We start from the raw sequence: 57671 nt of genomic DNA, 5'->3' as shown, positions 1-57671 counted from the left end.
AAAACGCCATGGCTGCCTCTTCGGGCGATAGACCGAAGGGCATCCACGACTTCGGACGTCGTCATCGTCTCCCGCAACTGGAAGCGCGGACGAACAACCGCCGGGTGCATCAATGCGAGTTCCGCCTCGAGCGCATTTTTTATCTCGTCGCTGAACCGCGCTGGCGCTTCCACTACCACGTCGACCATGAGCTTGCGCCCCGTGGTCGCCAGGTTTAGCTCCTGTTTCTCAAGTTCTTTTATCGCCTGCTCAACCCGATTGCGAGTGTGCTCCCGGACGTTTGCGCGTCCGTTCAGCACCCTATCAACAGTTGCCACTCCAAGCCCTGCTTGAAGGGCAATTTCCTTGATCAAGAAGCGGTGAGCCAATCCGACCCTCCATTGTTGATAGTTTTTTGATGTGTTTCTGATAATTCGATCTGTGCTTTGCGAGCTATCCTACATCGAATATAGGAGGCACGTATGGACGACCGACGCGGAGACTATCTCACTGAGCGAACCAACTGGTATCGCGAAAGCGACTGCAGCTTGGGTGATTTCGTGACGGCGCTCAACGCGGCGGGGGAGCGCGGGCTACGCTACGCGGCAAAGTCGGTTCAAGCGATTCCTGTATACGAATGCCGCGAGTTGGAAGAAGTGCGCTCGTCTGAAACGGAAAGGCTTCAGCTACTGTCGGAGTGGGCCGAAGTCCTGCGAGATGGAGCGGGCGTCTTTGTGCTCAAGCGCGCTTTTGCCGACACCGGGTGCGTGGATGAGGCGACGGCCATCTTCGAATCGATTATTGAAGCCGAGAAGAAATCGGGCTCGAAGGCTGACCATTTCGCGAAAGCAGGCGCAAACGATCGTATCTGGAACGCGCAGGAAAAACTCTGCCTTGCGGCACCTGAGGTCTTCGCCAGATACTTTTCGAACCCTTGGCTGCCGGCGGCCGCCGAGGCATGGCTTGGCCCGTGCTTTCAGGTTACGTCCCAGGTCAATGTTGTCAGACCCGGCGGAGAGGCGCAGCAAGCCCATCGTGACTACCATCTGGGCTTCCAGACGGCCGAGGTGGCTGCGTCCTTTCCAGCGCACGTGCATTGGATGTCGCCTTTTCTCACGCTGCAAGGGGCCGTTGCGCACAGCGACATGCCTGTTGAGAGCGGTCCGACCAAACTCCTGCCTTACTCGCAGCGATACGCTCAAGGCTATGTGGCTTGGCGTAGACCCGATTTCCGCGAGTATTTCGAGAACAATTTCGCTCAGGTGCCGCTTGCCAAGGGCGATGCCATCTTCTTCAATCCGGCGCTATTTCACGCAGCCGGGTCGAATCGAACGAGCCACGTTCAGCGCATGGCAAACCTGCTTCAAATCTCGTCGGCTTATGGTCGGGCGATGGAAGCCGTGGATCGAACGCGCATGTCCGAGACTCTCTACCCAGTCCTTCGGGACAGATTTAAGACCGGCAAGATAACCGGGCTCGAGGCGCTGTCGGTGATTGCCTCGTGCGCCGAAGGCTATGCGTTCCCGACAAACCTTGACAGGGATCCGCCCGCCGGGGGACTCGCGCCGGAGAGCCAAGGCCAGATGATGCTCAGAGCGCTTCGGGAGGACTGGGAGCCGTCCGAGTTTGCGCGAGCCCTCGCGAAGCATGCCTGGCGTCAAGGGAACGGCGAATCCACTGAACTGATAGATTATTGATGTGTTTTTGTGACTAAAAGATAGCGCCACGGCACTATCATGATGCCGACGCGACACACGAAATGACTCAGCAAAGTCGCGCGTGCTCCCGCATCCGGCTTGGACGTGGGCGAACGAGGCGCAATGGTGCAAGGGCATGGATCAGTTCAAGGAACTACAACTATTCGTCGAGGTGGCCGAGACGGGCAGCATCAGCCGGGCTGCGGAAGCTGTCGAGCTTTCCATCTCGGCCGCAAGTCGGTATTTGATTTCGTTGGAGGCGAGACTTGGCGTCCAACTGGTGCGCAGGACGACTCGCAACCTTTACCTGACTGAGGCTGGCGCCGAGTTTCACCGACGCTGCAAATCCATCCTCGCCGATCTTGGCGAAGCAGAAGCTGTCACCAAGGAAGCGGTTGTGCGTCCAAGCGGTATCCTTCGCGTCACCGCTTCGCTATCGTTCTGCATGCTTCACATCGCGCCGATGCTTCCTGATTTCACGGCGCGCTACCCCGACATTACAGTGGACGTGGTAGCGGCTAACCGTTACTGCGACATCATCGAGAACGGCATCGACGTCGCGATTCGTACGAAAGTCCTCGAGCCAGATAGCAACATAACCATTAGAAGATTGGCTTCGACACGCCGCATATTGGCCGCATCGCCCGGCTACATCGAGGCGAACGGGCGCCCGCGCTTCCCGGCGGAACTCGCGAAGCACAGGCTGCTGAACTATCAACTCGCCGACAATCCACGCGAGCTTTCATTCACACGTGGTGGTGAGAACGTCGTTGTCAGAGTGAAGCCGTTAGTGGAATCGAATGACGGCCAGATATTGCGTATCGCCGCGTTAGACGGCATGGGCATTCTGGTGCAGCCCAAATACATCATCTACGACGACCTCAAGGCAGGCCGCCTTGTCCCGGTGCTCGACGACTGGGACCTTCCTCGCCTAACCATGAACATCGCGTTTCAGACTCGCTCACACCTACCTGTAAAGGTACGCCTGTTCATTGATGCGCTCGTCGAGCGGTTTCACCAGAACGAATACGAACGGCATTGGACAGCGTGAGCCTGCGCTCATCGCTTTTGGGGTTTCTTCCCACCCAGCGCGAAAGACTTTCCCTTTCTAGCTCTGTTTTGCCAGTCACGACGAATATAGACTCGTCTCAAAGCTACAGAAGAGATTGATGGAGACACGCAATGCAAAGCGCAACCTCTGCAGTTCCGTCCGCATCGCCTTATTTCGATGAGGCTCGCTCGGCCGAAGTCGTCAATGCCCGTATGAGCGAAGATGCCGACGCTCGCCTGAGTCAGGTGATGTCGGTTCTGGTCAAGCATCTTCATGCTGCGGTCAAGGAAATTGAGCCGACGCATGAAGAGTGGTTCACCGCCATTCGCTTCCTGACCGAGACGGGTCAAATGTGCACGGACTGGCGGCAAGAGTACATCCTGCTCTCGGACGTTCTGGGCGTCTCGATGCTCGTTGATGCAATCAATCATCGTCGTCCGAGTGGTGCTACGCCGAACACGATTCTGGGTCCCTTCTACATCGCCAACGCACCTGAATATCCGAACGGCGCGAACATCTGCCTGGACGGAAAGGGCGAGCCCATGGTTGTTGAAGGCCGGGTTGCCGATATCAAGGGAAACCCGATTCCTGACGCGAAGCTCGAGGTCTGGCAGACCAACGACGACGGCTTCTATGACGTGCAGCAGAAAGGCATTCAGCCTGACTCAAATCTTCGCGGCGTTTTTACGTCGGATGCTGAGGGCCGCTACTGGTTCAAGTCTGTCAAGCCGCGTCACTATCCGATTCCTTCGGACGGTCCGGTCGGCAAGCTCCTCGCCGCAATAGGCCGACATCCGAACCGAGCTGCTCATCTGCACTTCATCGTAACCGCGCCTGGCTTTGACCCGGTCATCACTCACATTTTTACGCCCGACTGTCCGTATCTTCCCGAAGACGCGGTATTCGGCGTCAAGCGTGAACTCATAGCTGAATTTAACAAGATTGACGACCCGAAAGCTGGTGAGCGCGTCGGGATCTTGTCACCGTTTTGGTCTGTGTCGTGGGACTTCACCCTCGCGACGTCCACGAAGCCCACGCGGGCAATCCCGTAATCGTTTGGTGCGCGGGAGCGTGCCGCCGAAAAAACTGATGACATTGAGAGATACAGGAGTACTACATATGAGCGCGAAGAAAGAATTGCTGGCTGCGTACTGGACACTCGCTGGCGACGTCTATCCGTGTGCACCGAACGAAATCAGCCCGTTCCCGCTGCGCGACCGCTGCGAAGCAGCTTCGCGTGCCGGCTGGAGCGGTATCGGTCTCATTCTCGATGATCTCGAGCACAGCATCGGGAAGTACGGAGTGTCCGGCGTCAAGAAGATTCTGGACGACACGGGCATGAAGTACTTCGAGCTCGAGATCCTCATGGACTGGTACTTCGACGGCGAGGCGCGCGCCAAGTCGGACGATTGCCGTCGCCGTTTCATCGAACTGGGCGGCGAACTGGGCATGCGCAATCTGAAAATCGGTGCGAGCCCCTTCGACAAGAATCCGGCCGACTTTCCCCGCATGACCGACGAATTCGGGAAGCTTTGCCAGGACGTGGCGGCGGTTGGCGCCACGGTTGCAATCGAGTTCATGCCTTTCTCTCCCATTCGAAACATCGCAGAAGCGCTGCAGGTTGCTCAAGGCGCCAACCAACCCAATGGCGGCCTGATGGTTGACCACTGGCACGTCGCACGCGGTGGCAGCCCCTATAGCGAAGTCGCCCAGATCCCCGCGCGCTTCATCAAGGGCGTAGAGATGGATGACGTCGGCGCACAGGTTAAGGGGTCGTTGTTCGACGACTCGACCTTTAATCGCCAGCTTTGTGGCGAAGGTGCAGGTGACTGCCCCGCCTTCGTCGATGCCCTTGAACAAGCAGGTTGCACGCTGCCGTACTACGGCGTGGAGCTCATCTCTGAGGTGCACCGGAAATTTCCGCTCGACGAGATGGCAAAGCGCGCTTACGACACCACCATCGCGCAGTTTTCGGCAAAAACCGCGACTTCTGCTTGAAGCTCTTGACCTTAACCGACAACGTATTTCTGGAGACTCACATGATTCGAATCGCCGTACTCGGTGCCGGCCGCATTGGTCGCATTCACGCTGGCAACGTCGCCGCGAGCCCGAACGCAAAACTGGTCGTGGTGGCAGACCCTGTTGAAAGTGCGGCTAAGTCGCTGGCTAGCCGTCTGGGCTGCGAGGCCTCGACGGACGCTGCGGCAGTCCTTGAGCGCAACGACATCGACGCAGTGGTCATCGGCACGCCGACTGATACGCACATCACGTTCATGCTCGAAGCCGTCAAGCGCGGCAAGGCTGTTCTGTGCGAGAAGCCCATCGATCTCGACATGGAGAAGTCGCTGGCCGCGGCAAACGAAGTCGAGCGACTGGGCGGTCGCGTCATGCTCGCGTTCAATCGACGTTTCGACCCGACATCGCAAGCCTTCCGCAAAGCGATCGACGCAGGCGACGTCGGCGAAGTGCGCCAGGTCATCATTTCGAGCCGTGACCCGGGCATGCCTCCGCGTGACTATGTCGAGCACTCGGGCGGCATCTTCCGCGACATGGTGATCCACGATCTGGACATGGCTCGCTGGTTGCTCGGCGAGGAGCCGGTCGAGGTAATGGCGATGGCCAGCCGTCTCGTCGACGAGTCGCTTGAGAAGCTGACGGACTTCGATACGGTGATGGTGCAGTTGCGGACAGCTTCGGGCAAGCAATGCCACATCAACTGCTGTCGCGAAGCCGTGTACGGCTATGACCAGCGCATGGAAGTGTCGGGTTCGAAGGGAATGCTTCTGCAAGAAAACCTGCGTCCTTCGACGATTCGACGCTGGTCCAAGGAAGCGACCGACGTCCGCGAGCCGCTGCTCAACTTCTTCCTCGAGCGCTACGAGGCTGCATACAAGGCCGAACTCGAAGCCTTCGTCGAAGCACTGAACGCCAACTCGCCTTTGCCGACCTCCGTTCAGGACGGGCTGAAGGCGCTGCGTCTGGCGGACTGCGCGCTCGAGTCGGCGTTGTCGGGCAAAGCCGTCAAGGTGTAACGGGAAATCTGGAGGAGATAGGTCATGACGCGAAAGATCGGTCCCAACGAAACGCTCGGCGTAGCATGTCTTGGCATCACTCACCCCCATACGTCCGGGCGGGTCAAGGCAATCCAGCGTCGCACCGACGCAAAGATGCTCGGTGCGTGGGACAAAAGCCCGCTGCTCACACCGTTCGTCGACGCGCTCGGTCTCGAGGCGCGCTCGAAGGAAGATATCCTGGCGGACGAGAATGTTCATGTCGTGCTCGTCCACTCCAAGAGCGAGAAGATGGCCGATCTGACCATTGAAGCGCTCGAGGCCGGCAAGGCAGTGTTGTGCGAGAAACCTGCTGGCCGCAGTTCCGTCGACGCCAAGCGCATCGTCGAGGCTGTGGAGCGTACGGGCGGACTCGTGCAAGTCGGCTATTGCTGGCGCTTTGCACCATCGGTCGATGCCATGCAGGCGGCACTCAAGAGCGGACGTCTCGGCAAAGTTGTTCAGGTGCGCGCCCACGGCGGCTGCTCGCACGATGAGGCCGGAACGCCGCACATGACCCAGCCAGGTGATATTGGCGGCGCGGTATTCGTTATTGGATGCCATCTGGTGGACCGCATCCTTCTGCACTTCGGCTTGCCCCGCTCTGTCAACGCGCGTATCACGAAGTTTCCGAACTTCCACGGTGACGAGTCCCGTGAAGATGCTGCCGGTGCGGTGCTGAACTACGAAGACAAGATTGTCACGGTCGACTTCATGTCGTGGGACGTCCTGCCGTGGACCGAGAGCTGGGATATCACCGCCTACGGAACGGAAGGCATCATGTCTTCGCGCTCGCTGCCCGCGAGCTTCAAGATTTATGACGCGGGCAAAGGCGACCATCCGGAGGGCTGGACCGAGTGGCAGGAGACCAGCTTCCCGGAAATATGGGCAACAAAAAAGACGGAGTATTCGCCCGATATCGCCGAAATCGGCAACCCGGTGTACTTCGATCGGGAATCGAACGCGTTCTTCGACGCTTTGCGCAACGGCACGCAGTCGGTTGTGCCGGCTACGCAGGCGTACAACATTAGCCGTGTCATCGAGGCCATGTTCGCTTCTTCCAAAGAAGCGGGTGCAGAGGTCTTGATCGGTTAAGCATTTGAATGGCTGACGCCTTCGGGCGTCGGACGAGGATTCTGTACTTCATAAACCGGCAACACAAATACGCATTCCTAAATAGGAGACGAAGTCATGAAAATTCTGAAAAATGTCGCGCTCATCCTGGCTGCTTCGGCAGCTTTCTCGGCAATGTCTGGCGCTGCTTTCGCCCAGGATAAGGGTGTTATTGGCATTTCACTGCCCGACAAGACTGAATCCCGCTGGATTACCGACGGCAAAAGCATGGTTGATGCACTGAAGGCGAAAGGCTACTCGGCCGACCTCCAGTACGCAAACTACGACGTTCCGACGCAGGTGAACCAGGTCGAGAACATGCTTGCGAAGGGTGTCAAAGCACTGGTCATCGCACCGATCGACGGAAAGACTTTTTCCGACGCTTTGGCGCTCGCCCAGAAGAAAGGCATCAAGGTCATCTCATACGACCGTCTGATTAGCCAGACCAAGGATGTCGACTACTACGCAACCTTCGACAACTATGGCGTCGGGGTTCTTCAAGGACAGAGCATCGTCAGCGCATGGCAGAAGGCCGGCAGCAAAACCCCGTTCAATATCGAAGTGTTCGGTGGTTCATCGGACGATAACAACGCCCATATGGTCTACGCGGGCGGCATGTCGGTCCTCAAACCGTACATCGACAGCGGCAAGTTCGTGGTTCGGAGCAAACAGGTTGCCTTCGATAAAGTCGCGACGCGCAACTGGGATGGCGCGACGGCTCAAGCTCGAATGGACAACCTGCTGAGCGCTTTCTACGGCAAGGACCACCTCGACGCGGTCTGGACGCCCAATGACGCAATTGCAGTTGGCGTTATCTCATCGCTTAAGGGCATCGGATACGGTTCGGCCCAGCAAACCATGCCCGTTGTCACGGGCCAGGACGCAGACATCCAGAACGTCAAGAACATTGTTCGGGGCGACCAGACCTCGACCGTGTTCAAGGACACTCGCAAGCTTGCTGGCGTGACCGCCGAGATGGTCGACAACGCGCTGAGCGGCAAGCAGGTGCCTGTCAACGACACGAAGAGCTACAACAACGGAACGAAGATCGTTCCGACTTATCTCGTGAAGCCAATCCTTGTCGACAAGGCCAATTACCAGTCGGAGTTGGTGACCAGCGGTTACTACACGCAGGCCCAAATCAAGTAAGGCATCTGAACGTCCGCGTGGCGGGGTGCCCACCAGCGCCTCGCTTCACGCAGACACGCTCGCGAGCGTGACCAATCAGAGGAATTTGACCATGGATACCATTCTGGAGATGCGCGGAATTCAGAAAAGCTTTGGCGCTGTCAAAGCCCTGAATAACGTCAATCTGAGGGTCCGTCAGGGCGAGATTCACGCCATTTGCGGAGAAAACGGCGCGGGAAAATCGACCCTGATGAAGATCCTCAGTGGGGTCTATCCGCACGGCTCTTATTCTGGCGACGTCCTTTACGACGGTCAGGAGCGGGCATTCGCCGATATTTCCGATAGCGAGGCAGTCGGAATCATCATCATTCACCAGGAGTTGGCCCTCGTACCGATGCTCTCGATTACCGAGAACATCTATCTGGGTAACGAGCAGTCGAAGCGCGGCGTCATCGATTGGCAGGTGTCGCGTGCGAAGGCAAAGGCGTTGCTGGCGAAGGTCGGCCTCTCAGACTCGCCAGATTCACCGGTCGGCACGCTTGGGATTGGCAAGCAGCAACTCATCGAGATTGCAAAGGCATTGTCTAAAGAGGTTCGCCTGTTGATTCTCGACGAGCCCACCGCAAGCCTGAATGAAAAAGACAGCGACACACTGCTTAGTCTTCTGCTCGAACTCAAGTCGCGCGGTGTGACGTCAATCATCATTTCGCACAAGCTGAATGAGATTTCGCGCGTTGCGGATGGAATCACCGTTATCCGTGACGGCTCGACGGTCGACGCCCTCGACTGCAAAGCCGAGAGCGTGAGCGAAGACCGAATCATCAAGGCGATGGTCGGCCGCGAGATGTCTGACCGGTACCCGCCACGTACGCCAAACATCGGCGAAGTCATTTTTGAAGTGAAGGATTGGCGTGTCCAGCATCCCACGCAGAGGGACCGTGCCGTCATCAAAGGCGTCAATCTGGAAGCGCGCAAGGGCGAAATCGTTGGCATCGCAGGGCTGATGGGTTCTGGGCGTACGGAGCTCGCCATGAGCGTCTTCGGTGGCACCTATGGTCAGGACATCACGGGCCAGGTGCTGATGCACGGAAAGCAGGTCGACGTTTCATCGGTACAGAAGGCCATCAAGGCGGGCATCGCCTACGTGACAGAAGACCGGAAAGGCAACGGTCTGCTCCTTGACGACAACATCAAGCGAAACATCACGCTGGCGAACCTGATTGGGGTGTCCAGATTTGGCGTCGTCGACGAGCACGAGGAGATAAAGGTTGCGACCGATTTTCTAAAGAAGCTCCGGATCCGCGCTCAAGGCGTTACCCACGTTGTTGGCAACCTGTCGGGTGGAAACCAGCAGAAGGTGGTGCTGAGCAAGTGGCTGTTCTCTGAACCCGAGGTACTGATTCTCGACGAGCCTACGCGAGGCATCGATGTGGGAGCGAAGTACGAGATTTACAACATCATCAATCAGGTGGTCGCGGCAGGTAAGTGTGTGGTCATGATTTCCTCGGAAATGCCCGAACTGCTTGGTATGTGTGACCGCGTGTACGTCATGAACGAAGGCCGGTTTGTCGGCGAATTCACCGCAGAAGAAGTCTCGCAGGAAAAGATTATGCGGGCGATTATGCGAAATGGAGGCATCGAAAATGCGTAAGGCACTCTCTCCAGTGGTCGCCGAAGGCGCCGAGGTTAAGAAAAGCGAAGTTTTGGGTGTGGTGAAGCGTATTGGCAGCGAGTATGGACTGCTCATTTCGCTCGTCATCATCATGGTCTTCTTTCAGGTCTCGACGAGCGGCGTATTGATGCAACCGCTCAATCTGACCAATCTGGTGCTTCAGAACAGCTACATCGTCATCATGGCCCTTGGCATGCTGATGGTGATTGTTTCAGGCCACATCGACCTGTCCGTCGGTTCAACGGCCGGTTTGGTGGGCGCGTTGGCGGCAGTATTGATGGTGCAGTTCGAGGTCAACTATATCTGGGCAACCATCATCTGTATTGCGGCCGGCGCGCTGATCGGCGCTGTGCAAGGCTACTGGATTGCGTTCTGGCGGATGCCTTCGTTCATCGTGACGCTGGCCGGCATGCTGGTTTTCCGCGGCATGACAAACCTCGTTCTGCAAGGTCAGTCCATCGGCCCGTTCCCTGATGCATTCGGCGCCGTGAGTTCGGGTTTTATCCCGGACCTTTTTCACGGACAGGCACTTCACATCACTTCGATAGTCCTTGGCGCGTTTGTCGGCGCGCTTTTTTTCGCGATTGAGCTTCGGCATCGCGCCGGCGCGGCGAAACATGGCGTCGAGAGTGGCTCGTTCTCGATGTTCGTGGCGAAGAATCTCGTCCTTACGGCACTGATAGTGTTCTTCTGCTACCTGCTTGCATCCTATCGTGGCCTGCCTACCGTGCTCGTCATCATGGCTGTGCTGATTGGTGTGTACACGTTCATCATGAATCGCACCACGATCGGTCGACGTATCTACGCGGTTGGCGGCAATGCAAAGGCAGCGAGATTGTCGGGTGTCAGCGTTCCGGCAGTGAGCTTCCTGACCTTTGTGAACATGGGTGTCCTTGCGGCACTGGCAGGTCTGATTTTCGCCGCACGTCTGAATAGTGGAACGCCGAAGGCTGGCACGGGATTCGAGCTCGACGTCATCGCAGCGTGTTTCATCGGCGGCGCTTCCGCCTCTGGTGGTGTCGGAAAGGTGGTCGGAGCGGTTGTGGGCGCCTTCATCATGGGCGTGATGAACAACGGCATGTCCATCATGGGCATCGGTGTGGATTATCAGCAGGTTATCAAAGGTATCGTTCTGCTCGCGGCCGTGTTCGTCGACGTGTACAACAAGAACAAAGCGTAACTACTTTCCTATGGCAGACCGGATTTAGAACTCAGCGGGGCTTGGTGCGTGGCGAGGCCCAACTGATATGCATACTTGAGTCATGAGATTGCATCTCGAACATTTGGCCTGGTAATAAGCAACACTAATGGAATCGAATATGGTCAAGCATATCGTGATGTGGAACGTTCGCGGTGAGACTCCCGAGCAAAAGAAGGAATCCGCTGTGCTCGTAAAGACTGCGTTCGAGAGTCTGAGCGGAAAGATTCCCGGACTTACCAGGCTGGAGGTCGGGCTGGATGTAAGCGCCGTGGATTATGCCTGCGACGTAGTCTTGTACACAGAGTTCGAAAGCCAGGAGTCGCTCGACGCGTATGCGTCGCACCCTGAGCATCTGCGAGTGAAGCAGATCGTGGGTGACGTTCGTATCGCTCGCCACCAGGTCGACTACATCTAAGCGAGCTGTACCGTTTGACCACACAGGGAGCTAATCTCATGTATGAGTTTACCTATACCACGCAGGCGTCGAGAGTCGTATTCGGCGCTGGAAGCATGAAGCTGATTCAACAGGAAGTGGAGACGTTGGGTGCTCGCCGGGCGCTGGTTCTTTGCACGCCTGAGCAAAAGGCCCAGGCTGAAGTGGTTTCGTCGCTTCTTGGACCTGCGAGCGCAGGCGTCTTCGACGGCGCCCAGATGCACGTTCCTATCGAGAACGCTCGCCGCGCGCGCGAACACGCGAAGTCGGTCGACGCAGACTGTGCTGTGGCGATTGGTGGCGGTTCGACGATCGGGCTCGGCAAAGCGATTGCGCTCGAATCGTCGTTGCCGATTATCGCAATACCGACGACATATGCCGGGTCGGAGATGACTCCCATCTACGGGATAACGGAAAACGGCCTGAAGAAAACCGGTCGCGATGCCAAGGTCATCCCCAAGACCGTCCTGTACGACCCGGAGTTGACCATCGGGCTCCCGGTCCGCCTCTCGATTGTCAGCGGCCTCAACGCTATCGCTCATGCTGCGGAGGGGCTGTACGCGCAGGACGGAAATCCCGTCATGTCGCTCATGGCGGAGGAGGGTATTCGCTCACTCGCCAACGGCCTGCGTGGAGTGAAGAAGAACAGTAAGGACAAAGTGGCGCGTAGCGAGTGCCTGTATGGTGCGTGGCTGTGCGGAATGGTGCTCGGCAATGTTGGCATGGCTCTTCATCACAAGCTGTGCCACACCTTGGGTGGAACATTTAACCTCCCTCATGCTGAGACTCACGCAATCGTTCTGCCTCACTCTCTCGCTTATAACAGTACCGTTGCGGATGAGGCGATGGGTCGGATCGCCAGGGCGTTGAACGTAGATTCGGCGCCAGACGGCCTTTACCAACTCAACGAAGAACTTGGCGTTCCGCGAGGGCTTCGCGAGATTGGGTTGGGCGAAGCCGATCTCGATCACGCGTGCGAAGTGGCATTGTCGAATCCATACTGGAACCCGCGACCGATTGAGGAGGGGCCGCTTAGAGCACTGCTACAGCGTGCTTGGGAGGGCGTTCGTCCGTCCGTGTAGCCTTTGGAAATGGGCGCCCCAAAGGAGGTTCGCAGGAACGAGTCTTCGATCTGGCGGTAGCAAACTAGCCGGCAGCTTAGGACTGCGCGTCGCTGTCCTAAGCTGATCAAGCCGCTCCCGGAACCTGAGTGCCTTCACCCCTTGCGGAACATAGGCGCTCCCCACGGCGCACCGATCGTGCCGCCGTCGACGACGATTTCCGCCGCCGTGATCCCCGAAGCATCGTCGGACGCGAGGAAAAGCACGGCCTTGGCAACTTCTTCAGGTGCAGCGAGGCGAGCCATCGGAACGCGCGGTGCCAACGCCTCTTCGGTCGCGTCAAGCGTTGCGCCGGCCCGTGCGCCGCGCGTCCAGATCGGTGTGCGTGTGCCGCCGGGAATCACGGTGTTGACACGAATGCCACGCTGCACGAGTTCCGACGCAAATACCTTTGCCATGCCGGTGACGCCCGCCTTCGTTGCGGAATAAGCGGCCGACCCGGGCGAGCCCAGCTCGCGCATCACGGAACCGTTCAATACGATCGAGCCTCCGGCGCTCATCAACGGCAGGGCCGATTGAACCGTGAGAAACACACCGGTGAGATTGGTGCGAAGAATCGCCTCAAATGCAGCAGCGGTCGTGCCGCCGAGCGGCGTCGGACCGGAGATTCCGGCGTTGGCGAAGACGATGTCGAGGGACCCGAATGCTGCCTGGATCTGCTTGAACGTCGACTCGATCGCGGTTTCATCATCGAGATCGGCCTGAATGCCAAGCGCGTTTTCGCCGAGCTCGGATACTGCCTGATCCAGTTTTGCGCGATCGCGGCCGGTAATCGCAACACGGGCGCCTTCGGCGATCAAAAGCTTCGCTGTAGTAAAGCCAATGCCGCTGTTGCCGCCAGTGACGAGCGCTGTCTTTCCGGTAAAACGCATTTCCTTCTCCTGTGTATTACGCCGCGAGATCACGTCCCAAGCCGCATCTGCTGGCGGCGCAAAAGCCTCGAAAAAATCTCTGTTAAGCAGCGCAGGACAGCCGCTGCATCCAAGCTGGCATGAACGTTGTCAACATCTCATTCTGTATGTTGATTATCATGCAGAAATTCAGTATTATGCTCATCATGCAGTTTGTCAAGCGTGATGAGGCGGAAAAATGGGTTATTCGCAGGCACAAAAGGCTGAGAGTAGGCAGCGGGTTCTGGAGAACGCGTCACGACAGATTCGCGAACACGGCATCGAGGCGCTCGGCGTCGCCGAGTGCATGCGCAGCGCGGGGCTGACGCACGGTGCGTTTTATGGCCATTTTTCCTCGCGTGATGCGTTGATCCTGGAGGCGCTCGAGCACGCGGTGAGTCAGAGCGAGAAGCGCATGGCTTCTATCGCAAGCGGTGCGGCAAAGCGTGGGGAAACGCCTCTGCAGGCTATTGCCGAGGCCTTCCTCAATGAGCGTCACGTGAAGAATCCCGGCAATGGATGTGCGCTGTGTGCGCTCGCCGGGGAAGCGCGCCATGCAAATCCGGATGTCAGGGAACAGCTCACGGATTACGTGCGCAAACTGGCGTCACGAATAGCGCACGCTATATCCAGTGATAGCAAAGAGGCTGGCTTGGGTATCGTCGCGACCATCGTGGGGGCCATTACGCTTGCGCGCGCCGTTGACGACGACAAACTGGCGAAATCGATTCTCTCCGAGTCGCTCGTTCTGGTTATGAGTCGCGACTCATCGCCGGTTAGCTGAGTGGTGCTGGCATTGCCCGGTGAGGATCGACGATTCACTCACCAAACATGGCTTTAATGTCGCGTCCCGTCTGCTCGGCTTCCTCAATTAGCCAGTCGAGAAATTGCCTCGTTGCAGGGGAGTCTGCCGCAGTTCGCTTCCAGCAAATGAAGTAGGGGAACGGCATGGGCAGGGCGACCTTGAACGGCGCGATGAGTTCGTGTCGCTTGATGCTATCGATAGCAAAAAAGCCCTGTCCCAACGAAATGCCTCTTCCCCGAATTGCCGCATCGATTGCCATGCCGGAAACGGAGTAAGTGAGTGGCGCCAAGCCATCGGGCAGAGGCACGCCAACCGCATGCAACCAGTGTCCCCACGTTGGGGGTGACATGTTTGCCCATCCCCACTCGACGTGAATCAGCGGGTATCGCAAGATATCCGCCGGTTGCGAGATCGGTTTTTCCGCCTGCAGCAGCGAGGGTGCGAACACGGGCGCAACCCTGTCCGTAAAGACGACGTGATAGGGCGTTCCGTCCGTCGGGAGTGCCCCATACGTTAGCCGGACGTCGGCACTTCGCGCGGCGATACTGGTTTCGTGGTCGACGACCTCGACATGGACCTGCACATGAGGGCAGATGGTGTGCCACGTGTCCAATCTGGAGGCAAGCCAATGGGTCGCCACGGACGGAAATGTCATCAGGGTGAGCCGACGGCCCGTCTGCGCCTTGAGCGCCGCCTGAGCGCTATGAAAGCACTCGAACCCCCGGGAGATGTGCGCGTGGTACAGCTCGCAGAGCGGGGTCGGCCGCAGGCCCGTGTTCTCCCGCTCGAAAAGCGCGACCCCGAGAAAGTCTTCAAGGACGCGAATCTGCTGACTAATCGCACCGGGCGTCACGTGAAGCGCCTCGGCGGCGGCTACGACGCCTCCGTAACGAATGACGGCATCGAATATCTGCAAGGCTCGAAGAGGAGGAAGGCGGTTCATGTCGTTGACCTGGCAAATGCCATCGTGAAGCCAGTCTAGCAAAGACTGATCTCCGCCTCGACGCGCAACGGCGTCATGCAATGCCGCACGCTTACGGCTTCACATCGGTCTTGAACCACTTTTCCGACAAGCGCGTCACGGTACCGTCCGCTAGTGCTGCCGTGATGGCTGCGTCAAACTTTGCTTTCAGATCCGTATCCTGTTTGCGAAACCCAAGACCTTCTCCCGGCCCCCAGACCGCGCCACCGATGGTTGGTCCGGCGATCCGGATTCGGGCGGTGTCTTTGTTGTCGGCGATTCCGGCGTAGTAGGTGACGTCGTCGAAGGCTATGTCGACGCGTCCGTTGACCAGGTCGAGGTCACGTTCGGCCGAGGTCTTGTAGAGGCGTACGGAAGTGATGTCCTTGAAGTTGTCGTTGATGAACTTCGTATAAACCGTGCCGGATTGAATGCCGATCGATTTCCCTTTCAGTTGATCGCGCAGCGGGGCGATCATGGGGCTGTCGGTTTTGGGGTCGCCAGTCAGCTTGAGCGAAGAGGTTTTTCCTGTCGTGTTCGCCAATCCGTGCCCATCTACTGTCGCGAACGCGGCCGGCGTTGCAGCGTAGGGCTTGGAGAAGGCAATGACCTGTTGACGTTCGGGTGTGATTGCAAGGGCATCCATCACAGCATCGAATTTGCCGGCCTGCAGGCCGGTAATGAGGCCGTCAAAGTCCTGGGCGACCGGCTCGCATTGCAGGTTGACCCGCTTACACAGATTGTCGAGCAATTCCGGTTCGAACCCCGAGATTTTTCCGTTCGGCAAGGTCAGATTCCATGGAGCGTAACTGCCTTCCAGGGCGACCTTTACGGTCTTCCATTCCTTTGCTTGAGCGCCGTTTCCTGCCAGCGCCAGCACGCCGAGAAAGGTGACGAGAGAAGTCTTCAGGACTCTTGTTGAAATCGCATTCACATTACACCTCTATAGTGTCGAATCAAGGTTGTGCTTGGATTGAAAATACTCGGATCGCCACAGTTCGCGGCATTGCTGGCGCTACCGGCTTCAGTTGTGCAAGGCGCCGGCGATGTTTTCCACGATGCTCAGCAAGTCGCCCTGTTCGACGAGCCGGTGGACGCCCATCATGTCCGGATAGAAGAACCGATCGCCTTCTGCTGTCGGGGCAACCTGTCGAATTCGCGCATACACCGCCGCGGTTGCCGGTGAAGCGTCGGCTGGATCGAAGAAGTCCAGCGCCTGGGCGGCGGTGAGCAGTTCGATCGCCAGCACGTGCTGCAACTTCTGCGAAGTTGTGTAGGCTTTTCGTGCCGCGTGATAAGCGAAGCTCACGGGGTCTTCCTGGTTGCCGCTCGTCGGCACGCTGTCGACGCTTGCCGGTTGAGCAAGGGTGCGCATCTCACCCAGCAAGCCGGCCGCCGTGTACTGAATGATCATGTAACCGCTGTTCAGCCCGGGATCCTTCGCGAGGAACGCAGGCAGTTCGCTGAAGTACGGGTTGACGAGACGGTCCGTCCTGCGCTCCGAGATCTTCGCGAGCGTGGTCATGGAGATGCAAAGGAGATCGCACGCGATGCCGACGAACGTACCGTCGAAGTTGGCACCGGATATCGCGGTACCATCCTCGGCGTCGGGATGGATGACAGGGTTGTCGCCGCACGACCCCACTTCATCGAGAATCGCGTCGTAGGCGTCCTTGATCGCCCGCTTGGACGCTCCATGTACTTGAGCAATGCCGCGAAGGCTGTAGGCGTCCTGCAGCCGGTAATCGGTAAAGCGATCGCATAGTGCACTTCCGGCGAGGAGCCGCCGGATGTTGTCGGCCGTGTTCCTCTGATCGACGTGTTTCTTGACGGAGTGATACCGGGCATCCAGCGAGCGCGTGGTGGCCTTGAGCGGCTGCAGGGACATTGATGCGGCGATGTCCGCAACCTTCGAAAGCTCGAGCGCGTTGTAAAGCGCGAGCATCCCGATCGCGGTCACTGAGGTAGTGCCGTTGGTGAGCGAAAGCCCCTCCTTGCAGCGCAACGAGTGCGGCTTCAGCCCCGCTCGCTCCAATGCTTCGGCGCCACTCACGCGTTCACCGCGATAGAAAGCTTCTCCTTCGCCGATCAGCACAAGCGCCATATGTGCCTCGGGCGCGAGATAACCGACCGATCCGTCGCCCGGTGCGAACGGCGTGATGTCGTTGTTCAGCAGTCCGGCGATTTGCTGCAGCAATTCGAGGCTTACGCCGGAATAACCCTTGCCGAGGCTGATCAGCATCATCAAAAGGGTGGCTCGGACCACTTCACGCGGCAGCGGTTCGCCGACCGAGACGGCATGGGAGCGCACGATATTTCGCTGAAGCTGCTCGGCGTCGTCCGGGCTGATGACGCGTGTCGAATTTGCGCCAAAGCCAGACGTCACCCCATAGACAAGCCGGTTCTGGCTCAGAAAAAGATCGACCAGGCGGCGCGAGTTCAACACGCGCTCGCGATAGACGGGCGAAAACTTTATCTGTGCGCCATGTCGGGCTACGGCAATGAATTGCCCGATTGAAATATCGGATTCCCCGAGCTGAACTTCGGATATCTTGCTGGGTCGAGATTCGATGTGCGCCAGACTCATTCTGAATTTCCTCTGCCGAATGCATGAAATGAAGTGGGAGGCAAAATCCGCTTCAAAGCGCGATGTTTGCCGGAGATCATTGCAGGGCAGAGTAGCGTCGGCGGGGGTGACGCACAAACGATTTGATTTGAGTTCCGTGTTTAGTTTTTCTAAAGTCGGATTTTTGTTTCGTGTTTAATTTGACTTTATAAAGGGCGATTTCTGTTTAATCCGAGAAAACTATTTTCTCGGATTTTTTGAGGGTGTCAGAAAGACTCGATCCTTGAGATCGGCAGAACCGGTCCGGCTCTGCCGTCCATGTCACACCGTTACGGCGTGCGCGGAAACTCGAACGCGTCGAACAGGTCGTCGATTGCGGGCGCATTGACCGGCACATACGGATGCGTCTGCAACTGGATCGGATTCGGCAGATTGTCACGGCTTCTTTCCGTGATCGGCTTCAAATGCCAGTTGCGGTCGATGAACTTCACGATCGACGCGTGATCACCGTACTGGTGCACGACGCGGCCACCGCGAGAGTATGGCGACACGACGATCATCGGAATGCGCGGGCCGTCGCCGAAGAAGTCGAGCGGCTGGATGTAGCCTGAGTCGTAGTAGCCGCCGCCTTCGTCGGTCGTGACAAGAATCGCTGTCGAGGCCCACAGACTCGGGTCACGCTGCACCGTGTCGACCAGCTTGTGCACGAACGATTCAAAGAGTCCGAACTTCGACGACTCCGGATGCCCGTCGAGCAGACCGCCCGGCTTCACGAACGAAACCGCGGGCAGCGTGCCGTTCGCAATGTCCGCGTACAGATCGGTCGTGTCCTGCAGGTGCGCTTTGACGAGCGCGGGGTTCGTCATGATCGCGGTTTCATACAGGAACGGGTTGCAGATATTGCAGTAGACACTCGTGGCCGGCGTCGTCACAAACGTATTCCAGCCTTCGCCGTAGTACTTCCACGAGATGTTCTTTTCGATCAGCGTATCGGCGATCGTCCGCACCGGCGACGGCGGGATCGTGAACGTACTCGTATTGACCGTGCCGTCCCCGTTGTAGCCTGGGTTGTAGTTGTTCAGCAGGTAATACGTGTTCGGCGCACACTTCGCGTCCGGCTTGTACGGCAGGCGGTTCAGGTACTGCCGCAGCGCGCCGGCGCCGGGCTGATGACTGTCCGAGCAGTTGCTGTACGTGCCGCCCGAATAGCCGTCCTGCGTGTAATAGTTGTTGGTGTTTGCCTGCGGTAGCGGATTCTCGATCTGATCCGCCGGCGGCTTCGTGGCATTGCCGTTGCCGTCCGTGTAGTAGAGCGCATCGGAGGTGCCGATCATGATGCTGTTAGCGCCCGTGCCGCCCATCACCGGCTGGTGATAGTTGTCGCTGATCGTGAATTGGCGCGCGAGATGCGTGAAGTACGGCATGTCGCCGGTATTCACGTTGTAATAGCCGAGCGCGGTCGCTCCTTCGCCGGTCGTCTCATCGTTGAAGTTCGCGGGCCGCGGCTTGCCGTTCGAACCGGCGCCCACCGATGTCTCCACCCACGCAAACAGATCCATCTGACAACCGCTCGGATTATCGAGCGTGGCGTGATCGAGACTGCAATCGGCCTCTTGCCAATTCTGGTAGAAGCGGTGCACCGGACTGTTGATGTACTGGTCATAGTCGGGACCGACGCGCGAGATCTGATACGGTCCGTTCGGCAGGTTATACGTGTTCGAGCCGAAGCGCGTATCGACGCTATGCGTCGGCAAGCCGCTCGCGCCGGTGGTCAAATGCACGACGTCCCAAGGCTCCATCATCGCGCCCTCGGCGGCCTGCGCCGCGGTGAGCGTGGCGAACGGCGGCGGACTGGTATCGCTCGGTGTGCTTGCCGTAGAGCCGGTATTCGGCGCCGGCAGCACTGTATACGGCTGCTTGCCGCCAGGCGCCATCTCGAAGCGCTTCGGGTCCGTGGCACTAGCCGTGTATTGCGCGGCCAGCGCGAAGTTCGGACCCGGGCGGCCGTCAGCCGTGATGATGCCCTTCGACAGCAGGTTCGCCACCGTCTGCCCCTGGCGTGGCGTGTAAGCACCGAATACGTGATCGAACGTGCGGTTCTCGCCGACCACCACGATGACATGCTTGATCGGCGACGCGGTGTTCACTGGCGCAGCCGCTGTCGCGGCCTGCAGCTGGCTTTGCGCGACGGTCGGCCAGATAGCCGCGGCAAGCGCGACGGAAACGGCGCCGCAAAGCAAGCCGCTTCTAAATATGGGTGTACTAATTACGTTGGCAATTTTTTTCACGAACGCCTCCATGACGTTACTCGGACGAGCAAGCGGTAATGTGGCGTGTGGCAACAACGGGCAGCTCCCTGCGTGGGGACGCTGCCTCCATTACAAAGCGTTACGACGGGAAGAAATTATAGGGAGGGAATGACAATACGGGGACAAAAAAAAGTCGCTGGCATGTGAATTTGCCAACGAATTACTTTCACTGCGATTCACATTGCATAATTCGCCCGTGGCAAAGGCAGCGAGCACATCATTATTCATTGCGGTTATCTCGTCGCTTCAACATAAATCGGTGTCATGTTTTCACATGTCTTTAGCTTGGCTATGACCGCCGGCGGCGTTTCGGGGCGATTTTCGTGCATGCAAAACTTCATGCTTTCCACGTAAGCATTGGCACTTCGTGGGTTAGAGCCTGACTATGAATCACACTTTGGGTGTTCAAGCCGCAGAATATTCTGCGGTTTGACGGTCGGCGTTAGGGTTCGGCGATGATACAAAACCCTGGCGGTTAATGCCTCCAAAATACACTAATCTAAAATAATAAGATCTGTTATATAGGGGCGAAAGCAAAATGAAAACCCGCTCGCCACTCACTATCTGTTTGCCGCTTGCGATATTTGTCGCCGCATGCGTTCTGTCGCTTCCGACCCTCGTCATCGCGGTTGTCTGGATGACGATTGGTGTGATGGCGCTCGGCCATCGCAGCCTTGAAAGCTTTCCTGCGACTGGCATAAACCGTGAGTGGGTCCGGGGATACCGCGGAGCATGCCTGTGGTTCTGGCATCTGGCCTGGTGGCCTTGGTATATGCGCTCATCTATCCAGGATGTCGCCGGACAGATCGGAAACTCGCTGCATCGAACGAAGAAATCAGGGGATAAAGAGCTGAAGAGTTCGTCGGACTGGCGGTCAAATGACGACCATGATTGAAAGCGCGACGGGAGCGGAGCGGCAGCCGTCTTCCGATGGTTAGCCATCGATGCAATTGACTGATAAGTCGGCTGCTGCCAGCGATTCCTCACATCGTATTCACCACACGCGCGATTGTTAGATCCATCCGGCAGATCGTCACCATTGCCCTGGCTGCGCACTCGAATGACGGAATTCAAAAACGCCAGAGAACAAGTATTGCTGGAATAAGCCGGCATGTTCCATCGTTTACTCGTCAGGCAACCACGTTCCGAGTGGCAGGCCCCTGTCGCAGCCAGGCCCGCGACGTGAATTTGTGCAAGCACACCGATGTGCTGGGTGACGCCGACGACACGACGTCGAAAACGTCGGGGATTCATGTGGCCATACATCATGAACAAACTGCTTCGTTTCGGGACATTGCTCGTCTGTCTCGGCTTCGCTGCGCCTGCACTCGCGCAAACGTATGACGAGCAACCGGTGCCGGCCGACAGCATGGACAGCACGAATTGCCGAGCTGTTGTCGGGCAGGCGGAAATCGATGGGACGATGCAGCAGGTCGTCGGACGTGCGTGCCTGCAAAGTGATGGGACCTGGCAGATTGTTCAAAGCCAGGATGGCAGCGTGCTGTGGTACCCCGCCGCGGCCTATCCCTATTCCGACCCCTGGTGGTGGGGGCCGCCGGTATTCATTGGCGCGGGCGTGAGCTTTATCTTTGTCGACCGTTTCCATCACTTCCATCACTTTGACCACTTTCATCAGATGGGTCACGTTCGCTTTGCACCAAACGGAACGGGTTTTCACCGCGGCCCGCTCCCGGGCGGTGGTATGCATAACTTCGGTGGTACGAGGGGATTCGGCGGCATGCATGGGTCCGGCGGCATGCATGGGTCCGGCGGCATGCATGGGTCCGGCGGAATGCATGGATTCGGCGGCATGAATGGGTCCGGCGGAATGCATCGGCGCTAGTCCAACTTTTCCTATGTGCGCCTCTCGCAACGCTCATATGGGATCGTCCAACGTGACCGTTCACGCCGCGCCGGCGAACTACGTCGAACAAGGGTAGCCGTCAGCCGGCCCGGGCCAGTACAGCGCCTCCTGGTATTACTGCGATCCACCCACGCGAGATCTCTAGAAAGACCAGAGCGTGCCGCTAAAAAGCGGTGGTCCGACAAAACGTAGACCGGGATCGGAGTCGTTCGAGCGGAAGATTGTGGAGGTGCGGTCCGTTGCGTGATTCCGGTTACTTACGCGGACCACCCCCGTGCGATCCGCTCGCTCCCGACGGCTGAAAGTCGCTGCCGAAACCACTTGAGTCGTGCCCGCCGCCGTGCCCGCCGCCGTGGCCTTCGGCGTGCGCTTCGCCGTGGCCGCGGCCAGCCATTGCGCCGCCGTGATGAAAGTCACGATCATGGTCATGGCCGCGATGAAAATCGAAGTCGTGGTCGTGGTCGTGGTCGTGGTGGTGACGGTGAAAGTTGTCAATATCGACAAAGCCGAAAAAACCTCCTTCGTACAGGGGGTACCCATAGGCGGGACCGCAGTAATATTCAGCGCCCGCAGGATTGGTCATCATGTACTCCTGATCACAGGAATTCATCGATGTGTCGTAAGGCGCCACGGCACAGCCGCCCAGCAATGCGGCTGCAAATACCCCTGTCAAATGGGGCAAAATCATGTGCTGCACGGTAAGACCTCATCTAATGTGACGGAACGACTCCGCTAAAGATTTAGACCACGGCGAAGCACGCTTGTCCGGGGAGCGTGCAGCGGAAATTCGTTACCGCGCGTGACAAAACGAGGTCGCCAAGCTCATCGGGATCAGTGAAACGTGGTGCGTCAAAAAACGCATGACCCAAGCCGGTCAGGGCGTGACGAGCAAGGACGTATGCAGGCCCATCGAGTAGTGGCCTGGCCGGTTGCAGATTACTACGTAGCGGCCGGGTGCCAACTTGAGCGTCAAACGCTTGCTCTTGCCGGGGTCGATGTCCTCCACCTCTCCCATTTTTTTGAACTGACTCTCCGACACCTGTCCATTTTTAACTGGCAGCCTATCGGCGGCCAGGTCTGTTTTAAGAACGACGAACTCATGCGTCATACCGGTGTCCGGCGCGTTGCTTACCTCGAACGTGACTTTGCCTGCCTTAACGTCACTTGCATTGAGCTGGATCGTGTTCGTGAGCAGCGTGGCTTTTATCGTCTGCTCTGCGTAACTGGGGCTGCAAACGAGGCCGAGTGCGGCCACGCCAAGGAAGACTGCGGTGCGTGGGCTTGAGAACATGACGTTTTCCTCTACGAATACCGCGCGTATCAACACTACAGAAATAAAACGGCCGGCGCCGCGGGCTTATTCCCGTGTCCGAGAACTATTTTCGTGTCGGTCGCTAACCGATCCCACCTCCGCCCGACGCAATGCAAATCATGCGGCTCGTACTTCGGCGGAACCTCAGATCGAGGTCTATTTTTTTCGCAGACGTTCGTTCACCAGGCGAGCAATGGCTGCCGGTGCCTGGTCTGGTATGGCGAAAACCGAGCTGACGTTGATCTCGCAGAGTACGTAGGTATCCTTGCCCGATTCGGTGCGCGGCCCGTAAAGAAAGTCAGCATCCCAGATAATCGGCAGCGAAGCGCTGTCGATGTTCAGGACGTTCATCATTTGCGGCGTCCATTCGAGTTCCATTTTCGCTCTGAGGGCCTGGAACGGCTCAGCCGAGGCGGGGTGCATGATACGTGGCCCGGGCTGCGCAGCGTCAGAGTCGGGTCCCTCCGGTGGAGGCGGTATCAGCGCCTTGATCAACTGGTGTCCAAATCCAACAACCTTCTCTCTTCCCATGTAGCAGCGAATCATGCCGTCGGGCAGGCGTGACTGAAAGGGTTGGTCGACAATGCAGCCGTCGGGCCTGAGGTATGCCTCGCAACGCGCCATGAATTCGTGAAGCGCTATCTCTTGCGGCACACTCCCTCGGAGTGCATGCAGAACTCGAACCAATACGGTATCGCTGCCCGGCGGCGAGATTTGCTCGACCTTCCAGACCCCCTGACCTCCATTGCCCCTATTTTGTTTGAGTACGCGCGGTCCTGCCGATTCAAGCCGGGACGGGAACTCGGACTGGAACGCAGATTTGTTGCGATAGACATGGGTATCCGTGCCCCAGCCGAGATGCCTGGTGCGATGTAGAACCTCCTTGACGCCCATCTGCAAGATAACGTCAGGGTGGGCGCTGACCCAGGGTCCGCGCGACGCCACCTCCCGCAACATCGCGTCGAGAACGACTCGGGTCTGCCCATCGTGAATCGGGTCGACCCATACCAGTACGCCATCGACATTCAGGAGTTGTTCACGCACTTCGTCCACCATCTCGTCGGAATAGACGGCGGGTTGAGCCGCGATGCCGATCGCCGTCAGTTCTTCGAAGATGCGATAGAAGCGATTATTCGCCGGTGTCGCACTTTTACGCGCCTCATGATCACCGCGCCACAGTATGGCCACCTTGGCCGGTTCAGCTTGACTCATCTCATCCTCCACACTCGTCACGGCCTCAGCCTTGAGGCGCCATGATGCGCAACGTCGCCTGCCCCTGAACGTTCCTGAGCGGGAAGTAAGCGCGATGCGTCGAGTCATCCACCGCGACCACGTGCGCATTGGGGCCAATGCGGCCGTCACCAATCTTCGACACGTTGCCCGCGTCGGCTTTGAACATCGAGACGATGCCAGTCTCACCGGCGATGTAGAGCAGTTGCAGTTGCGGATCAAAGGCCAGGACATCCGGATCCCGACCGACATCGAAGGACGACTTGACGCGCATCGTGCGCATGTCGAGCACCAGCAACTTGTCATTGCCTTCGCACGCGATGAAAGCAAGCCGTTGCTGCGGTTCGATCAGCAGTCCGTGATTGCCCCGCGCGCCCGGCAGATCGATGCGCGCTACGATCCGGTCGTTGGCCGGGTCGATTTCGACCAGTTGCTGCCGGGATTGCACGTTCACGAAGATGTGCCGGGAGACCGGATCGTACTGGGTATTGCCGACCTCACCGCCGAGCGGGATCGTTGCAATCCGCGTGTTCGAGCGAATGTCGATCACCGTCTCAGTCTCGCCTGTTTCGTCGGACGCATAGAGCTTGTGTGCATCGGGCGCGTATGCCATGCCGTCCGGGTACCTGCCGCCCGGCATGCGTGCGGTGATCTTTAGTGTGGCTTCGTCAATTGCGACGATCTCATTTGAACCGGTGGCCGACGCATACACGCGTGACAATTCCGGAAGCGCCAGCACGCCATGCACTGAGGCCACGTCTGGAATCCGGGCGATTACGCGCGCTACGCGCGTGTCAAACGCGACCACCTCGCCGTCGCCCAGATGGGCAATGAATAGCAGATGACGGTGCGGGTCAAGGCTTGCGTAATCGAGTCGGGTCGGCCGTCCGCCCAGCGGAATGTCGGCGACCAGTTTCAACGGCAGGTCGCCCATTTCAAGACCGTCATCCGCACCTGACGCGGAGAACATCACGACCCCCAACGCGGCAACAATAGCGCACGCGGCAGAAAGCAGCCAACGAGCAGCAGGCCGAGTCCAAAGTGCATTCATGATGCGAGTTTCATCAGTGTGTTCACCGTGCAACGACGATCCGCAAGCGGCGCTCGTTCAATCGTCGTCTGCGCCAGCCTCACGCATCATCCAGTTCACGTCAGCCTCCGCCCAGGCAACGTTGCCTGCATCCGCATGGTGGCGTTGTCCCAGTTGATGAGGCTAAACAGCTGGTTGACGTATTCGTTACGCCGGTTCTGGTACTTCAGGTAGTACGCGTGCTCGAAAACATCGAGGATGAGGATGGGCTGGATGCCCCAGGCGGTCAGCTTCTGATGGTTCTCGCACTGGAGGATCATGAGCTTGCCCGTCGCGGGATGGTAGCCAACAACCCCCCAGCCGGATGCTTCTACAGCAATCGTCGCGGCTACCAGTTGTGCCTTGAACTTCGCATAGGAGCCGAAATTTCTGTCGATTGCTTTTGCCAGATCGCCCTTCGGTTCACCGCCTGTACCCGAGATGCTGGTCCAGTAAATGGTGTGCAGGATGTGACTCGATAGCTGGAAAGCCAGTTCTTTCTCGTAGAACTTCACCAGCGCGAAGTCGTTTGAGTCCCGGGCTTTCGCCAGGCTGTCTTCAGCCTTGTTCGCGGCAGCCACCGCGGGCTTGTGATGAAAGTTGTAGTGCAGTTCGACGGTGCGCGCATCGATAACCGGTTCAAGCGCATCGTAGGCGAATGGCAGCGGTGCAGCAGCATACTTGCCGTCCGCGTCTGTGAGCTTGTCGGTGTAACCGGGCTCTTCTGCGGCACGTATGGTTTGTGCCTGAGCCAGCATGATTCCAGCGCCGACCGCGGCGGTGTCTTGCAGGAAGGTACGACGTGTGGCCATGAATACGATCCTCGTAGAATGCGCGCACGCGCGGGCAATCAGATGGCGTGCGAATGGATAAGCGGATAGACAGCGAGACCAAACAGGGCAGCCGCAACGACAATTACCGGCTCCTGCAGCTTCTTGAATCGCCAGAGCAACACGAGCGTCACAAGAGCAAGCATGACAGTCGGCCAGTCAACGATCGAGCGCTGCGCGATGACAATGACTGAGCCCGTGATTGCGCCCACGGCCGCCGCGGTAATGCCATCGACGAACGCCTTGACGGCCGGTAACTTGCCGTATTTCTTGAAGTACGGCGCCGGCAGCACCGTGAACAGATAGCAAGGCAGGAAAGTCCCGAGTGCGGCGACGCAGGCGCCCGAAAATCCGGCGACGAGATAACCGATGAAGCCGACCGTAATGACGACCGGCCCCGGCGTGATCATTGCGACGGCCACCGCATCGACAAACTGCTTGTCGTTGAGCCAGTGATGTTCGGTCACGACGCCGCCGTAGAGGAAAGGCACGATTGCGAGTCCCGAGCCGAACACGAACGCACCGGCCTTGGCGAAGAAAAGGCCGATCTGGCCGAGCAGTGGCAGATCAAGACCACTGAGGACGCCGCTCATACCGGGCGCCTGCGCAACGGCAAGCGCATTCAGTCCGCCTTTGCCAAACCACTTCGGCGGCGCACGCCAGAACCAGTTGATCAGGCCACCCGCGATAAACAGCCATGCGATCTCGGATTGGGTGACCACGGTGACGACCGCGAGCGTCAGGAATATCGCCCACAGCAGTCTGTCTTTGCCGATGGTCTTCCTGGTCAGCTTGTACGCGCTCATGGCGATGATTCCGACCACTGCGGCACCCACGCCGTAGAAGACTGCCTGCATCCAGGAGAGGCCGCCATACTGCGCGTAGGCCCAGCCGAGCGCCACAACCATCAGGAACGAAGGCAGGACGAATGCGATACCGGCCACCGTTGCGCCGAGGACCCGGTAATGCACGTATCCGAGATAAATGCCGAGTTGTGCGGCAAGAGGGCCTGGCATCATTTGAGCCAGCGCCAACCCCTCCTTGTAGTCCTGCTCGCTGATCCAGCCCCGACGTTCGACCAGGTCACGGTGCATGTAGCCGACCAGCGCCACCGGCCCTCCAAAACCGAAGGTGCCGAGGCGAAGCATGTAAAAGAGCAACTGCCAGAGGGTGTAGCCCGGCGCGGTCGCCGGCGTGGTGTTCATGACCGGCCCCCTGCGTCGGTGTTTTTTGTGCGCGCCGTGAAGTGCGCGTAGATCGAATCCAGCACGCGACTCATCTCGTCGAGCAGTTGATCGTCGTCCAATGCGCGTAGCCGCGCGCCGGCCATCACCGCCTCGAAGCCGATTGCTTCTGGTACCGGTGCGCCGCCCACGTCGAGCGCGTGCACCATTTCACCGAGCCGAAGAAGCGCCGCGTCTTCGTCGAGGCCGAAACTCACAACCAGCACCTCAAAGGTCACGCGCTCGCCCACGTGCGTGAAGGCCGCGCCGTCGAAATCGAAGCCGAGTGCATCCGGCGGGCAGGCCTCCGGCGACACGAGCCACAGGAAGCGCGCTTGCGGATCGATGAAGCGACGGATCAGCCATGCGCTCGCGACGCGATCGACCCATAGCCGTTGCCGGGTTGCCCACGTGCGGGCCTGGTACTCGTCGCGCCGTAGCGGCCGGATGGCCCGCTCGGCCGCATGCGGCTCACCTGGCGACAGGACCGTATCCGCGAGCGCTACAAAGTCTTCCCAGGCGATTTCAGCGTCGGTCAAAGCGGCGCCCGGGAAGTAGTCGATCGTCCGGATCGCGTCATAGTCCTTGCGCAGGCGACGCATCAGCCGGGTGACTTCCGCTGGTGCCTGGCCTCCGAGCGTCTTCCGCGCTGCGGCCAGTGACGCGACAAAGGTCCTGTAATCGTCGTTCCGATCGAACAGTGCGCGAAAGTCCGCTTCCTGCGACGAGTCCAGACTTTGCGCCCGCAGCAGATGCGCAGTGCCACCGGCTTCGTCAATGCTGCCGGCGAGTTCGCGCAGCATGTCTTCGCGCTCCGCGGTGTGCGGCAGCAGGTAGATGCCGTCACGCAGGACGGCGCAACCCTTCGCTTTCAGCGCCCGCCATGCCCGCATCCGCGCGGTAGCGTTCTCAGTCGGAAAGGTCAGGACCAGTACGGCCCACGTGGTCAAGGTAGTCATGTAAAGTAAACTACATGTGTGTAGCGTACTTTACAAATTATTTTTTCTTAAGTGTCGGCCGGCGTCGGATTGCCGGTAATGGAATCGACGCGCCGAGGCGCGCAGTGGCTGGCAGTCGCATGCCAGCCACTGGCGAAAGACCTGATTTCATGAAGTCGCTTCCGAGCGCTTTGCACGTCATTCCAACGCGCGTTATTGCCCACCATTCTCGAAAGGCACGTTCCAGACCGTCACGCTGTTTGTGTTGTCGTCGACCGCCGCAAAGCGCACGAACTCATGACGCGGCTGCGAGAACGCCAGTCCGAAGGCACCGGCTTGGGCCGGGTCGACGGCAAGCTGCGCGACGAAGCGGCCTTGCGGCGTAAATTCGACGATTTCGCTCGGCTGCTTCGGATCGCTATTGATCGCATCGCCGTTCGCGACGAACAGATGGCCGTTCGGTCCGAGGGTTAGCCCGAGCGGGCCGTGGAGATGTGCGTTGTCCGCATAGATCACCACGCCTTTGCCACCGTCGTGCTGCGATTTGCCCGCATCGAATACCGCGAAGATCGCGTTATCGACGGTGGACGCGACATAGAGTACGTCGCGCTGCGGGTCGTAGGCGAGTCCGGTCGGGCCTACGACCAGTGCCGCGGAATCGCTGCGATGCGGGTAAACCGAGGCGATCTGCGTCGCGTGGTTGAGATGGACGCCGTTGTCGTCGACGCTCACATCGAGGCGCACAACCGTCCCGTTGAGCACGTTCGATACGAACACCTTTGCACGGTCGCCTTGATCGAAGATCGTCAGATCCCAGGGTCCGTCGATCTTCGCCATCGCAGGCGTCCATTGCGCGACGATGTTGCCGGTTCGGTTCAGCACCAGCAGCACGCCGGGCTGGATCGTATTGAAGGTGCCATCCGTGGTCGGTACGCTGCCGACCAGCACGAAGCCGCCCTTGAGAACACCGAGCGCGGTGCTCAGGCCAAGCCCCGGGGCGCCTTGGAAGAACGTCGTGGCCGGCTGGTTGTTCGGCACGATCTTGACGATCGTCGTGCCAGTGCCCTGGGCGTTCTGCGCGTTGTTGAAGTTCGAGATCAGCAGGTCGCCTGCGGCGATGGTGCCGAAGCGGGGAAATCCGTCGGGCACGAAGGCGACGCCGTACGGATTGACATCACCGTTGGCAGGTATCGTCGTCGAGGTGACGAACGACGGCGGGAGCAGCGGCGTGAGCTCGTCGGCGAGGGCGGGGCCCGCTGCCGAAAGCGCGAGACTGGCGCCGTACAGGGCAGCCAGCAGCAGGTGTTTCAGCGTGCGGTCTTTTGCACGGACACCGCGCTGGCAGGGTTGTTGGTCGATTGTCGGATTGAAGCCGTTTATGACGGGGTTCATGACTGGCATCTCCAAGAAGGCCGCGGGGCGGGCGCGTTGTTGTCGCCGCGCGCAGTGCGTGCCGGCCGCCGCTAGCGAATTTCGCCCGTGCCCACGAGACGGCAACCAGCACCGCTGTCCTGCAACTCGAACGCGCGTCGCGCAGCGTAGGCAACGGCGGGGCGAATCCTGCAAACAGGCAAGCGCAGACCCTTGCCGGCGGGTGCGTGGCAATCGAGGCCTGGTTCAGGCATAACGGAATGGGATCGTCCGTGCGCAGTAAACGGCTGGCAGGAACAAATATTCCAGCGTGACCGGCCACACGGGGTGGCCTGTCATGGCACGCCAGTCCGATCGAGTTGAAGCAGTCGCCGGGTCGCTTAGGGTCGACAAGCGTCTGTCATCGTCGTCGTCATCTGCAAAGTGACGATGTAGAGGTGTTCACACGCCTTGTGCCTTGTTAGGACCGCAAGGCAGGCAAGCTAAAGCTGAAGGTGGTGGCTGACCGCGGCTACTTCAGTGGTCCGGACATCCGTGCCTGTGAACTGGCCGGGATCACTACGTATGTCCCGAAACCACTCACCTCGGCGTCAAGGAAGAAAGGGCTCTTTACCAAACGCGACTTCATCTACGTTGCCAGGAACGATGAGTATCGATGCCCCGCCGGCGAGCGCGCAATTCTTCGATTCAAGACCGTCGAGAATGGCATGAATCTGAACGTGTACTGGCCCAGCGCATGCCCGCGTTGCCATCTCAAGGAGCGATGTTCACCCAGCGACTATCGCCGCATCCGACGATGGGAGCACGAACATGTACTGGAAGCCATGCAGCGTCGGCTTGACCGGAAGCCTGATGCGATGACCATCCGAAGAAGCACCGTTGAACATGTCTTCGGCACGCTCAAGCATTGGATGGGTGCCACACACTTCCAGACCCGGACGCTCGGGCGGGTGAGCACCGAAATGAGCCTTCAGGTACTGGCATACAACCTCAAGCGAGTCATGAATATACTTGGGGTTGCGAGGACAATGAAGGCAATGAGGATGGCTGGAAGCTGAGGCCCTGAAGGGCTTCTTGCGCTCGCATTGCTCGAATAGCGCAAGCTCGACGTATCTAACTTGATTGACCCGACCGCGAACCTCGCCCTCAGCCGCGAAAATCGAGTTTCCACACACCCTCGGTCGCGTGCTGCCGGTCGCTGCATTGCGCACCACGGGAAACGATGCCTCATGCGTTAGGCAGACGCGGCCAGCAGCGATCCTCGGTCGCGTGCGCATCGGACCGTGGAGTGTCCGTCACAATTTTCCGGCGATTGATCAATCACCGCCCTATGCCGCCGCAGTACGCCGGGAAGCTGGAAACCTTCGCCGCCAATGCTGTATCGTGAGCGCCACCGCCGTCGCACAGACCCCACGATCTCCGTCGAAATGCCCCAGATGATCCCACTCCACCGCGATCTAGCTTTCTATCAGCTCCTTGCCGACAGCTATGCCCGGCTACTTGGTCGGCCCCTGGTGCAACAGGCCATGCCCCTGGCCGAAGCTACCGAATGGCTCTATGAGCATGCCCCGTTCGCGGTACTCGCGCACAACACCGATCCCGACCCGCTCTTTATATACGGCAACAAGGCCGCGCAACGCCGCTTTGGATATAGCTGGGATGAAATCACCCGACTGCCGTCCCGACTCTCGGCCGAGGCTCCGAATCGCAAGGAGCGGCAGCAATTTCTCGCACGCGTACAGCGGCTCGGCTACGAGGCGGGCTACAAGGGTGTGCGTATCACCAAGTCGGGCCAGCGCTTCATGATCGAGGAAGCCACGCTGTGGCAGCTTCTCGACACGAACGGTAAACTGCACGGCCAAGCGGTTGTCATCCCGAGCACGCACGACCTTTGATCGCGCATATCAATCTGGGACGAGCCGCAGTGGCTGCTTGAAAACAGTCGTTTCGAAGAAGGTAGTCTGAACGGCGGTTGAATCTGCCGTCGCCCGCTGTCGGTCGCCGCATTGCGCGCCACGGAAACGATACCTCATGCATTAGGCAGCACGCGGCCCAGTTTCAGTCATTCGATACCTTCGCGAAGATCGCCGAAAATCGGAGGGTATGACGCTCAGAAATGGCTGCAAGTCACGACAGTACCGAACGCATGATGTCTCCCTCACCGCTCGTGCTCGAATGACGGTGGCACGAAGTTTTTCAACAAGCTGCTAGTTAAGTCCATGAAGAAAATCGGGGACTGCACTTCCAATCGAGGCAAGATATCCCGCCATAGCACCGGCAACTTTTCGCACGGCAGGACGTGCGATCATTCGTTCACGCCAAGCCAGCAGGTTGGGCGTCTCTCCTGTTACCGGCGCACCCTTGCGCGCGCCGAACAACTGCGCCATGTAAAACGCAATGTCGGCATAGGAATAGGTCTCGGCCAGAAATTCGCGATTGGCAAGAACTCGTTCCATGCGTCGATAATATTGCAACGCTTCGTTGCGCGCAGTCTGCGCCGCAGGATCATCCGGCGCATCTTCAAGTCCCATCAGTCGGACAATGTGGGGAAAATAGATTTCATCGCAGCAGTGTTCGAGCTGACGCGCCATGGCGCGCGCTTCTGGATGCGCCGGCCATAAGGCGGGATTGGGCTTCAGGTCTTCAAGATACTCAAATATTTGCGTGGAATCGAAAATCTCCAGGTTGCCGTCTATTAGTACCGGCACCTGATGCTTCGGATTGACGCGCAATACGTCTGGATGTTTGGGGGCGTAACCGCGCAACTGATCAAACGGAGCCATCACCAGTTCGAAGTCGATGCCCTTCTCGTGCGCCGCGATCTCAACTTTGGCACCGAACATGCTCAGGGGTCCGGAAATTATTTTCATTTGTCTCTCTTCAATTGATCTTGTGTCTCGACAAACTCACGATCGAACGGATCGATCAACACGTCGCGTTTGTGGGCGTGAAGGGTGTATTGGCATAGTTCAATGACCTTGAGTTGCTTTTCGTGAATGCTCTTGTCCATATTTGACCTTTGTATTGATCGAGCAGAGGAGGGGTGTGGCAGATAATAAGTCCGTTAACATGACACCTTATGTCATGTATTTGAGGTCAGGTGTCATTTATGAAAGCTAGCCGCCTTTTGTCGATCATGATGATGCTGCAAGCACGCGGGCGTATGACCGCACCGGCTTTGGCTGAAGCACTGGAGGTTTCCGAGCGCACGATCTTGCGCGATATCGATCAGCTCTCTACTGCTGGCGTGCCCATCTGGGGGGATCGAGGTCGCAACGGGGGATTTCAATTACGCGAGGGTTGGAGTACCGATCTCACAGGGCTCACGGAGCACGAAGCGCACGCGCTGTTTCTGGCAGGTTTGCCTGGGCCTGCGACGGAACTGGGCTTGGACGGCATGGCAACCTCTGCGCGGCTAAAGATGATTGCCAGTCTGCCTCCGGACTCACGCGAGCAGGCTGATCGTGTCGCTAGCCGACTGCACATTGACACGGTGGATTGGTACCGTGCTCAAGAAACGCCGTTATTTCTGCGTGAAGTCGCCAATGCCGTGTGGAGCTCGTACCGTATCGAAGTGAAGTATGAGAGTTGGCATGGTTTATCCCGCCGCGAACTTGAGCCGCTCGGTTTGGTGCTCAAGGGAGGTACCTGGTACCTGATTGCCAAGGTGGTGGGCAGGCCCGGCGCACTGACCTTTCGGCTAGCGAATATTAGTGAATTCAAGTCCTCCCGCCGCCGTTTCAAGCGTCCTGCGCGATTTGACCTGGCGAAGCACTGGCGTGACGCCATAGACCGCTACGAGACCGATCTTTATCGGTTGACGGCACATATCGCCGTGTCGGCGCGCGGCGAGAATTGGTTGGTCAACGCGCGTATTAAAACCGCTCCAGTTTTGCAGGGTGCAGGTAGTGCGGAGGTGCCATCAGGATGGAAAGAGTTTTTGATGCCCATCGAATCCATCGAGCACGGCGCGCGGAAGCTGTTGGGATACGGTTCAAATTTGAAGATCGTAGGGCCGTGGGAACTTAAGAATAAATTTATGGGAGAGTTGTCACAGTTGAAAGCGCTCTATAAGAGGGGCGCATAATTTTGGTGAAGAGATGAAGCCAGGAAACCTGGACAGTCCGGGAGGTGGAAAAGCGGACATGGGTTTCCTTTCTTACGACTCCGTTAGATTGTAACGGGGGCCTGAAGTCAAAAAGGCGAGGCAGCCAAACCAACCGGATCCAAGTTGGGCAAGTTGGGTGGTCTTCGCGCGTGGAAAGCTCTTAGCGGATAGTCAATGAAGGCCGTATTTGAACGACCGCTGTCGGGCGAATCGAAGGTCCGATTTAAGAGGCTGGCGTGGTTCATCGAGTGCCGGTTCGGCTCACACGAGAATCGCCCGTGCAGCGCTGCGAAAAGTATTCGGCGTTGCGGGCTTAACCTTTGATCGAACCACGCCGTTTTTTGCTCAACGTTCAGTCATGGTGGCGATGTTTGTGATGGCGCTTGTCCGGTCGGTAGCCGCGGGAATAGTCGTCCGCGTACGAATTTGACCGCGAAATGTTACCGCCAAGCGCTGAACCCGCGCCGCCGCCCACGGCCGCGCCGACGAGGCCGCCCGTGCGGCCGCCCATCGCATTGCCTGCCGCTGTGCCGGCACCGCCCCCGAGCGCGCCACCAATGATGGCGCCCGTGCGTTCCCTGCGGTTTGACGTGACTGCGCCGCCGGCGCCGCCGCCGACTGCACCGCCAATGACGGAACCCGTGCTGCCGCCTACTGCGCCACCCAGGGCAGCGCCGGCTACGCCGCCGAGCGCGCCGCCAAGGGCATTGTTCATATCGCCGGCCACCGCCGGTAACGACGCTGCAGTGGTGAGCGCTGCAATGGCAACAATCTGGAAGATTCTCTTCGACATAAAAGGTCTCTGGTTTTTGGGACGGCGCCGAGTATAACCGCCCTCCGAAAGGTTTTTGTAGCGCGCCAGTTCGGACCTCGGTAAGAGGTGTAACAAAATGATCCGATGGTTTTTTGTGAAACGCTTTCGGTGCTATTGGCGTCAGGCGTTGAGGCTTGTTCGACGCCTGCCGGCACGTGCCGTAGCGTGTTCACAGTCGTGGCGACCACGGCAGGCATCCAACAACCCTCAACGACTTCTGCCGATCGCCGACAGGCAAAGTCGAACACCAACCGTCGATCGCAATCGGCTCTCAAACGACTGCTCATTGGCGAAGAACAGCTGTCTCGGAGGAGCTACCGATGGGTGAAAACCGCTCTCCGCACGTTACGTTACATTCGAGGTCCGGAAGACAATGTTCCGCGCCACACCGGCGTTTCAATATCGCGACGCGCGGGAATCGATCGCCTGCGCACCCTTGATTTGCTGAGCTTTCTTATGCACCGCACGGTGCGGTCCCATATGGTATGACCTTTGCAGTCACAACCCTAGGATTTTCATTACCGGGGGGGTGCAAGCATGAATCGCAATTTCAAAATGACGACGATCGCCATGTGCGTGTCGTCACTGATGGTTCTTCAAGGTTGTGGATCGACATTGACCACGAAGTCGCCGACGCTTGGCAGTGCTTCGGGAAGCGGCGCCATCACAGGCACGGGCGGCGGATCCGGCAGTGGTTCGGGAGGAGGTGCAGGGTCCGGCTCAGGTAACGGCACGCCTACGCCGACGCCCACGCCGACGCCGACGCCCACGCCCACGCCGACGCCCACGCCCACGCCGACGCCCACGCCCACGCCCACGCCGACGCCGACGCCGACGCCTACTCCGACGCCTACGCCGACGCCGACGCCCACGCCGACGCCGACGCCGACGCCGACGCCTACTCCGACGCCTACGCCCACGCCCACGCCGACGCCCACGCCGACGCCCACGCCCACGCCGACGCCGACGCCGACGCCTACTCCGACGCCGACGCCGACGCCGACGCCTACTCCGACGCCCACGCCCACGCCCACGCCGACGCCCACGCCCACGCCGACGCCCACGCCCACGCCGACGCCGACGCCGACGCCGACGCCTACGCCGACGCCGACGCCGACGCCGACGCCCACGCCGACGCCCACGCCCACGCCGACGCCGACGCCGACGCCCACGCCCACGCCCACGCCGACGCCTACGCCGACGCCGACGCCGACGCCGACGCCGACGCCGACGCCGACGCCGACGCCTACGCCGACGCCTACTCCGACGCCGACGCCCACGCCGACGCCCACGCCCACTCCGACGCCCTCCAGCGCCAACCCGCTCGGCGTCGTGGTGCAGAACACCGGCAACGTCGTCACCACGGCCGGCCAGACTGTCTCGGCCATCGGCAGCCAGATCGGTCTCACACCGATCCCTGGCGGCAACACCGCAACCGCCGCAGCGCTCGGCAGTGTGGTTTCGAATCTCGGCGCCGGAGTGTCCGCACTCGGCGCGGGCGCTTTCAACGGTCTCGGCCAGCTTGGGAACTCGACCGAGCCTCTCGGTACCACGCTCACCAGCAGCGGCAACCTGGTCTATGACGCCGGTCAGGCCGTCAATAGCGCCGGACAGCTCGTGACCAGCCTCGGCAGCGGTCCAACTGCTCCACTCAGCCCGCTGACAAACCCGCTCGGCAGCACAATCTCCACCGTGGGCACCGCCGTCAGCAGCCTGGGCACGCAATTCGGCTCGACGCTCACCAACGGCCCGGTGCAGCAGCTCACGCAGACCCTCAGCACTGCAATCACGCCAATCACCGCGACGCTCGCGCAGACCACCCAGACCGTCGGCGACACGACCGGTTTGGGTAATCCGCTCAACGGACTGCTGTCGACCATCGGCCATGGCCTCGACACTGCGGGCAGCCAGATCGGCAGCGCCACGGGCAATCCGATCGGCAAGAACCTAGGTAACGTGGTGACCCAGTTGGGCAATACGGTTACCTCGGTCGACGGCCTGCTGACCACAGGCGGCTCGGGCAGCGGTAATCCGCTCGGCGGCCTGACCGGCATCCTCAATCCGGGCGGCAGCTCGTCCGGCAATCCGTTGGCACCGCTCACCAACATCCTCACTTCGCTGCCCGGCACGCTGACGGCCGGACTTGGCAGTATTGGCGGTTCGACCAATCCGCTCGCACCTCTGACCGGCACGCTGACTTCGCTGACCTCCTCGCTGACCAGCATGGTCGGAGGACCCGGCAATCCATTAGCGCCGCTCACCGGCGTGCCCAACTCGGCAAGCGTCGCGCCGAACAGCGCGACAGGCAGCGCCAACAATCCGCTAGTACCAGCGACGTCAGTAGCATCATCGTCGACGGGCGCGCTACACGCCTCGGGCGGTTCAAGTGGATCCGGCACGACCAACCTGCTCGCGCCCGTGACTGGCCTCGTCAACGCCCTGACGAGTGCGCTTGGCGGCGCCGGAGGAGGGACGTCCGGGTCATCTGGCGGCGTGCTCGGTGGGCTGACATCAAGGAAGTAACGAAGGCACCACGCATGGGGGAAAACGGCGGACCGGGCAACCGGCCCGCCGATCCGCGTGGCACCATGCAACGCGCGTGATCTTACGGACATGGACGCTTGCCTCCATTTTCCGCACATCATTCTCTCAGGCGAGCGACTGGTGATATGAGAAGACAAAGGTCAACTGCCCGCCAGCTTCTTTGACGACCTTGAGCGGGATACTGGATGGGACCGCACCGTCCACCTTCATAAGCACGCGGTGCTGGTCAGCCCGCAAAAAGTGCATTTGTTGGTTGAGTACACAAGGAATCGCGCAGACGGTTCAGTGATCACATTGCACAAGAACCTCTGGGTGGTCACCTACGATGCGGATCGCTGGGGTATCAAGCAACGATCCTACTAAGGATACGGGCCGATGGCGCGCGTCCGCCTGACGCGGATCGGCAGCAACGTCCACATAGATTTCGGCACCGAAACGCCCGATTGACGTTGCCAGCAATCGTCAATCGAACAGGCATTGGCAAAATCCAATGGAATGATTTGCGACGTCAACGCACACCATGCGAGTTCGAGCACGCGTAAGAGCCGGCTGCATTGCGTGGATTGGCAGGCGGCATAAGTCCTTCCGCTTTCGGTGCATACTCCCGCTACTACCCGCTAGGCCAAGGACCACGACTCATGGCACTAACCCCGTTGCCGCCACTCGGATGCCTGCTCGCCTTCGAAGCAAGCGCACGACACCTGAGTTTCACTCGCGCCGGCAACGAGTTGCATCTGTCACCGAGTGCGGTCAGCCGGCAGATCTCCCAACTGGAAGAATTCCTCGGGCGACGTCTTTTTTCACGTGAACACAACGCCCTGCGCCTGACGCCCGCCGGCGAAACCTATGCAATTGACGTGCGAAGCATTCTCGAGCTTTGCAGCAGCGCCACGTCGAATATGATGGCGCGGGTCGTCAAGTCGCGGCTGACCATTTCCTGCACTGCCGGGCTTTCCGCATTGTGGCTCGCGCCCCGGCTCGGCTCCTTTATCGAGGTCAACCCGGACATCGATCTGCGGATCATCGTGCGTGATCATTTCGGCGTTGTCTCTTCCGCGGAGTACGACGTGGGTATCTTCTATCTGCGCAACGCAGACGTGCCCGGCACTCACACGCAGAAGCTGTTCGATGAGCAGGTCTATGCCGTCTGCTCGCCCGGCTATCTGAACGGCACACTCCTCGAACCGGCGCAATTGCTGTCGCACACGCTACTCGTACTCGAAGATGCCGAACGCAACTGGATGTCGTGGCATAGCTGGTTCGAACGCGTAGGTGTGACGCGGACCAATCCCGCCTCGACGATCATCGTGAACAGTTATCCGTTGATCACGGAACTCGCGGCGCATGGCAAAGGCATCGCGCTCGGGTGGAGCAAGGTCATCGATCTGTTGCTCGAGAATGGCACGCTCGTCAAAGCGTCGGCGGCTTCAGCGACGATGGGCGGCGCCTATTACCTGACACGCCCGCTGGAACGCGCGGAAAGTGCGCCGGCACGACGCTTCCGTGAATGGGCCATCGCGCAGATGACGCCGTGAGCTAAGCACGCTGACGGCTTCTCCCCGTTGCCATGCGTTTGCAAATATCGCAAACGCGAATGCGAAATTAACGTTTCCCTCCCCCCAGGTCAAAAATTACATTCAAGGGGTGCACAGACCGCGAACGTTCGCGTTAGGCAAAAACATCGGAGAGGTGACAGTCATGGCAATGGACATATCCAGCGGCGTCACGGGAGCGGTGCCCGTAGTTTCTCCTGCCGCCACGCGACGTCACGCGATCTTCGCGACCGTGATTGGCAGCGGCCTCGAGTGGTTCGATTTCTCAGGGTATGCATTCTTTGCCGCCATCATCGGCAAGCTGTTTTTTCCGGCGGGCAACGAAACGACGTCACTGCTGCTTGCGCTGGCCACATTCGGTGTTGGCTTTGTGATTCGGCCGTTGGGCGGCATTCTATTCGGCATCTATGCCGACCGCGCCGGCCGAAAGCGCGCGTTGTCGCTTGCAATGCTGCTCATGGCGTTGGGTTCCGCAATCATTGCATTCGCACCGACGTATCAATCCATCGGTATTCTCGCTCCCTGCCTGATCGTGCTCGCTCGATTGCTGCAAGGGATTTCCGCAGGTGGTGAAATGGGCGGGGCGACCGCCTTCCTGACCGAGCACGCGCCGAAGGACCGTCGCGCCACTTATTCGAGCTGGATCCAGACCAGTGTCGGCTTTGCCGTCGTGATTGGTAGTCTGGTGGGCACGTTGATCGTGTCGGCCCTACCGGCCGATGCCGTGCTGCGGTGGGGCTGGCGAATTCCATTTTTCGTGGGCATGTTGATCGCGCCTGTGGGCTACTACATCCGACTGAAGATCGACGAGACGCCCGAATTCGCTACACAGAAGAAGCATGCTGAAACACCTTTGCGCGAAGTAATACGCGTCTACCCACGCCAGGTGGTATCGAGTTTGATGATGGTGGTGTTGTGGACGGTTTGCACCTACGTCATCCTGTTCTACATGCCGACCTATGCGACGCGCTATCTCGGGCTAAGTCAAAAACAGGGTTTCGTGTCGGGTGTGGTGAGCGGGGTGGTGCTGATGGTGATGGCGCCAATCGTCGGGGCTTTCTCCGACCGCGTGGGCAAGCGCCGCGTTTTATCGGTGGCAGCGGTCCTGATTCTTGTCTTCAGTTATCCTCTCTTCTCATACCTGAACGCTTCTCGCAGCTTCTCGACACTTCTGATGTTTCAGGCGATCTTCGGCGTATTGATTGCTGGTTATACGGGGCCCATTCTCGCGTTGTTCGTCGAGATGTTTCCGAGCCGCGTGCGTACCACCGGTCTGTCGCTCGCCTATAACGGCGCGGTCACGATCTTTGGTGGCTTCGCCTCATTCATCATCACCTGGCTGACCAAGGTCACGGGCGATGCAGAGTCCGCCGCGTATTACATCGTGTTCGCGGCCGCCGTTAGCCTGATCGGCACTCTGTTGATGAAACCCTATCAATCCTGAGCGGAATCGCAATTTCATGAGCACTTTCGTACTTGAACGAATCAATGTCTTCGACCCCGCCAGCGGCACGCGCCGCGAAGGCGTCGACGTCTGCGTGAAGGACGGCGTCATTGCTTCGATCGGCACCGTGCCGACGTCGGTGTCGCCCGACGCCCGGTACGCGTTGCCGGGACATACGCTGCTGCCCGGCTTCATCGATTTGCATGTGCATGTAGCCGCCTCCAAAACCAACCTCGGCGCGAATGCGGTGATGCCGAACTTTCTCGCCGCGCTGCGTACCGTGCCGATTGTGCGTGGCATGCTCAACCGCGGTTTTACAACGGTACGCGATGCCGGCGGCGCGGACTACGGCATGTGCGAGGCGGTCAATACTGGCGTGCTCCTGGGGCCACGCATTCTCTCCTCGGGCAAGGCACTTTCACAAACGGGCGGACATGGCGACTTCCGTCCGCGTAGCGACCAGTTGAGCGACGCTTGCGGTTGCCTCGGCCGTCAGGGTGCGATTGCGCGTGTCGTAGACGGCGAAGACGCAATCCGGCTTGCCGTGCGTGAAGAAATCCTTAAAGGTGCCACGCAGATCAAAGTCATGGCATCCGGTGGCGTAGCGTCGCCGAACGATTCCATCACAAACACTCAGTACTCGGAGGCAGAACTTCGGGCCGCGGTAGAGGAAGCCGAGGCGGCGGGCACTTACGTCATGGCGCATGCTTACACGCCGCGGGCGATCCGTCGCGCGATCGAATGCGGTGTGCGTTGCATCGAGCACGGCAATCTGGTGGACGAGGCGACCGCGCGCATGATGGTGGAACGCAACGTCTACATGGTGCCGACGCTTGCTACCCTGGACCATCTCTTCGCGCAGGGGCCTACGCTTGGCTTCCCGCCTGAATCGCTGGAAAAGATCGATGCGGCCCGATCTGTCGGTCGCGAGGCACTCAGGTTGCTGGCACGCGTCGGCGTCAAAGCGGGCTTCGGCTCTGACATGCTGGGAGAACTGCATACGTACCAGTCCGACGAGTTCGAGGCGCGCGCGCAGATAGTCGGGAATCTGGAGGCGATCCGTTCCGCCACATCGGTAGCAGCAGAGATCATCGGCGAAGCCGGCGTGCGAGGCACCGTTAGCGTGGGCGCGAAGGCCGACCTGGTCGTCGTGGCCGGTGACCCGGTTGAGAATCTGTCGCTTTTGCTCGGTCAGGGAGAGCACATCCCGATGGTGATCAAGGCCGGAGTTTGCGTCAAACAGGCAGGACAACTGCTCGAGCCCGTGGCAGCATAACGCACGTAGCACGGCGTCCGTAGTGGCGCGCAGACATCACGTGGAGGATATAAGGATATGCAGGTCAGTCGCACAATCAGTACCGTCGAAGTCCATACCGGCGGAGAGCCGTTCCGGATCGTCACCTCGGGCCTTCCCCGCCTGCAGGGCAACTCGATCGTGGAGCGCCGTGCCTGGGTTCGCGAACATGCGGACAATATTCGCCAGGCCCTGATGTTCGAACCCCGCGGACACGCGGACATGTACGGGGGCTATCTCACGCCGCCCGTTTCACCCACGGCCGACTTCGGCATCATCTTCCTGCACAACGAAGGATATAGCGACCACTGCGGACATGGCGTGATCGCGCTGGCAACGGCTGCGGTGGAGCTCGGCTGGGTGCAGCGCGAATCGCCCGAGACGCGGGTTGGCATCGACGCACCTTGTGGTTTTATCGAAGCATTCGTCAAATGGGACGGCATGCACGCCAACGGTGTGCGATTCATTAACGTGCCATCGTTCATTTACAAGCGCGACGTGAGCGTCGAGACGCCGACGTACGGGACGGTGACAGGCGATATCGCATTCGGAGGTGCGTTCTATTTTTACACGGACGGCGCGCCGCACGGCCTCGCGATTCGTGAGTCGTCGGTCGAAGTGCTCAAGCAATTCGGTGCTGAAGTGAAGATCGCTGCCAACCTCGCGTTTCCACTTGTGCATCCGCAGATTCCGGAAATCAATCATATCTACGGCACGATCATTCACGGCGCGCCGAGATTTCCCGAATCCACTCAGGCGAACTGCTGCATTTTCGCGGACCGGGAAGTGGACCGTTCTCCGACGGGTTCGGGCACCGCAGGCCGCGTGGCGCAACTGTATCTGCGTGGCGAGATCGGGCAAGACGACGTACTCGTGAATGAATCGATCATCGGCACGGTGTTTCGTGCGCGTGTTGTCGGCGAAACGCAGCTCGGCGAATTCCCCGCAGTGATTCCCGAGATCGAAGGCTCAGCCCACGTTTGTGGATTCGCCAACTGGGTCATCGACGAGCGCGATCCGCTCAAGTATGGATTCCTGGTACGTTGAGCGGTGCTGGCACACGGTTACTGGATCTTTGAATGCTAAATACCTGTCATGATAAATATCGATTCCACTGAGGTCAGCCGCTTACTTCCGCTGCCCTCGCTTGTGGCGACGCTATTACCTCGCGACGAACCGCGGCCGCATCGGCGCTCGGCGTCAAGTTGCTAGCCAACCCCGGCGCGTCGCGGCTGCTCGTGGTCGGTGCCGGCCGGGTAGGACGTCTGCTTGGGCCAGCAATAGCCAGCGTACGTCAGCTCGAGTCCGTCGAGGTATGGAACATCAATCCGCAGACCGCACGGGCATGCGCAGCGCAATGGCAGGAAGAGGGGCTGAACGCGCGTGCAGTGGATGAGCAAAGCGCGGTGTCAGAGCGTCGATCGGCGGCCTAGTTAATCGAGGATGGGGAATCTGCGGAACGCGTGTTGAACAGTGATTGCTCGGAAGCGGACATGCGGTGTCTCGCTTCCCGGGCTAGACGCTGTTGCGTTCCGCATGCAGCGGCTGGACATCTTATGCGCCGCTCCTTAGCGAAGTGCAGCCGCCACCGCCTCGTCAATCTGCGGCGCAAAGCGTGCTTCAACATTGGGTACCGCGTAGCCAATTGACAGTTCCAGATACGCGTCGCCAAGCACCAACTGAACGAATGTCGCTGCCCGCAATGCAGCAGTCGATTCGTCAAACCGCCTTCGCAGAATTTTTGCGGCGAAGGCACGCACGACCTTTGCACCATTTTCGTAAAACACCTGGCCGAGTTCCGGAAGACGCTCGGCCTCAGCAACGATGGCGCGGTAAAGCCGCAGATTATCCAGCGTGATAAGGCTTCGTGCCAGCAACCATCCCAACGCGCGCAACTCGACTTCGGGTGCGCCATCGGTTTGCTCGCCCTGAGCGCTGGCAAGCAGCGCGCCCACCTGAGCGCACATCTCGCTCACCACACCAACGAAGAGCGCCTCCTTCGACTTGAAGTGGCGGTAGACCGTCTGTTTGCCGACCCCAGCGGCTGCGGCGACATCGTCCATCGTTGCCAAACCGAAACCCTCGCGCAAGAAAACGGTTTTCGCGCCGTTGAGGATCGCAGACCGCTTGCGGCATTGCAGCGGGCTCAGGCCGGGGAGAGAAGAAGTGTCCATGCGAGATAAATAACAGATCGTTGAGTAGTTGACAAGACTGGTCAGTCTCGTTTAGATTCGTCAAAACGAGACCGACTAGTCTCGTTGTATGACTTTTCAACTTCGCAGCCAATCATTGGAGAACGCTTTGAAACTGTTCATTACAGGTGGTACTGGCTTCATCGGGCAAGCGGTCGCGCGCAAGGCAATCACCCTCGGTCATCAGGTGACGGCGCTGGTGCGCGAGGACAGCTCGGCGGCCGCCAGCGCGCTGGCACGTCTCGGTGTGACACTGCATTCCGGCGACCTGCGTGAGCCACAGTCTTTCGCTGCGACTGCCGGTGCCGCTGATGGCGTGGTGCACGCCGCGTCGACCAACGATGCTTCCGCCGGTGCGGTTGATGAGGCCGCGGCTGTAGCGATGCTTTCGCATTTGCATCCGGGCGCGGCGTTTGTCTATACGTCGGGCACCTGGGTCTACGGCAACACGGAGGGGGAGCCCGCGACTGAAGCATCGGCGCTGAACCCGACATCACTCATCGCCTGGCGGCCCGCAGTGGAGCAACAGGTGCTGGCGCTAGCAGCACGCCGATCGATTGCTGCAGTGATCCTCAGGCCGGCGATGGTGCACGGCTACGGCGGCGGCATCTTCGGCATGCTTGCCGGCATGGTCCGTCAGACCGGCAGTGTGAGGATCGTTGGCGATGGTCGCAACCACTGGCCTGCCGTTCACGTCGATGATCTCGCCACGGCCTACCTGAGCGCGGTGGAGCGGGCGGCAAGTGGGGACGGTCGAGTCGCGGGACAGATCTTCAACGTGGTCGCGGAAGATGCCGTTGCCGTTGCCGAAATGGGCGAAGCGATTCGGGCCTCGGTCGGCGCCGATCGCGTCGAACCCTGGCCGCTCGACGATGCTCGCAAATCGCTTGGACCGTTCGCGGACGCACTGGCGCTCGATCAGACAGTAAGCGGCCACCATGCCCGGCAAGTTCTTGCGTGGCAGCCCCATGGCCCCGGCCTGATTGCGGACCTCTCTGTACAAAAGCACTTTCAGCAAATCAACGGAGCATGACCATGGCGTGGAATAGTGCATCTTACGAGTCGATTCTCGCGATGATCGTAGCGGTTCTGTTCGCGGTTGCTGGGGTGGTCAATCTCACAGGACGCGGCGCGGTGAAGCGCGACTTCGCACGCTGGGGTTACCCGGCATGGTTTCATTTGCTCTGTGGCGCGCTTGAGCTGTTGTGTGCGGCACTTCTTTTTGGACAACAAACCAGAGTCCTGGGCTTAACGCTGGCCGGTGCGATCCTGGTCGCCGTGCTCTTCACGTTGCTACGAAACCGGGAGTCGTTCGGGCATCTCGCCCCGGCGCTGATCTTCTCGGCTCTCGTTGTGGCTACTGTGGTGCTCCGCGGTTGAGGCTTGCTCGCCACCAGACGGGAGAGCCCGGGACGCCACCAGGCGGCGCTCAGGTGTTGATCCAGACGCGCGCCTGCTCCAGCTCGTTGAGGTGGAACGCCTTGACTTCGGCCTTCGTAAAGAACCGCGCCAGATGCATCGAGGCACGGATCCAGGCCGCATCGGCCACCACGGCGGCGCGCGTGACCTTGCGGGCCACGGAAACGCCGAGCGTTATATCGGTCCACAGCGCCTTCGGCTCGATGCCGGTGAAATTCTCGATGCGTTCGAGCACGCGGGTCTTGCCGTTCAGTTCGAGATCACCACGCATGCGCTCAATGGCTTCGCGCAGATCGTGGTCGGTGATTTTGCCTTCGACGGAAATTTCGATGACAGGGGAATCGGGCTCGGTGTGATACAGGATCATGGCAAGACCGCCTGACTAGGGAGACGTTACACGCTCAGGCGCGGCGCGGATGAGCCTAGCGTTCGATAATTTCTTCACGATACCCTCTTTCACACGGCTCGGTTAGCTAGGTTTAACGCCGTTTAGAGTACGCTGACGGCCCCGCCCCGTTACCATCTTCCCGCCCGTGCGACACGTGTCGCTGCATGGCCAGCCGTTCGGTTTATCGCTCGCCCATTCCTGCTCGTCAGGTCCGCCATTGCTGTTATTCGTCTGATGAAATCCGTGATCAGTGGTTTACCATGGTTGGCTCACGTCGTTTGCAGGAGCCGTCAGTAAGTATGATGAATACCCGAAAGATTTTGATGATTATTGGAGGGCTCCTGCTCGTAGCAGCAGGGACCACGTACTTGATGCTCCTTCAGGCGGACCGCCGCTCAATGGCAGAAGTCACGGCCGCCATGCATGAGTCCGCACACCCTCCCGTCGTCGATTCGCGCGCCGGCGATCAGGTGACGGAAGGCACCATCGACCAATCGAAGCCGTCCGGCGCGATCACGAAAAGCACTGCCATCGCGCAGGAGCCGGTGGCTCCCGCGCCTGCTTCTGCTCCTGCTCTGGCAGTAGCACCTGCGCCCATGACGGCCGCGCCCGCATCCAGTCCGGCCGCCGCACAAGTCACCGGGCAACCGAAGCCGGAGGCACAACCGAAGCAGGCGCCGTCGACGGCCGTCGCGTCGGTGAACGTGCAGGACTCGGGTGCGCCGAAGGTGGTTCCGGCGCACCGCGCCCAGCGTGGACGAGACGGTTTGGACCATCGCGCGATAACGACTCAAGGCGCGACACCGGAAACGGACGAACTGGTCAGGGAATCGGCGAAGCTCGATCCATCGTTGCCTCCGCCGGATATGTCAGCTGCTCGCGTCACCACGGACCAACGTAGCTCCAAGCCAGGCACCGGCTCGAATCCGGTCGCGGCCGCGATGACGGATCAGCTCGTCAAGGAATCGGCGAAGCTCGATCCTTCGCTGCCGCCGCCCAAGTAATCGACTTCTCCGGGAGCACGTGCGGCTGCATGAACTCTCCCGACACTAGTCACCTTGCCCCGCTGGCGATAGCGGCGGCAAGACAGTCTCGCTGCGACTGAAGACGTGACCAGGCGGTCATAAGCGCGTCGAGGGACGCTAGCTCCTTGTCACGAGATCCCAAACGCTGAAGCAGCGAAATGTACTCCCTTCGCACTGCAATCACGCCTTCAAGCGTCACCAGGGCTTGCTCAACTTCACGGAGTTGCCGTCGCAGCTTATCGGTCATTTCAACCCTCCCGACGGACGAGCGCCTCCTGTTCGTACTGGACACGCTCCACCGGCTCCAATGCGCGTGGCTCTCGTTGCTAATGCCGAAGGCTGCGGACAATCCGCGAGCTTCCCTGATTCCCAATAGCACTCTCTTAAGGGCGTAGTGGATTGACGCGGACTCGCTTGGCGCAACGTGATCGTACGGGCGCGGTTTCGCTTGAGGCGTTCTCTCGCGTCCATAGTGGACTCCCCAAGACACTGTATAAACGTACAGTATCGCGAGTTGCGCGTAAAGACCTAGACTTATCATTCCGACACAAACTCGGAGCGTGCCATGGTGAGCAAGACTATCCGCCGGACATTTTCCGGTCTGACTTCGACGTTTTCGCCAGCGCCGAAAGGCAAGCAAGGGGTTGCATATACCGTGAAATCGGCCCAGCAACGCGCCGACGAAGCCTGGAGACGCGCGACGCACGGAGTCCACAGTTCCCTACTCAGTAAAGATCCGAAAGCGTGATTTTCGGAAACCAGAAGCAAGACCGAGCCTGCCGTCCGAATTAGCTGTGATCGAAGCCGGAGACGAATTATGACTGCGCCGCAAAAACTTTACGGTGTGACGCTGAAGCCCCAAGCCAAGGCTCCGCGCAAGCTGATCGAAGTCCCCGACCCCGAGGCGCGCCCCGACCTTTTGGAAGCCGTTCGCCGAGCCGTGACGGAGAATCGGGAAGTTGGGGAGCGACGACCCCGAAAATAATTCGATCTAGTCTTAGACGCGTCCCTCGACCGCAATCGGTCAACGGCTAAGTTGGGTCGAACCGAGCCGTCCGCGTCAGGCAGCGACCGGTCATCTGTGGTCCTTGGTCACTGCACCTGCGCCGGCATTCTAACGTCGGCTATGCATTGCACTGCGGACATCAACTCGTCTACCGTGTTTGCAGTCTCGTTGGACTCCTGTGAAGAAGAGGAGTTACAAGGGACAATCGCCGGCTCAATTGGGCATCACCTGATAGACGCGTATTTAGTCCAGAGCCGCTCGCACCTCACGAAGAATCTCTTCCGAGAGTTCAGGGTCATCAACCGCGCGAGCCAGAATGATGGCTCCGACGATGCTCGAAAGCGTATGAATCGCATCGCGACGAGCATTTTTCTTTTTTGCCTTTGCAAGTGGCTCGGCTAGACCTCTGAGCGTACCCTCCACATGCCGCGTGAAGTGAGCCACATCAGTTCATTGAACGGCATCGCCATCTCCCGACGTAGCACCTCTCAAACAAGCAAGGTTTCCTTGCTCGTTTATCTTTTGGTTAGCCCACGTGTGCGAGGACGCGTGTCGTGCAAACCTTGGGGCGGCCGGTCGCGCAGCAGCAGGGGCATCAAACGCCGGTTGGCTGTCTGGGCCGCCCACTCGCAATACGCGGCGCTGCCGAGCACCCAGCCCTTGAGCGTCGACTGCATCAGGTCATTGACCTCGCGTTCGTCAAGAGGCTGTACGCCCAAATCGCGGTAAGCCTGGTGGCGCTCGAACGGCGTATTGCCGAGCGCCCGGTAGAGTGGATGGTCCTTGATGAAGTTATCGACACGCAGCCCGATGTGGTGCGTGTAGCTAGACCATTGATAGTTTCCCGGCTCGGCTACAAGGCGGTTGCGCACCGGCGCATGATCGATGACCTGGCTCGCGAGCAGGAAATATCGATCGGGCTCAATCACTGTTGCCCGGTACTCGCCACGCCACACCGCACCGCGGCGTCCATGGCGGCGGTTGAAGGTCTCGACATAGCGACGGCCGACCGCTTGCATCGCCACGGGCACGCTCGACTCGTATGAAGGCGTGACGAGGAACTGTATCGCGTCAGGCATGAGCACCCATGCGTGGACTGCCAGATCGGCGACGCGCGCTGCGTCTGCCAGGCAGGCGAGGAAGTACAGGTAGTCTCCTTCGTCCAGGAATGCGGGCCCCGTGAGCCCCTGCAAGATAACGTGCTGCGGTTGTTCTGGGACGTAGTGCCGTGCAAGCCGTGCCATGCTGAATTAACCAGAAATCCGATGTGAGAAAGCGATCCGACAGATCTCGAACGCGCGACAGTGCGTCACGTGTGTATAGGACGAAATTCTATCGGTCATGTGCGTGCGTTTGCATCACGAATAGGCCTTTTTTCCGGCCTCTTTTCGCTGATTTGCCGATCGCTACAAACATCTGTTTTATGCCGCCGCTGAATAGCAGCGCCGCGCTATACCCCTCCAGGTGCTTTGCCTGCGCGTCATCCGGCACCAATACATCAAGCAGCACGACGGAGCGGCGGTCGAAGCGCCATGGTCTCCATTCGCGTCCCACCTGAACCGGTCAAAGCCCAGCGTAATGTGGTTTGCGAATTTTATCGGTAGGTATCCGAACGATAACGATCGTTTCCAATCCCTTCGCGGTTGGCGTCACGGGCTACAACGGGCAGGGGGATACCCGGCCCGTTGTAGCGTTAGATGCACATGGCGTTGCGCAAACAAATCGGACGGATCGTGCCTTCGATCACGCTGTTTTGATGAGTCCGAGTTGCTGCAGAGCGGTCACGCCGTCGTCCAGGCCGATTTCTTCAACGATCCTGCCGTCTTTTAGCTGGAGCACAGTCGTGCCAGTGAAGCGCATTTTCCGTCCGGTCGCAGCCGGCAACGATCCAATGAGGAAATCGCTGAATGCCGGACCGGTATGCGTGCCGCCACCTTCCCAACGACCGACTACATAGTCCCCCTCGGCGATGAGATCAGCGGCGCCCCAGAAGTTGAGATCCGGGAATGCTTCGCGGAAATCGGTCATGAATGCCTTGATGTCCTCGCGGCCACGGCGCGGCTCGTGCAGCGAGTAGCGCAGAAGCATGTCAGGAGCGGCAAGCTCGTCGACGATGTCGAGGTTGCAGGTCTTGCCCCAGAAATCGGTGAACCAGCGGCCGACGATGGCCTTGTTGTCATCTTCCTTGGACATGGTGAATTCCTCATTGACTGTGGTTGAAAGAGAGATGCACGATCGCGCCTCTCTGCCTGAACAATATTGGCGCGAGCAGTCAGTAGCCCCCCGTTTCTTGCTGCAATACTCGAAGAACGGCCATGCGGCTTGTGATGACTATGGTCACTATTGCGTGCCGTTCGTAGGCAACCGCGCCGGCGGTCAAAGGCGACAAAACCGCATAACTGTGCGCGTTAAGCGTGGCTCTACGTTCATCGCAATTGAACAGCAAGAAACGGAGTGCCCGTACCGATCTGCTGCGCTAGCTTGAGCATTCGATCCCGCACTAGCCGAGGTCGGCGGACGACGCGCGGCGCGTCCGAACCACACTTATCTCGCAGGCGCCCGACATGCCAATTCTTTCATCGTCATCGCGCTCGCCTGCCTTTCATCGACTGGAGTTCGACCATGTTGCCATTTCTCTCGCTTCACGCTCTTGCAGCACAACGCGGCGACGGACTGCGCCCTGAACTTCTCGCCTTGTTCGAACGCCATGCCAGATTGGAGACTGGTCTGGTTGCCATCATCGAACCTGTCGAAACAGAACTCCCCTCCCAAACGGTAGACGTTGTTCCCAAAATCCCTGTGGCGCCGTGCGGAGCCGATGAGTCTTCGGCGAAGGTCTCATGCCGCTGCGAAAACGGACAGCGGGAGGCGAGTTCTGGGTGACTCAAACGGGGCGAAAGTGCGCGTTCGTTGAAGCTGGAATCGGGTGTTCGTGCGGCGGGACGACGAACGTCCAGTCAGTGGCAGTTAGCGGAAGGGCTAGCGCCGATGGGCGAATGGCGGCCTCGGTCAAACACACGCCACCCTCGTCCTATCTCCTCTTATCCATTCGGCCAAATCAAACATTTAGCCTACAAGGTTGAAGTCAACCTCGGTGGTCTCCCTTATAATTACCAAGTCGTCGGGAAACACCCGGTGACCAGGTTTAGCAGCCTGCGACACAAACCGCACACCCGCTCACGCGGGGCGTGCGTCTACCTCTGCACGTCTATATTTCAATGGGCGGGCCGTGGTGGGGAGCCGCAAGGCTCGCCGGTTTGTTTGTGTCCCGGTCTGCTAACCCGCTTCGTGCCCGCTCACCCCTTCTCAAGCGAGTGTCGGGCGATCCAGGAAGTAACAGGGAGATCGCACCATGAGCAAGTCCACAAAAAATCAACCCGCTTCACGTCCGCCTGTCGACGCAATCCAGTACGAAAAGCTTGCGCTGTCCGCCTTCGATTTATGCGACCGGCACCTGACTCAACTGGATACCTTGATCACACTTGCGTCCTCGATATGTAGGAATCCTTCCATCACGCTTGAGGAAAGACGGCGTCGTCAAACGCTTCTTGAATTGCTGGTGGACACGGCTGAGCAATATCAGCAGGAACTCGAATGCGACCGCGAGTTGTACAAGGTGATTGCGCTCGATGCGAAGGGCGTTCCGCAAAGCCGCATCACGGCACGCCACGCAGCGAACCTGCTTGCGGAAGAGGTGGCACAACGAGCAGGCGAACCGACAGCCAGCGACAAACAGAAGGAGCGACGCCGTCAATTACCCGCTGACAATCCGAACGGAGCGACAACCATGCCCAACTAAACAGCGACAATCACCTCGGCCGACCGGCCAAGATGGTTGTCGGTAAACCGGACGTCCTGCTTGACGCTGTCCAGTGACCAATCCCAACATCATCGTGGGGCGTTACAGCTACTACTCTGGTTACTCCCACGGACACCCGTTCGATGACTGTGCACGCTACCTTGGGTCAGATCGCAAAGTCGGGGACCGGCTGATCATCGGTAGCTTCTGCTCCATCGGAAGTGGCGCCACGTTCATGATGGCGGGCAATCAAGGGCACCGGAACGATTGGGTCACCACATTTCCGTTTTTCTACATGCAGGAAGAGCCTGCGTTTGCCGACGCCTGTGACGCATTCGAACCTGCCGGCGACACGATCGTCGGGAGCGATGTCTGGATCGGTTCCGAGGCGATGATTATGCCAGGCGTCCACATTGGTCATGGTGCTGTGATCGGAAGTCGCGCTCTCGTAACGAAGAATGTAGAGCCCTATACGGTCGTCGGCGGGAATCCAGCGAAGCCGATTCGAAAGCGGTTTTCGGACGGCGAAATTGAAATGCTTCTAGAGATGAACTGGTGGGACTGGCCGCTCGAACAGATTGGCGAGTCGATGAAGTTGTTCTGCTCGACTGATATCGCAGCACTGTATGAGCACTGGCGGGAATCATCGCTGTCCGGACGCTGATGCAGCGCTCGCGGCAGTGCCTTTGATTGCCCGCGTTGGACAACGCGCCCCGTCGCCTCGGGGTCGAGACATGCCGAACGCATGAGGCAGTGACCGGCCAGTTACGGTCAGCCACGTAGCGTTGGTGACTGGCCGGTTCGGCGGCGACATGAGACACCCACCGTAATACCGTGCGTTCGAGGCTTGTCACGTCGGCGCAACCGTGTCCCGCAAATCGAGGATCTTGGTTGATGAGATGCCAGGCGTGCATCGGAATTGTGGTCGCACGCGATCGCCGACTTTCTTTCGGATAGTCGAGGTGTAGCGCAATGATCATTACGTCATTGTTGGCGCCGGCATTTCCTGCCCCACTGTCACCGTCTATCGAAACCCGACTTGCCTCCCGCCCAGTCACCTTCGCGTCTTTAGTCGACGATACAGCGTGCGTTCACTCATCCCGAGGTGTTGAGCGAGCGCGCTGCGTGTCCCGGAGAACTCCTCTGCGAACCGTACAAGCTCACGATCCGTAAGCTCGCCGCGTGTCGAAAATGAGGGTGAGCCCGTGCTGTTGCCCAGATGCGCCGACTCCGCCGCCACCATGTCATCCGGCAGATGTTCGATCCGGATCACCCCGTCGTCGGCCAACAGGCAGGCGCGGTCGAGCACGTTGCGCAGTTCCCGGATATTACCCGGCCAGGAATAGGCATGGAGCCTCGCGAGCGCGTCCGATGCAATGCTGAACTTGCGGCCCGCAATGCCTTGTGTGCTATCGATACGCTGGAGTATTGATTCGACGAGCAGCGCGATATCGTCGGGGCGCTCGCGCACCGCCGGCAGGTGAATCGGAAATGCACTGATGCGGTAGTAGAGGTCCTGGCGGAACCGGCCGTCGTCGATCATTTCCCGCACCGGTTTGTGCGTCGCTGCCACGAGTCGGAAATCCGCGCGCAAGGTCTCGATGCCGCCGACCCGGCGGAACGTGCCGGACTCGATGAGCCGCAGCAGCTTGACCTGCATTGACAGTGGCACATCGCCGATTTCGTCGAGAAACAGCGTTCCGCCTTGCGCGGTCTCGACGAGACCCGGTTTGCGCGCGGCTGCGCCAGTGAACGCCCCCTTTTCATAGCCGAAGAGTTCGGTCTCGAACAAGGCCTCCGTGATGCCGGAGCACTCGACAACGACAAATGGGTGTTGCGCTCGCTCGCTTGCCTCATGAAGGGCGCGCGCGAACAGTTCCTTGCCGGTGCCGGACTCTCCGAGGAGCAGGACCGGCAGCATCGAAGGCGCGACGCGATGCAGCGCCGAGATCGCCGCGTTGAACGCCGTCGAGCGCCCGACCAGGCCTTCCGCGCTCGGCTTGGCGGATGCGCCGCGCACCGTCGAGAGCCGCTCGACGTATGCCACCACCTCCCGCTGTGCATTGAAAATCGGCCGCAACTCTACATCGACATGCTCCGGCCCGCGAGGCGTGTGATGAATATGCAGCACGCGGTCGGGACCGCGCAGTTCAAATGCCCGTTTCATCGGACAGTGCTCGCCCGCCTGATCGCAAGGGACGTCGTAGTGATGCGAAACCTGGTAGCACTTGCGGCCGAGGTGAGGCTGGCTGGCGACGCCGAACTGACGTTGATAAGCGGTGTTGGCGGCAAGGATGCGGTACTCGGGATCGAGCACGATCATCGGTTGAGCGTCGTGCTCCAGATATGACACGAGTGCATCGACATCCAGCGCTCGAGGCGGTTCGTCCGGCATCGTCGCGACGGGCGTGATCGGTATGAATGACTTTGGGGATTTCACGGCGGCGGCTCCGGTAAACCTCACTATACGTCGGCACTGCCATAACTGCCATCTGACTGCCAGAACTGGCAGTCTTCGCTCGCTGCTGGCCGTCCGAGGACGGCATCGTCCAATCCGAGTAGATAAAAATATTGATTAAAATCAACAGCCTATATGCCTTAAATCAGATGGGAATGACGATGGCACGGTTCTTGTACTGATTGCCCCGACCCTGCCGCATTGGAAGCCCCATTTTTTGAGGAGAGGATGTTGAATACCACGAGCCCTATGCAGGTCGAAGGCTTCTTCGACCCCGGCACCTGGACGATCAGCTACCTGTTGCTGGATATCCGCACGGGCGACTGTGCACTCATCGACAGCGTCCTTGATTTTGACCCGAAGTCAGGCCGGACCTCCACGACGACAGCCGACAAGCTCATCTCGCGCGTTCACGAACTTGGCGCGAAGGTCCAGTGGCTTCTCGAAACCCACGTGCACGCCGACCATCTGTCCGCCGCGCCCTACCTCAAGGAAAGACTCGGCGGAACGATTGCGATCGGCGCGCAGGTGACACAGGTACAAGACGTGTTCGGCAAGCTTTTCAACGCCGGCTCGAGATTCGCGCACGATGGCAGCCAGTTCGATCACCTGCTCTCCGACGGCGAAACATTCGCCGTCGGAGCGTTACAGGCGCGCGCCATCCATACCCCGGGCCATACGCCGGCCTGCATGACCTTTGTGGTGAGCGACGGCGCGCAGACCGCAGCCTTTGTCGGGGACACCCTGTTCATGCCCGACTACGGCACCGCGCGCTGCGACTTTCCCGGCGGCGACGCCCGTACGCTCTACCGGTCAATCAACAAGGTGTTGAGCCTGCCGGCGGACACGAAGCTGCACATGTGCCACGACTACCAGCCAGGCGGGCGGCCTTTGCAGTTTGTCAGCACGGTAGCCGAGGAGCGCGAACACAACGTCCATATACGCAACGGTATCAGCGAGGAATCCTTCGTTGCGATGCGCACCGCGCGCGACGCGACGCTCAACATGCCGGTGCTGATGCTGCCGTCGGTGCAGGTCAACATGCGCGCCGGACATATGCCCGATCCGGAAGATAACGGAGTGCCGTATCTCAAGATTCCCCTCAACGCAATCTGAGCCGGTGCACCTAGCGAGTAGAAGCAACAGGAGAAGTCGATGGACATCAAGAAACTGACGGCTGAACTGGCGGTATCACAACAGATTGCCGCATCCGACCTGCGTGCGATCGCGGACGCTGGCTTCCGCGCCGTCGTCTGCAATCGCCCCGATGGCGAAGGTTCCGACCAGCCCAACTTTAGCGAGATCGAGGCGGCGGCCCGTGAACAGGGTATCGAGACCCACTACCTGCCAATCGAGTCCGGCAAGGTCGGCGATGGCGAGGCTGCGCAGTTCGGCGAACTGATGCAGGCACTGCCGAAGCCGGTGCTCGCCTATTGCCGCACCGGGATGCGTGCCGCGACGCTGTGGGCGCTGTCCGAAGCGCCTCGCCGGGCGTTGCCGGACATCGTCGCCGCTGCCAGGGCAGCAGGCTATGATCTGTCTGCGCTGGCGCGGCGTATCGCCAACGGCGGCAAGGTTCCCGTCGAAGTCGCCGTGGCCAGTCACGACATTGTGATCATCGGCGCAGGCGCCGCCGGCGTGGCGGCAGCCGCGAGCTTGCTCGCGCGCGAGCGCAACCTCGACATCGCCATCATCGACCCCGCCGACGTCCACTATTACCAGCCAGGTTGGACCATGGTCGGAGCCGGTGTGTTCGATCCCGAGACCACCGCCCGCGAGATGGCCGCCGTGCTCCCGCGCAAGGTGCACTGGATCAAGGCCGCGGTGGCTGCGTTCGAGCCGGAAAAGAATTCGGTTGTTCTCGAAGGATGCCGGGTGGTGAGCTACAGGCAGCTCATCGTTTGTCCGGGACTGAAGCTGGACTGGCATGCTATCGACGGGTTGCCGGAAACCCTTGGCCAGAACGGCGTGACGTCCAACTATCGCTACGATCTTGCTCCCTATACCTGGCAGCTCGTGCGCGAGCTCAGGGGCGGCCGCGCGCTGTTCACCCAGCCGCCGATGCCGATCAAATGCGCCGGGGCGCCGCAAAAGGCGATGTATCTGTCCTCGGATCACTGGCGGCGTTCAGGCCGGCTCGAGCAGATAGATGTCCAGTTCTTCAATGCCGGGGCTGTGTTGTTCGGCGTGGCCGACTATGTCCCGGCATTGATGGAATACGTCAGGCGTTACGACATCGCGCTGAACTTCGGCTTCAACCTGAGTGCGATAGACGGGCCGGCCAAGCGCGCGATATTCAGGCGCACACTCGAGAACGGCAGCGTGGAATCGGTGACCAGTGAGTTCGACATGATCCACGTGGTACCACCACAGAAGGCACCGGACTTCATCCGAGTCAGTTCGCTGGCCGATAAGGCGGGCTGGGTCGATGTCGACCAGGCGACGCTGCGCCACAAGACCTACTCAAACGTCTTCGCGCTCGGCGATGCCGCGAACACGCCAAATGCGAAAACCGCCGCCGCCGCACGCAAGCAGGCACCAGTCGTCGCCCACAACGTGCTTGCCGCCCTCGGCAAGGTCCGGGGCGAGGCAGCATACGACGGTTATGGATCATGCCCGCTGACCGTCGAACGCGGCAAGATCGTGCTCGCGGAATTCCTCTATGGCGGGAAGGTCGCGCCGACGCTGCCGACCTGGCTGATCGACGGCAAGCACCCGTCGCGACTCGCGTGGTTGCTGAAGGAGCGCATCCTGCCGCCGCTTTACTGGCAGGGGATGCTCAAGGGGCGCGAGTGGCTGGCGCAGCCTGAACTCGTGGGCTAACGCAGCGGTGGCTCACAACCTATCGGATTCCTCATGCTGACTTCACTTATCCTCGGCGCCATCGTTGGCGCGGTGCTCGGCCTGACCGGCGCGGGTGGCGGCATCCTCGCAGTTCCGGCACTGGTGGCCGGCATGGGCTGGCCGATGCAGCAGGCGACGCCAGTTGCGCTGGTTGCCGTGGCGGGCAGCGCTGCGATCGGCGCGCTTGAAGCATTCCGGCAGCGGCTCGTCCGTTACCGCGCCGCGCTGTTCATGGCCGCAGCGGGTGTGCCGCTGACCTCGCTCGGCGTGCGCCTTGCCCACGCGTTACCGCAACGCGTGCTATTGGCGCTGTTTGCCACCGTCATGCTGGTGGTGGCCGGAAGGCTGTTGTCACAGGCTTTGCGGCGCGGGCGGCCGGACCGTGCAGATTCACGGCTTTGCGTCGGTCGCATGAACCCCGATACCGGCCGGCTGATCTGGTCGTGGACCACCGGGGCCGCACTCGCTGCAACCGGCGCGCTGACCGGGCTGATGACGGGACTACTCGGCGTGGGCGGCGGCTTCATCATCGTGCCTTTGCTGCGCAAAGTGACCAACGTGTCGATGCATGGCATTGTCGCCACGTCACTGATGGTGATCGCGCTGGTCGGCAGCGGCGGTGTCGTCGCGACGATCCTGCACGGCGCGCCGCTACCGCTCGAGCTGACGCTGTGGTTCAGCGTGGCGACAGCGGCCGGCATGGTGGCCGGGCGGCTGGCCTCGCACCGTCTCTCCGCGCAGCACGTACAGATAGGTTTCGGAGGCGTGTTGATCTGTGTGGCGCTCGGCCTGATGGCAAAAGCCGCACTGGGTAGGTGACCCTGGCGCCGACACATTAGAAGTGTGGCAGTCGATCGTATCATGTCAACTTCGGAACGGACGCTTGGGAAACTCACCTCAAGGTCTCAATCGGGTCGAAGGACTAAACCGCTCGCGCGGTAGGGGCTACGGTCTGACGCTGGAGGTCAGG

At 59.7% G+C, this 57671-nt stretch carries 50 protein-coding genes and 5 pseudogenes (1 of these 55 running past the window's edge); 33 read left to right on the top strand and 22 right to left on the bottom strand.

Annotated elements, in window-relative coordinates; translation table 11 throughout:
* Positions 1–368: the 5' end (the start) of a LacI family DNA-binding transcriptional regulator gene (locus tag M0D64_RS29595; RefSeq protein WP_266260378.1), read on the bottom strand. It extends 676 nt beyond the left edge of the window; the window shows 368 of its 1044 coding nt (coding positions 1–368); the start codon lies at positions 366–368; its stop codon lies off the left edge, out of view.
* A 93-nt stretch (positions 369–461) separates the two neighbouring features.
* Here M0D64_RS29595 and M0D64_RS29590 point away from each other — a divergent pair, with 93 nt between their 5' ends.
* The 11 genes from M0D64_RS29590 (at position 462) to M0D64_RS29540 (ending at position 12406) form a co-directional block, all read left to right on the top strand.
* On the top strand, positions 462–1676 hold the full coding sequence (locus M0D64_RS29590) for a phytanoyl-CoA dioxygenase family protein (protein WP_266260377.1): 1215 nt from the start codon (positions 462–464) through the stop codon (positions 1674–1676).
* A gap of 136 nt (positions 1677–1812) precedes the next feature.
* Positions 1813–2727, top strand: coding sequence for a LysR family transcriptional regulator (locus M0D64_RS29585; protein ID WP_266260375.1), 915 nt, complete (start codon positions 1813–1815; stop codon positions 2725–2727).
* Between the two features lie 131 nt (positions 2728–2858).
* Positions 2859–3779 (top strand): intradiol ring-cleavage dioxygenase, encoded by a 921-nt coding sequence (locus tag M0D64_RS29580; protein ID WP_266260373.1) that lies wholly within the window; start codon positions 2859–2861, stop codon positions 3777–3779.
* 67 nt (positions 3780–3846) lie between these two features.
* Entirely contained in the window at positions 3847–4725 is an 879-nt protein-coding gene (locus tag M0D64_RS29575) for a sugar phosphate isomerase/epimerase (protein WP_266260371.1), read from the top strand.
* 41 nt (positions 4726–4766) lie between these two features.
* Positions 4767–5759: an inositol 2-dehydrogenase gene (iolG, locus tag M0D64_RS29570; RefSeq protein WP_266260369.1), complete on the top strand. Its 993-nt coding sequence runs from the start codon at positions 4767–4769 to the stop codon at positions 5757–5759.
* A 24-nt stretch (positions 5760–5783) separates the two neighbouring features.
* The gene (locus M0D64_RS29565; protein ID WP_266260368.1) at positions 5784–6872 is read left to right on the top strand and encodes a Gfo/Idh/MocA family protein; all 1089 of its coding nucleotides are present in this window, start codon (positions 5784–5786) and stop codon (positions 6870–6872) included.
* 96 nt (positions 6873–6968) lie between these two features.
* Positions 6969–8039 carry a multiple monosaccharide ABC transporter substrate-binding protein gene (gene chvE / locus M0D64_RS29560; protein WP_154563861.1) on the top strand — a complete coding sequence of 357 codons (1071 nt, stop codon included), beginning with the start codon at positions 6969–6971 and terminating at the stop codon, positions 8037–8039.
* Positions 8040–8130: 91 nt separating this feature from the next.
* Positions 8131–9669 carry a multiple monosaccharide ABC transporter ATP-binding protein gene (gene mmsA, locus M0D64_RS29555; RefSeq protein WP_266260366.1) on the top strand — a complete coding sequence of 513 codons (1539 nt, stop codon included), beginning with the start codon at positions 8131–8133 and terminating at the stop codon, positions 9667–9669.
* On the top strand, positions 9662–10870 hold the full coding sequence (gene mmsB / locus M0D64_RS29550) for a multiple monosaccharide ABC transporter permease (protein ID WP_154563865.1): 1209 nt from the start codon (positions 9662–9664) through the stop codon (positions 10868–10870). Before mmsA ends, mmsB begins: the two co-directional genes overlap by 8 nt.
* Positions 10871–11009: 139 nt before the next feature.
* Complete coding sequence (locus M0D64_RS29545; protein ID WP_054033905.1) at positions 11010–11306, top strand: Dabb family protein; 297 nt, start codon at positions 11010–11012, stop codon at positions 11304–11306.
* Between the two features lie 38 nt (positions 11307–11344).
* Complete coding sequence (locus M0D64_RS29540; protein WP_266260365.1) at positions 11345–12406, top strand: maleylacetate reductase; 1062 nt, start codon at positions 11345–11347, stop codon at positions 12404–12406.
* 134 nt (positions 12407–12540) lie between these two features.
* On the opposite strand, the gene M0D64_RS29535 is transcribed toward M0D64_RS29540, so the two are convergent.
* Positions 12541–13317 carry an SDR family NAD(P)-dependent oxidoreductase gene (locus tag M0D64_RS29535; RefSeq protein ID WP_154563871.1) on the bottom strand — a complete coding sequence of 259 codons (777 nt, stop codon included), beginning with the start codon at positions 13315–13317 and terminating at the stop codon, positions 12541–12543.
* Between the two features lie 217 nt (positions 13318–13534).
* Between M0D64_RS29535 and M0D64_RS29530 the strand changes: the two genes are divergently transcribed.
* The gene (locus tag M0D64_RS29530; RefSeq protein ID WP_266260364.1) at positions 13535–14119 is read left to right on the top strand and encodes a TetR/AcrR family transcriptional regulator; all 585 of its coding nucleotides are present in this window, start codon (positions 13535–13537) and stop codon (positions 14117–14119) included.
* A gap of 34 nt (positions 14120–14153) precedes the next feature.
* On the opposite strand, the gene M0D64_RS29525 is transcribed toward M0D64_RS29530, so the two are convergent.
* From M0D64_RS29525 to M0D64_RS29510, 4 genes are all read right to left on the bottom strand, one after another.
* Positions 14154–15083: a LysR substrate-binding domain-containing protein gene (locus tag M0D64_RS29525; protein ID WP_266260362.1), complete on the bottom strand. Its 930-nt coding sequence runs from the start codon at positions 15081–15083 to the stop codon at positions 14154–14156.
* Between the two features lie 91 nt (positions 15084–15174).
* The gene (locus M0D64_RS29520; RefSeq protein ID WP_266260435.1) at positions 15175–16011 is read right to left on the bottom strand and encodes a transporter substrate-binding domain-containing protein; all 837 of its coding nucleotides are present in this window, start codon (positions 16009–16011) and stop codon (positions 15175–15177) included.
* A gap of 114 nt (positions 16012–16125) precedes the next feature.
* Entirely contained in the window at positions 16126–17688 is a 1563-nt protein-coding gene (hutH, locus tag M0D64_RS29515) for a histidine ammonia-lyase (RefSeq protein ID WP_266260361.1), read from the bottom strand.
* Positions 17689–17996: 308 nt separating this feature from the next.
* Positions 17997–19967, bottom strand: a complete 1971-nt coding sequence (locus M0D64_RS29510; RefSeq protein ID WP_266260359.1) for an alkaline phosphatase family protein — start codon at positions 19965–19967, stop codon at positions 17997–17999.
* Positions 19968–20514: 547 nt separating this feature from the next.
* On the opposite strand from M0D64_RS29510, the gene M0D64_RS29505 reads away from it, so the two are divergent.
* Together M0D64_RS29505 and M0D64_RS29500 are read left to right on the top strand one after the other, a co-directional pair.
* The gene (locus M0D64_RS29505; RefSeq protein ID WP_266260358.1) at positions 20515–20871 is read left to right on the top strand and encodes a hypothetical protein; all 357 of its coding nucleotides are present in this window, start codon (positions 20515–20517) and stop codon (positions 20869–20871) included.
* 372 nt (positions 20872–21243) lie between these two features.
* Positions 21244–21819 carry a hypothetical protein gene (locus M0D64_RS29500; RefSeq protein ID WP_266260356.1) on the top strand — a complete coding sequence of 192 codons (576 nt, stop codon included), beginning with the start codon at positions 21244–21246 and terminating at the stop codon, positions 21817–21819.
* Between the two features lie 274 nt (positions 21820–22093).
* On the opposite strand, the gene M0D64_RS29495 is transcribed toward M0D64_RS29500, so the two are convergent.
* The 8 genes from M0D64_RS29495 to M0D64_RS29460 all read right to left on the bottom strand — a co-directional run bounded on the left by M0D64_RS29495 (position 22094) and on the right by M0D64_RS29460 (position 29834).
* The gene (locus M0D64_RS29495) at positions 22094–22537 is read right to left on the bottom strand and encodes a hypothetical protein (RefSeq protein WP_266260355.1); all 444 of its coding nucleotides are present in this window, start codon (positions 22535–22537) and stop codon (positions 22094–22096) included.
* Between the two features lie 177 nt (positions 22538–22714).
* A complete protein-coding gene (locus tag M0D64_RS29490) occupies positions 22715–23131 on the bottom strand; it encodes a cupredoxin domain-containing protein (protein ID WP_266260353.1) in 417 nt (138 codons plus the stop codon).
* A 177-nt stretch (positions 23132–23308) separates the two neighbouring features.
* Entirely contained in the window at positions 23309–24364 is a 1056-nt protein-coding gene (locus M0D64_RS29485; RefSeq protein WP_266260352.1) for a Cj0069 family protein, read from the bottom strand.
* A gap of 25 nt (positions 24365–24389) precedes the next feature.
* Positions 24390–25433: a YncE family protein gene (locus M0D64_RS29480; protein ID WP_266260351.1), complete on the bottom strand. Its 1044-nt coding sequence runs from the start codon at positions 25431–25433 to the stop codon at positions 24390–24392.
* A 95-nt stretch (positions 25434–25528) separates the two neighbouring features.
* Positions 25529–26263: a superoxide dismutase gene (locus M0D64_RS29475; protein WP_266260350.1), complete on the bottom strand. Its 735-nt coding sequence runs from the start codon at positions 26261–26263 to the stop codon at positions 25529–25531.
* 38 nt (positions 26264–26301) lie between these two features.
* Positions 26302–27486: a chromate transporter gene (locus M0D64_RS29470; protein WP_266260349.1), complete on the bottom strand. Its 1185-nt coding sequence runs from the start codon at positions 27484–27486 to the stop codon at positions 26302–26304.
* A complete protein-coding gene (locus M0D64_RS29465; protein ID WP_266260348.1) occupies positions 27483–28463 on the bottom strand; it encodes a chromate resistance protein ChrB domain-containing protein in 981 nt (326 codons plus the stop codon). The genes M0D64_RS29470 and M0D64_RS29465 overlap by 4 nt, the downstream gene beginning before the upstream one ends.
* A gap of 192 nt (positions 28464–28655) precedes the next feature.
* Positions 28656–29834: a hypothetical protein gene (locus tag M0D64_RS29460; RefSeq protein ID WP_266260346.1), complete on the bottom strand. Its 1179-nt coding sequence runs from the start codon at positions 29832–29834 to the stop codon at positions 28656–28658.
* A gap of 467 nt (positions 29835–30301) precedes the next feature.
* On the opposite strand from M0D64_RS29460, the pseudogene M0D64_RS29455 reads away from it, so the two are divergent.
* Together M0D64_RS29455 and M0D64_RS29450 are read left to right on the top strand one after the other, a co-directional pair.
* Positions 30302–30871, top strand: a pseudogene (locus M0D64_RS29455) (transposase); the annotation flags it as partial.
* Positions 30872–31249: 378 nt separating this feature from the next.
* Positions 31250–31708, top strand: a complete 459-nt coding sequence (locus M0D64_RS29450; protein WP_266260433.1) for an MEKHLA domain-containing protein — start codon at positions 31250–31252, stop codon at positions 31706–31708.
* Positions 31709–32020: 312 nt separating this feature from the next.
* Here M0D64_RS29450 and M0D64_RS29445 read toward each other — a convergent pair whose 3' ends face one another.
* Positions 32021–32683 carry a glutathione S-transferase family protein gene (locus tag M0D64_RS29445; RefSeq protein WP_266260345.1) on the bottom strand — a complete coding sequence of 221 codons (663 nt, stop codon included), beginning with the start codon at positions 32681–32683 and terminating at the stop codon, positions 32021–32023.
* Between the two features lie 239 nt (positions 32684–32922).
* Here M0D64_RS29445 and M0D64_RS29440 point away from each other — a divergent pair, with 239 nt between their 5' ends.
* Positions 32923–33900, top strand: coding sequence for a YafY family protein (locus tag M0D64_RS29440; RefSeq protein WP_266260343.1), 978 nt, complete (start codon positions 32923–32925; stop codon positions 33898–33900).
* A 373-nt stretch (positions 33901–34273) separates the two neighbouring features.
* Here M0D64_RS29440 and M0D64_RS29435 read toward each other — a convergent pair whose 3' ends face one another.
* Positions 34274–34714: a hypothetical protein gene (locus M0D64_RS29435; protein ID WP_171929573.1), complete on the bottom strand. Its 441-nt coding sequence runs from the start codon at positions 34712–34714 to the stop codon at positions 34274–34276.
* Positions 34715–35272: 558 nt separating this feature from the next.
* Between M0D64_RS29435 and M0D64_RS44945 the strand changes: the two are divergent.
* The 7 genes and pseudogenes from M0D64_RS44945 to M0D64_RS29405 all read left to right on the top strand — a co-directional run.
* Positions 35273–35566: pseudogene (locus M0D64_RS44945) on the top strand (hypothetical protein); the annotation flags it as partial.
* A gap of 381 nt (positions 35567–35947) precedes the next feature.
* Positions 35948–37258: pseudogene (locus M0D64_RS29430) on the top strand (collagen-like triple helix repeat-containing protein); the annotation flags it as partial.
* Between the two features lie 659 nt (positions 37259–37917).
* On the top strand, positions 37918–38814 hold the full coding sequence (locus M0D64_RS29425; protein WP_154563927.1) for a LysR substrate-binding domain-containing protein: 897 nt from the start codon (positions 37918–37920) through the stop codon (positions 38812–38814).
* A 169-nt stretch (positions 38815–38983) separates the two neighbouring features.
* Positions 38984–40276, top strand: a complete 1293-nt coding sequence (locus tag M0D64_RS29420; protein ID WP_266260432.1) for an MFS transporter — start codon at positions 38984–38986, stop codon at positions 40274–40276.
* A 16-nt stretch (positions 40277–40292) separates the two neighbouring features.
* Entirely contained in the window at positions 40293–41552 is a 1260-nt protein-coding gene (locus M0D64_RS29415) for an amidohydrolase family protein (RefSeq protein ID WP_266260342.1), read from the top strand.
* A 57-nt stretch (positions 41553–41609) separates the two neighbouring features.
* Complete coding sequence (lhpH, locus tag M0D64_RS29410) at positions 41610–42617, top strand: trans-3-hydroxy-L-proline dehydratase (protein WP_266260341.1); 1008 nt, start codon at positions 41610–41612, stop codon at positions 42615–42617.
* Between the two features lie 104 nt (positions 42618–42721).
* Positions 42722–43003, top strand: a pseudogene (locus M0D64_RS29405) (ornithine cyclodeaminase family protein); the annotation flags it as partial.
* A 135-nt stretch (positions 43004–43138) separates the two neighbouring features.
* Here the strand turns inward: M0D64_RS29405 and M0D64_RS29400 are convergent.
* Positions 43139–43744: a TetR/AcrR family transcriptional regulator gene (locus tag M0D64_RS29400; RefSeq protein WP_154563935.1), complete on the bottom strand. Its 606-nt coding sequence runs from the start codon at positions 43742–43744 to the stop codon at positions 43139–43141.
* A 127-nt stretch (positions 43745–43871) separates the two neighbouring features.
* Here M0D64_RS29400 and M0D64_RS29395 point away from each other — a divergent pair, with 127 nt between their 5' ends.
* Together M0D64_RS29395 and M0D64_RS29390 are read left to right on the top strand one after the other, a co-directional pair.
* Entirely contained in the window at positions 43872–44795 is a 924-nt protein-coding gene (locus tag M0D64_RS29395) for an NAD-dependent epimerase/dehydratase family protein (RefSeq protein WP_266260340.1), read from the top strand.
* 2 nt (positions 44796–44797) lie between these two features.
* Positions 44798–45142, top strand: a complete 345-nt coding sequence (locus M0D64_RS29390; protein WP_266260339.1) for a DoxX family protein — start codon at positions 44798–44800, stop codon at positions 45140–45142.
* Positions 45143–45191: 49 nt separating this feature from the next.
* Here the strand turns inward: M0D64_RS29390 and M0D64_RS29385 are convergent, their stop codons facing one another.
* Positions 45192–45548: an STAS/SEC14 domain-containing protein gene (locus M0D64_RS29385; RefSeq protein WP_154563939.1), complete on the bottom strand. Its 357-nt coding sequence runs from the start codon at positions 45546–45548 to the stop codon at positions 45192–45194.
* Positions 45549–45733: 185 nt separating this feature from the next.
* Between M0D64_RS29385 and M0D64_RS29380 the strand changes: the two genes are divergently transcribed.
* Both M0D64_RS29380 and M0D64_RS29375 read left to right on the top strand, forming a co-directional pair.
* On the top strand, positions 45734–46573 hold the full coding sequence (locus tag M0D64_RS29380; protein WP_266260337.1) for a hypothetical protein: 840 nt from the start codon (positions 45734–45736) through the stop codon (positions 46571–46573).
* An 838-nt stretch (positions 46574–47411) separates the two neighbouring features.
* Positions 47412–47579, top strand: coding sequence for a hypothetical protein (locus tag M0D64_RS29375; protein WP_154563941.1), 168 nt, complete (start codon positions 47412–47414; stop codon positions 47577–47579).
* Positions 47580–47843: 264 nt separating this feature from the next.
* Here the strand turns inward: M0D64_RS29375 and M0D64_RS29370 are convergent, their stop codons facing one another.
* The 3 genes and pseudogenes from M0D64_RS29370 to M0D64_RS29360 form a co-directional block, all read right to left on the bottom strand.
* Entirely contained in the window at positions 47844–48044 is a 201-nt protein-coding gene (locus M0D64_RS29370; RefSeq protein WP_266260335.1) for a hypothetical protein, read from the bottom strand.
* A gap of 82 nt (positions 48045–48126) precedes the next feature.
* Positions 48127–48844: pseudogene (locus tag M0D64_RS29365) on the bottom strand (transposase).
* A gap of 499 nt (positions 48845–49343) precedes the next feature.
* Positions 49344–49793: an ester cyclase gene (locus M0D64_RS29360; RefSeq protein WP_266260334.1), complete on the bottom strand. Its 450-nt coding sequence runs from the start codon at positions 49791–49793 to the stop codon at positions 49344–49346.
* A 1159-nt stretch (positions 49794–50952) separates the two neighbouring features.
* Here M0D64_RS29360 and M0D64_RS29355 point away from each other — a divergent pair.
* Both M0D64_RS29355 and catB read left to right on the top strand, forming a co-directional pair.
* Positions 50953–51399 (top strand): hypothetical protein, encoded by a 447-nt coding sequence (locus M0D64_RS29355; RefSeq protein WP_266260333.1) that lies wholly within the window; start codon positions 50953–50955, stop codon positions 51397–51399.
* 73 nt (positions 51400–51472) lie between these two features.
* Positions 51473–52063 (top strand): type B chloramphenicol O-acetyltransferase, encoded by a 591-nt coding sequence (gene catB / locus M0D64_RS29350; RefSeq protein WP_266260332.1) that lies wholly within the window; start codon positions 51473–51475, stop codon positions 52061–52063.
* A 390-nt stretch (positions 52064–52453) separates the two neighbouring features.
* Here catB and M0D64_RS29345 read toward each other — a convergent pair whose 3' ends face one another.
* Positions 52454–53794 carry a sigma-54-dependent Fis family transcriptional regulator gene (locus M0D64_RS29345; protein ID WP_154566619.1) on the bottom strand — a complete coding sequence of 447 codons (1341 nt, stop codon included), beginning with the start codon at positions 53792–53794 and terminating at the stop codon, positions 52454–52456.
* Positions 53795–54085: 291 nt separating this feature from the next.
* Between M0D64_RS29345 and M0D64_RS29340 the strand changes: the two genes are divergently transcribed.
* From M0D64_RS29340 to M0D64_RS29330, 3 genes are read left to right on the top strand one after another with little or no spacing between them, the layout of a single operon-like run.
* Positions 54086–54973 (top strand): MBL fold metallo-hydrolase, encoded by an 888-nt coding sequence (locus M0D64_RS29340; protein WP_266260331.1) that lies wholly within the window; start codon positions 54086–54088, stop codon positions 54971–54973.
* Between the two features lie 39 nt (positions 54974–55012).
* Complete coding sequence (locus M0D64_RS29335) at positions 55013–56680, top strand: bifunctional protein tyrosine phosphatase family protein/NAD(P)/FAD-dependent oxidoreductase (protein WP_266260330.1); 1668 nt, start codon at positions 55013–55015, stop codon at positions 56678–56680.
* 33 nt (positions 56681–56713) lie between these two features.
* Entirely contained in the window at positions 56714–57520 is an 807-nt protein-coding gene (locus M0D64_RS29330; RefSeq protein ID WP_154566611.1) for a sulfite exporter TauE/SafE family protein, read from the top strand.
* Positions 57521–57671 lie beyond the last annotated feature (151 nt).

It is taken from the genome of Paraburkholderia sp. WS6, assembly GCF_030464835.1.
Lineage (GTDB): Bacteria > Pseudomonadota > Gammaproteobacteria > Burkholderiales > Burkholderiaceae > Paraburkholderia > Paraburkholderia madseniana.
Note: the sequence above shows the minus strand (reverse complement) of the source record. Positions and strands in the feature narration are given on the sequence as shown.

What these genes read in the sequence shown, in the direction of transcription:
- M0D64_RS29420 (WP_266260432.1), top strand. Translation starts at nt 38,984, where the DNA reads ATGGACATATCCAGCGGCGTCACGGGAGCGGTGCCCGTAGTTTCTCCT.
- M0D64_RS29330 (WP_154566611.1), top strand. Translation starts at nt 56,714, where the DNA reads ATGCTGACTTCACTTATCCTCGGCGCCATCGTTGGCGCGGTGCTCGGC.
- M0D64_RS29375 (WP_154563941.1), top strand. Translation starts at nt 47,412, where the DNA reads ATGACTGCGCCGCAAAAACTTTACGGTGTGACGCTGAAGCCCCAAGCC.
- chvE (WP_154563861.1), top strand. Translation starts at nt 6,969, where the DNA reads ATGAAAATTCTGAAAAATGTCGCGCTCATCCTGGCTGCTTCGGCAGCT.
- mmsB (WP_154563865.1), top strand. Translation starts at nt 9,662, where the DNA reads ATGCGTAAGGCACTCTCTCCAGTGGTCGCCGAAGGCGCCGAGGTTAAG.
- M0D64_RS29385 (WP_154563939.1), bottom strand. Translation starts at nt 45,548, where the DNA reads ATGATCCTGTATCACACCGAGCCCGATTCCCCTGTCATCGAAATTTCC.
- M0D64_RS29415 (WP_266260342.1), top strand. Translation starts at nt 40,293, where the DNA reads ATGAGCACTTTCGTACTTGAACGAATCAATGTCTTCGACCCCGCCAGC.
- M0D64_RS29585 (WP_266260375.1), top strand. Translation starts at nt 1,813, where the DNA reads ATGGATCAGTTCAAGGAACTACAACTATTCGTCGAGGTGGCCGAGACG.
- M0D64_RS29425 (WP_154563927.1), top strand. Translation starts at nt 37,918, where the DNA reads ATGGCACTAACCCCGTTGCCGCCACTCGGATGCCTGCTCGCCTTCGAA.
- lhpH (WP_266260341.1), top strand. Translation starts at nt 41,610, where the DNA reads ATGCAGGTCAGTCGCACAATCAGTACCGTCGAAGTCCATACCGGCGGA.
- M0D64_RS29490 (WP_266260353.1), bottom strand. Translation starts at nt 23,131, where the DNA reads ATGTTCTCAAGCCCACGCACCGCAGTCTTCCTTGGCGTGGCCGCACTC.
- M0D64_RS29540 (WP_266260365.1), top strand. Translation starts at nt 11,345, where the DNA reads ATGTATGAGTTTACCTATACCACGCAGGCGTCGAGAGTCGTATTCGGC.
- M0D64_RS29435 (WP_171929573.1), bottom strand. Translation starts at nt 34,714, where the DNA reads ATGTCGAAGAGAATCTTCCAGATTGTTGCCATTGCAGCGCTCACCACT.
- M0D64_RS29450 (WP_266260433.1), top strand. Translation starts at nt 31,250, where the DNA reads ATGATCCCACTCCACCGCGATCTAGCTTTCTATCAGCTCCTTGCCGAC.
- M0D64_RS29505 (WP_266260358.1), top strand. Translation starts at nt 20,515, where the DNA reads ATGAAAACCCGCTCGCCACTCACTATCTGTTTGCCGCTTGCGATATTT.
- M0D64_RS29500 (WP_266260356.1), top strand. Translation starts at nt 21,244, where the DNA reads ATGAACAAACTGCTTCGTTTCGGGACATTGCTCGTCTGTCTCGGCTTC.
- M0D64_RS29390 (WP_266260339.1), top strand. Translation starts at nt 44,798, where the DNA reads ATGGCGTGGAATAGTGCATCTTACGAGTCGATTCTCGCGATGATCGTA.
- M0D64_RS29460 (WP_266260346.1), bottom strand. Translation starts at nt 29,834, where the DNA reads ATGAACCCCGTCATAAACGGCTTCAATCCGACAATCGACCAACAACCC.
- M0D64_RS29480 (WP_266260351.1), bottom strand. Translation starts at nt 25,433, where the DNA reads ATGAATGCACTTTGGACTCGGCCTGCTGCTCGTTGGCTGCTTTCTGCC.
- M0D64_RS29580 (WP_266260373.1), top strand. Translation starts at nt 2,859, where the DNA reads ATGCAAAGCGCAACCTCTGCAGTTCCGTCCGCATCGCCTTATTTCGAT.
- M0D64_RS29485 (WP_266260352.1), bottom strand. Translation starts at nt 24,364, where the DNA reads ATGAGTCAAGCTGAACCGGCCAAGGTGGCCATACTGTGGCGCGGTGAT.
- M0D64_RS29360 (WP_266260334.1), bottom strand. Translation starts at nt 49,793, where the DNA reads ATGTCCAAGGAAGATGACAACAAGGCCATCGTCGGCCGCTGGTTCACC.
- mmsA (WP_266260366.1), top strand. Translation starts at nt 8,131, where the DNA reads ATGGATACCATTCTGGAGATGCGCGGAATTCAGAAAAGCTTTGGCGCT.
- M0D64_RS29445 (WP_266260345.1), bottom strand. Translation starts at nt 32,683, where the DNA reads ATGAAAATAATTTCCGGACCCCTGAGCATGTTCGGTGCCAAAGTTGAG.
- M0D64_RS29525 (WP_266260362.1), bottom strand. Translation starts at nt 15,083, where the DNA reads ATGAACCGCCTTCCTCCTCTTCGAGCCTTGCAGATATTCGATGCCGTC.
- hutH (WP_266260361.1), bottom strand. Translation starts at nt 17,688, where the DNA reads ATGAGTCTGGCGCACATCGAATCTCGACCCAGCAAGATATCCGAAGTT.
- M0D64_RS29590 (WP_266260377.1), top strand. Translation starts at nt 462, where the DNA reads ATGGACGACCGACGCGGAGACTATCTCACTGAGCGAACCAACTGGTAT.
- M0D64_RS29400 (WP_154563935.1), bottom strand. Translation starts at nt 43,744, where the DNA reads ATGGACACTTCTTCTCTCCCCGGCCTGAGCCCGCTGCAATGCCGCAAG.
- M0D64_RS29345 (WP_154566619.1), bottom strand. Translation starts at nt 53,794, where the DNA reads ATGCCGGACGAACCGCCTCGAGCGCTGGATGTCGATGCACTCGTGTCA.
- M0D64_RS29510 (WP_266260359.1), bottom strand. Translation starts at nt 19,967, where the DNA reads ATGGAGGCGTTCGTGAAAAAAATTGCCAACGTAATTAGTACACCCATA.
- M0D64_RS29465 (WP_266260348.1), bottom strand. Translation starts at nt 28,463, where the DNA reads ATGACTACCTTGACCACGTGGGCCGTACTGGTCCTGACCTTTCCGACT.
- M0D64_RS29475 (WP_266260350.1), bottom strand. Translation starts at nt 26,263, where the DNA reads ATGGCCACACGTCGTACCTTCCTGCAAGACACCGCCGCGGTCGGCGCT.
- M0D64_RS29440 (WP_266260343.1), top strand. Translation starts at nt 32,923, where the DNA reads ATGAAAGCTAGCCGCCTTTTGTCGATCATGATGATGCTGCAAGCACGC.
- M0D64_RS29470 (WP_266260349.1), bottom strand. Translation starts at nt 27,486, where the DNA reads ATGAACACCACGCCGGCGACCGCGCCGGGCTACACCCTCTGGCAGTTG.
- iolG (WP_266260369.1), top strand. Translation starts at nt 4,767, where the DNA reads ATGATTCGAATCGCCGTACTCGGTGCCGGCCGCATTGGTCGCATTCAC.
- M0D64_RS29565 (WP_266260368.1), top strand. Translation starts at nt 5,784, where the DNA reads ATGACGCGAAAGATCGGTCCCAACGAAACGCTCGGCGTAGCATGTCTT.
- M0D64_RS29530 (WP_266260364.1), top strand. Translation starts at nt 13,535, where the DNA reads ATGGGTTATTCGCAGGCACAAAAGGCTGAGAGTAGGCAGCGGGTTCTG.
- M0D64_RS29545 (WP_054033905.1), top strand. Translation starts at nt 11,010, where the DNA reads ATGGTCAAGCATATCGTGATGTGGAACGTTCGCGGTGAGACTCCCGAG.
- M0D64_RS29340 (WP_266260331.1), top strand. Translation starts at nt 54,086, where the DNA reads ATGTTGAATACCACGAGCCCTATGCAGGTCGAAGGCTTCTTCGACCCC.
- M0D64_RS29535 (WP_154563871.1), bottom strand. Translation starts at nt 13,317, where the DNA reads ATGCGTTTTACCGGAAAGACAGCGCTCGTCACTGGCGGCAACAGCGGC.
- M0D64_RS29335 (WP_266260330.1), top strand. Translation starts at nt 55,013, where the DNA reads ATGGACATCAAGAAACTGACGGCTGAACTGGCGGTATCACAACAGATT.
- M0D64_RS29355 (WP_266260333.1), top strand. Translation starts at nt 50,953, where the DNA reads ATGAGCAAGTCCACAAAAAATCAACCCGCTTCACGTCCGCCTGTCGAC.
- M0D64_RS29575 (WP_266260371.1), top strand. Translation starts at nt 3,847, where the DNA reads ATGAGCGCGAAGAAAGAATTGCTGGCTGCGTACTGGACACTCGCTGGC.
- M0D64_RS29380 (WP_266260337.1), top strand. Translation starts at nt 45,734, where the DNA reads ATGGCCAGCCGTTCGGTTTATCGCTCGCCCATTCCTGCTCGTCAGGTC.